This window comes from Pseudomonas brassicacearum (assembly GCF_009601685.2).
Taxonomy (GTDB): Bacteria; Pseudomonadota; Gammaproteobacteria; order Pseudomonadales; family Pseudomonadaceae; genus Aquipseudomonas; species Aquipseudomonas kilonensis_B.
Map to the genome: position 1 here is coordinate 3555774 of NZ_CP045701.2, position 57671 is coordinate 3613444.

The 57671-nt window shown below is 63.7% G+C and carries 15 protein-coding genes (2 of these 15 cut by a window edge); 9 read left to right on the forward strand and 6 right to left on the reverse strand.

The features are described from left to right. Together GFU70_RS15070 and GFU70_RS15075 are read right to left on the reverse strand one after the other, a co-directional pair. Window positions 1–386, reverse strand: partial view of an MFS transporter gene (locus tag GFU70_RS15070; protein ID WP_153388333.1) — the start only. 985 nt of this gene lie to the left of the window's left edge; 386 of the gene's 1371 nt are visible here — the first part of the coding sequence; the start codon lies at window positions 384–386; the stop codon falls past the left edge of the window. Continuing rightward, entirely contained in the window at window positions 383–1339 is a 957-nt protein-coding gene (locus GFU70_RS15075; RefSeq protein WP_226920904.1) for a cupin-like domain-containing protein, read from the reverse strand. Before GFU70_RS15075 ends, GFU70_RS15070 begins: the two co-directional genes overlap by 4 nt. A 408-nt stretch (window positions 1340–1747) precedes the next feature. Between GFU70_RS15075 and GFU70_RS15080 the strand changes: the two genes are divergently transcribed. The 8 genes from GFU70_RS15080 (at window position 1748) to GFU70_RS15115 (ending at window position 44779) form a co-directional block, all read left to right on the forward strand. After that, window positions 1748–17866: a non-ribosomal peptide synthetase gene (locus GFU70_RS15080; protein ID WP_193034245.1), complete on the forward strand. Its 16119-nt coding sequence runs from the start codon at window positions 1748–1750 to the stop codon at window positions 17864–17866. Window positions 17867–17870: 4 nt separating this feature from the next. Next, window positions 17871–31433, forward strand: coding sequence for a non-ribosomal peptide synthetase (locus GFU70_RS15085; protein WP_153388335.1), 13563 nt, complete (start codon window positions 17871–17873; stop codon window positions 31431–31433). Between the two features lie 272 nt (window positions 31434–31705). Next, a complete protein-coding gene (locus GFU70_RS15090) occupies window positions 31706–32971 on the forward strand; it encodes a glycosyltransferase (protein ID WP_193034246.1) in 1266 nt (421 codons plus the stop codon). A 127-nt stretch (window positions 32972–33098) separates the two neighbouring features. Beyond that, window positions 33099–40388 (forward strand): amino acid adenylation domain-containing protein, encoded by a 7290-nt coding sequence (locus GFU70_RS15095; RefSeq protein WP_153388337.1) that lies wholly within the window; start codon window positions 33099–33101, stop codon window positions 40386–40388. Between the two features lie 85 nt (window positions 40389–40473). Beyond that, on the forward strand, window positions 40474–41634 hold the full coding sequence (locus GFU70_RS15100; protein ID WP_116642124.1) for an FAD-dependent monooxygenase: 1161 nt from the start codon (window positions 40474–40476) through the stop codon (window positions 41632–41634). A gap of 600 nt (window positions 41635–42234) precedes the next feature. Beyond that, complete coding sequence (locus GFU70_RS15105; RefSeq protein WP_058542632.1) at window positions 42235–43059, forward strand: helix-turn-helix transcriptional regulator; 825 nt, start codon at window positions 42235–42237, stop codon at window positions 43057–43059. A gap of 82 nt (window positions 43060–43141) precedes the next feature. After that, the gene (gene adeC / locus GFU70_RS15110) at window positions 43142–44566 is read left to right on the forward strand and encodes an AdeC/AdeK/OprM family multidrug efflux complex outer membrane factor (protein WP_058542633.1); all 1425 of its coding nucleotides are present in this window, start codon (window positions 43142–43144) and stop codon (window positions 44564–44566) included. Window positions 44567–44626: 60 nt separating this feature from the next. Continuing rightward, a complete protein-coding gene (locus tag GFU70_RS15115; RefSeq protein WP_413468819.1) occupies window positions 44627–44779 on the forward strand; it encodes a hypothetical protein in 153 nt (50 codons plus the stop codon). A 40-nt stretch (window positions 44780–44819) separates the two neighbouring features. Here GFU70_RS15115 and hemN read toward each other — a convergent pair whose 3' ends face one another. The 3 genes from hemN to GFU70_RS15130 form a co-directional block, all read right to left on the reverse strand. Beyond that, entirely contained in the window at window positions 44820–46208 is a 1389-nt protein-coding gene (hemN, locus tag GFU70_RS15120) for an oxygen-independent coproporphyrinogen III oxidase (RefSeq protein WP_153388338.1), read from the reverse strand. After that, a complete protein-coding gene (locus tag GFU70_RS15125) occupies window positions 46205–47578 on the reverse strand; it encodes a hypothetical protein (protein WP_058542636.1) in 1374 nt (457 codons plus the stop codon). Before GFU70_RS15125 ends, hemN begins: the two co-directional genes overlap by 4 nt. 96 nt (window positions 47579–47674) lie before the next feature. Then, window positions 47675–48118, reverse strand: coding sequence for a CopD family copper resistance protein (locus tag GFU70_RS15130; protein ID WP_058542637.1), 444 nt, complete (start codon window positions 48116–48118; stop codon window positions 47675–47677). Between the two features lie 316 nt (window positions 48119–48434). Between GFU70_RS15130 and GFU70_RS15135 the strand changes: the two genes are divergently transcribed. Beyond that, window positions 48435–54047: a putative Ig domain-containing protein gene (locus tag GFU70_RS15135; RefSeq protein ID WP_153388339.1), complete on the forward strand. Its 5613-nt coding sequence runs from the start codon at window positions 48435–48437 to the stop codon at window positions 54045–54047. Window positions 54048–56946: 2899 nt separating this feature from the next. On the opposite strand, the gene GFU70_RS15140 is transcribed toward GFU70_RS15135, so the two are convergent. Beyond that, window positions 56947–57671 carry the 3' portion of a TolC family outer membrane protein gene (locus GFU70_RS15140; RefSeq protein WP_153388340.1) on the reverse strand. 625 nt of this gene lie beyond the right edge of the window, so 725 of the gene's 1350 nt are visible here — the last part of the coding sequence; its start codon lies off the right edge, out of view; it ends in the stop codon at window positions 56947–56949.

The following is a 57671-nucleotide window of genomic DNA, read 5'->3' on the forward strand; positions in this document are numbered from 1 at the left end:
TGATAGGCCGGCTTGCGAAAGGCGCCGACAATCGACGCCAGGCAATTGAAAATGTACAGGTGCAGCGGTTCCAGGCGTTCGAACCAGAGCAACGCCATGACACCCAGGAGCAACACCGCCAGGGTCACATCGCAACAGACAATGATCACCCGGTGGCTGATCCGGTCGGCCAGGCCACCCGCCAAAGGCAGGAACAGCACCGCCGGCAGTGTCGCCGCCAGCACCACGTTGGCGAAGGCCACCGCCGAACCGGTGTGGTTGTACACCCAGACGCCCAGGGCGAATTCCATCAGCGCCGTGCCCACCAGCGCCAGCGACTCGCCGCACCAGAGAAAATAGAAACCGCGCCCCAGGTCAAAACCCCGGCGGCCGCTCCCCACGCTCATGGGCGCACATCGCGAGGCGTGACGACACCGATCAACTTGTCCAGTAGCCGATAGGCCAGAGAATAGAGCACCGCGCCAAACACCAACGGCGCAAAACGGGAAAACAGATAGGTCCGCAACACCCGCCTGGCGATGGGCGAGCTGATGTTGCCACTGACGTGCAAGGGCGTCGGGAACGTCGCCGCGACGGTGGCGCCAAATTCATCGTCCATCGACTGCACGGCGTGCCACCAGTAGACCGGGATGTACAACGCATCCCCCGGTTCCACCACCGTGCGCAACGCCCGCAACGCGCGAGTGCCCGGGAAGCGCCCGGTGTCGATGTCGTACAGGTAGCCGGCCTCCTCGATCACCGGGCGCAAGGCCCGCCAACTGGCTTCGTCCGGTGGCAACAACAGTACCTCCTTGGCGCCGACGACTTGGGCCATGAAGGTTTCATCGACGACATGGAAATGCCAATCGGTATAAGAGTTGCGGTACAGGAAGCTGCGATGGGGCGGATAGTGCCGGGACTTGCCCAACTGCGGCATGAACGGTAACCCACCGACGTCTTCCTTCATCTGTTCGATGGCCGAGCCTTCGGAGAACCGGCAACTGTCGGCCACCAACGGCGTATCGCCCTCGCTCAGGTCGTCGAGAAACTGGTGGAACGGCACTTCCCGATAGACCGTGTTGGCGTACTCGGTCAGCTCGGCCTTGACGTGTGGATTGGACCAGCCGATGACTTCGGAAACGATCTGCGAGCGCACCACCACCGCACTATTGCGCGAGTGCGCCTTGAGGTAGTCCAGGTGCTGCCATTTGTGAAAAGCCGGCCAATGCCGTACCGCATTCTTAACCAGGCAGGGACGGTTGCGATTGACGTAGCGGCGAGTGAATTCCTCTTTGGAAATCGCCAGCGCATCGATCACATCGACCGCACCTGCCTGCGGGTGATTGGGAAAGCGGGACAAGCTCCAGAACTTCGTCGCTGGGCGGTCTGATTCGGCGGTTAATGGCATTTTCGACCCTCGCAAGCACACTCAGGGCCGTTGGTATAACAGACTCGCGCGACCACGCCCAAGCGCCGCAAAGCCGCGCTCCGCGCTGTTGTCCCTGCTTCCCATGACAGACATCCCAAGGCGGATGCTCTAATTTTTTCTCACTTTGTGAAGGGATGTCAGGCGCAGCCGAACGGCAGATCGGGACCCTCGACGGCTCGCACCGCAGCCTTCGCCACCCCGTCGCCCCAACGCTTAACACCACCCCCGATGTCCTTCTCCACGGCTATTGATTCCGCCGACTGGCAGTCGTCCACGCCTTCACCACTGCCATTCGAACGGAGAAAAACCTCAATTGATTCTGCAAGCAGGTGCTCCGAAATGGATTCGTCGACCGATATGTTGCCTACCCAAGACTCCGCGTCCCACGAACTGGCCTCCGTCCAGCAGGGTATCTGGCTGGATCAGCTCGCACACCCGGACCTGCCCTACTACAACATCGGCATGTCCCTGGAGATCAAGGGCCAGATCAACATTGCATTGTTCGAGAAAGCCATCGAGCTGGTTGCAAATCGTCACGACACCCTGCGCCTGAGCTTCAGCCATGAAGGTGGCACCGGCCGCCAGCGAGTCCTGCCCGAGGTCAAGGTGAACCTGGAGGTGGTGGAGTTCTCCGAGGCTGACGCCGACGCCGGCTTGGCCATGGACTATCTGCGCGACGCCTTTCGCCAACCCTTTGAGTCATTGACGGGCCGGCTCTGGGACGCACGCATGGTCCGTTGCGGCCCGAACCGCCATTATTGGCTCGCCCGCTACCACCACCTGGTCACCGACGGCATTGGCGTGGCCCTGATCGGCCATGCCGTGGGCTCGGCCTACAACGCGTTGCTGGCCGGCAACGATGAAGTTGCCCAGGGGCATTCCTACCTGTCGTTCCTGGAAGATGACCGGGCTTACCTGGCCTCGTCCCGCTATGAGCGCGACCGCCAGTTCTGGCAGGACACCTACGCACAGATGCCGCCGTCGCTGCTGCAGCGCCGGGCCGATTTCAAGACCGGGCAGGCCAATGAACTGGCGCCCAGTGCCCAGGTCCAGGCGATGCTGCCCCGGGCGCTGTACAACGCGTTGACGCAATTTGCCAGCGAACGCAGCCTCTCGGTTGCCCATGTGCTGATCAGCGTGGTCGCCACCTATTTCTGTCGCACCGTGGGTGTCGATGAAATCGTCATCGGCATGCCCGTGCACAACCGCACCACGGCCCGGGCGAAAGAAACCGCCGGCATGTTTTCCTCCGTCAGCCCAATCCGCCTGCCCGTCGATTTCGACGCCTCGCTGTTGGATCTGATGCACGCCGCTGGCGGGCAATTGCGCCGCTGCTACCGTCACCAACGCTTCCCCATCGCCGAACTCAATCGCACCCTGCGCCTGGCCCAGACCGGGCGTCGCCAGTTGTTCGACGTGTCCCTGTCGTTCGAAAGCCTGGACGGCGACGATCAGTTCGGCGGCACCTCGTCCACGGTCATCACCATGGACAACGGTTATGAGCAGACGCCCATGGCAATCTTCGTGCGCGATTACCATCCATTCGAAGACGTCCACCTTGATTTCAACTTCAACACCGCTTACTTCAGCCTGGAAGAAGCCCGACACCTGCAACAACGCATCGTCTCGATGCTCGAGGCGGTGCTGGAGCAGCATGAAACGCCTGTGGGGCATTACCCACTGATGAGCCAGGCCGAGCGCCAACGTGTGCAAGTCGAATTCAACGCCACGGCCCGCGACTATCCGCGGGATGTGTTGATCCACCAGCTGTTCGAACAGCAAGCCGAACAGCGCCCGCTCGCCTGTGCCGTACGCGGCGATACCGGGCCGTTGCTCAGTTATGAGCAGCTCAACCGCCAGGCCAATCGCTTGGCCCATCGCCTGATCGAGCTGGGGGTGGAACCGGATGACCGAGTGGCCGTGAGCCTGAGGCGCGGCCCGGAAATGGTCGTCGCCCTGCTGGGGGTTCTCAAGGCCGGGGGCGCCTACGTGCCCATCGACCCGGACCTGCCAAGCGCACGCCAGGCGTTCATGCTCGACGACAGCAGCCCTCGGGCGGTGCTGACCAGCGAGGCGCTACTGGACCTGCTGCCCGCGTCGAATGCGCCGCTGCTGGCGCTCGACGATCCCGCACAACTGGCCGCTCAACCCGAACACAACCCGGATCCGCTCGCCCTGGGCCTGACACCCGGACACTTGGCCTACGTGCTCTACACCTCCGGCTCTACCGGCACCCCCAAAGGGGTGATGAATGAGCACCTCGGCGTGGTCAACCGCCTGTTATGGGCCCGCGATGAATACCGTGTCGATGCCAACGACCGGGTGCTGCAAAAGACCCCGTTCGGTTTCGACGTCTCGGTCTGGGAGTTTTTCCTGCCGCTGCTGGCCGGGGCCGAGCTGGTCATGGCGCGCCCGGGCGGCCATCAGGAGCCGGACTACCTGGCCTGCTTGATGCGCCAGGCCGGCATCACGATGTTGCACTTCGTGCCGTCGATGCTTGACCTGTTTCTCGAACACGACGATGGACAGGCCTTCCCTGAACTGCGGCGCGTGCTGTGCAGCGGCGAAGCCCTGCCCCGTAGCCTGCAACGGCGATTTGAACAGCAACTGCCAGCGATCGAGTTGCATAACCTTTATGGCCCGACCGAGGCGGCCATCGACGTGACGGCCTGGCAGTGCCGCGCCAGTGACCCTGGCGAAAGCGTGCCCATCGGCCGGCCGATCGCCAACATCCAGATGCACGTGCTCGATGGCCGTGGCGCACCACAACCGCTGGGCATTGCCGGGGAAATCCACATTGGTGGCATCGGCGTGGCCAGGGGTTACCTGAATCAACCGCAATTGAGCGCCGAACGCTTTATCGCCGACCCGTTCAGCACCGAGCCGAACGCGCGCCTGTACAAGACCGGCGACCTCGGCCGCTGGCTCGCCAATGGAGCCCTGGAGTATCTGGGCCGCAATGACTTCCAGGTGAAAATCCGCGGTTTGCGCATCGAGATCGGTGAAGTCGAAGCGGCCCTGGCGTTGTGCCCTGGTGTGCGTGAGGTGGTGGTCATTGCCCGGGAAGACCATCCGGGGCAGCCGGACAGCAAGCGCCTGGTCGCCTATGTCTGCGGCGAACCGATCCCGGCCGAACAACTGCGCAGCGCCTTGCTCAAGCACCTGCCCGAATACATGGTGCCCAGCGCCTTCGTCCACCTCGATGCCTTGCCGCTCACGCCCAACGGCAAGCTCGACCGCCGCGCCCTGCCGGCCCCCGGCCAGGACTCCCTGGCCAGCAAAACCTACGAAGCGCCCCAGAGCGACACCGAAATCGTCCTCGCCGATATCTGGAAAAACCTGCTGCAGCTGGACCAGGTCGGCCGTCACGACGGTTTCCTCGAACTCGGCGGCCACTCCCTGCTGACCGTGCAGTTGCAGGCGCGCTTGCACCAAGACCTTGGCGTCGAGATCGACCTGCGTACCCTCTTCGCCCAGGCCTCGTTGAGCGAGCTGGCCCAACGTGTCGATCAGGCCGGCCAGTCCCGGGTCCAGCTCATCGAAGCGGTGTCCCGCGATCAAGCCTTGCCACTGTCCCTGGCCCAGCAACGCCTGTGGTTCCTCGATCAACTGGACCACGCCGCCAGCGTCGCCTATCACATGCCCGCCGCGCTGCACCTGCGCGGCCGCCTGGATCGCAACGCCCTGCAACGGGCCCTGGACCGCATCGTCGCCCGTCACGAAAGCCTGCGCACCACCTTCGAACGCCGTGACGGCGAGGTCCACCAACGCTTCGCCGCCGCCGACATCGGCTTCGCCTTGCAGGCACACGACCTGCAAACCCTGGACGCCGACGCCCGGCAAGCCGCCGTGACCCAACTGACCCAGGCCGAAGCCCGGGACGCCTTCGACCTCAGCCAGGGCCCGCTGATTCGTGGAAGCCTGCTGTGCCTGGCCGAGGACGAACACATCCTGCTGGTGACCCAGCACCACATCGTCTCCGACGGTTGGTCGGTGGCGGTGTTGATCGGTGAATTCAACGCGCTCTACGCCGCGTTCAGCCAGCAGCTCGACGACCCGCTGCCGCCCCTGACCCTGCAATACGCCGACTACGCCAGCTGGCAACAGCAGCACCTGCAAGGTGAACGCCTGCACACCCAGGTCGGTTTCTGGAAAGCACACCTGGACGGCGCCCCGGCGCTGCTGGAACTGCCCAGCGACCACCCACGGCCGCAAGTGCAAAGCTACCAAGGCGCGGCGCTGGCCCTGCAACTGCCCGCGCCACTCAGTGCCCGCTTGCGCCGCTTCAGCCAGCAACAGGGTCTGACCCCGTTCATGACCTTGCTCGGCGCCTGGTCGATCTTGCTTTCGCGCCTGAGCAACCAGCCGCAGGTGGTGGTCGGCACACCGGTGGCCAACCGTCCTCGGCGGGAAACCGAAGCGCTGATCGGCTTCTTCGTCAACACCCTGGCCCTGCGCATCGACGTCCAGGCTCATAGCCGCGTCGACCAGTTGTTGGAGCACATCAAGGCCTCCACCCTCGACGCCTACAGCCATCAGGACCTGCCGTTCGAGCAAGTCGTCGAAGCCCTGCAACCGGAACGCAGCCTCGGTCACAGCCCGTTGTTCCAGGCGATGCTGGTGCTGGGCAACACCCCCCGCGACCAGGCCCTGGAACTGCCCGGCCTGAGCCTGACACCGCTGCCCCAGCCCACCGGCACCACCCAGTTCGATGTGAGCCTGTCGCTCAACGACGACGGTGACCGTATCAGCGGCCAATTCGAATACGCCACCGACCTGTTCGATGAAAGCACCATCGCCCGTTGGGGCCAACATTTGCTGCACCTGCTCGATGCCATGCTCGACGATGCGGCGCAGCCGCTGGCGACCCTGCCGTTACTGGACAACCTGCAACGTCGGCAGTTGCTCGGCGCTTTCAACCAGACCCACGCCCCCTTCCCCGAAGGCCGGCTGGTGCACGAATGGTTCGAAGAGCATGTGCAGGCCCAGCCACAGGCCATCGCCGTCCAGGCGGAGGGCACCCAGCTCAGCTACGCCGAACTCAATGCCCGGGCCAACCGCATCGCCCACCGCTTGATCGCCGCCGGCCTGCGTCCGGATGAGCGCGTGGCGCTGCTGGTGGAACGCAGCCCCGAGATGATCATTGGCATCCTGGCCATCCTCAAGGCCGGCGGCGCCTATGTGCCGCTGGACCCGAATTATCCGCAGGATCGCTTGCAACAAATGCTCAGCGACAGTTCGCCTCGGGTACTACTGACCCAAGGCCTCTTGGCCGAGCAACTGCCACCGCAGGAGATTGCCCAGCTGTCGCTGGACGACTCGACCGAAGGTGATGACCACAACCCACGGATCGAAGACTTGACCTCCCGGCACCTGGCCTACGTCATGTACACCTCCGGCTCTACGGGCAAACCGAAGGGGGTGATGCTCGAGCATCGTTCGGTGTGCAACCAGATCGGTGCCCTGCAAGAACGCTATGGCCTCAACCCTCGTGATCGCGTCCTGCAATTCGCCACCATGACGTTCGACATGTCGGTGGAGGAGATCTTTGGTGCCTTGCTGTCCGGTGCCACCCTGTTACTGCGCAGCGATGCCTGGATTGCCGGCACCGCGGCCTTCGCCATGCTGTGCGAACAACATGGGATCACCGTCGCGAACCTGCCGACCGTGTTCTGGCAACAGGTTAGCCGCGACCAGCATGTGCCGCTGCCGGCCTCGTTGCGCCAGTTCATGATCGGCGGTGAAGCGGTAGGCAAGCAGGCCGTGAGCCAATGGTTCGCCCGTGCCGGCCATCGCCCGGCGCTGTTCAACGCCTACGGCCCGACCGAGGCCACCGTAAACGCTTCGATCCGCCTGATGGAAAGCGACCACGACGATTTCCGCTCCATCGGCAAACCGGTGCGCAATACCCAGTTGCATGTGCTCGATGCCAGCGGCAACCTCGTCCCGCTCGGGGTTGCCGGCGAGATTCACATTGGTGGCGTCGGTGTCGCTCGCGGTTACCTCAATCGCCAGGCGTTGACGGCCGAGCGCTTCATCGCCGACCCGTTCAGCACCGACCCGGACGCGCGCCTGTACAAGACCGGCGATCTCGGCCGCTGGTTGGCCGATGGCACCCTGCAGTACCTGGGACGCAACGACGACCAGGTGAAGATCCGCGGTTTCCGCGTGGAACTGGGCGAGATCGAAGCCATCCTTGCCGGCTGCGCTGGTGTGCGTGAAGCGGTGGTGGTGGCCCAGGAAAGCAAACCCGGCCAATCGGACAGCAAGCGCTTGATCGCTTACCTGTGTGGAGAACCGGTGCCGGTGGAGCAATTGCGCCGCGCGTTGCTGGCGGCCCTGCCCGACTACATGGTGCCCAGTGCCTTCGTCCAACTCGAGGCCCTGCCATTGACGCCCAACGGTAAGCTCGACCGCCGCGCCTTGCCCGCTCCGGGCCAGGAAGCGTTCGCCAGCCGAGCCTACGAGGCACCTCGGGGTGAGATCGAACAGATCGTCGCGACGGTCTGGCAAGACTTGCTGGGCATCGAGAAGGTCGGCCGACATGACCGGTTCTTCGAACTCGGCGGGCATTCGTTGCTGGCCGTGAGCCTGATCGATCGCCTGCGCCAGCATGGCCTGAGCGCCACGGTGCGCACCGTGTTCACCGCCCCCAGCCTGGGGGAAATGGCCCTGGCCCTGAGTCGCAACGACGAGGCCTTGTTCCTCGCGCCGGCCAACCGCATTCCGGCCGATTGCACCGAGCTGACACCGGACATGTTGCCACTGGTGGAACTGACCCCGGCGCAACTGGAGCGTATCGTCAGCGCCGTGCCTGGTGGCGCCGCCAACGTGCAGGACATCTATCCCCTGGCCCCGTTGCAACAGGGCATCCTGTTCCACCATTTGCTCGGGCATGAAGGCGACGCCTACCTGGTGCGCTCGATGATCGAATTCGACGACCGCCCGCGCCTCGACGCCTTTGTCAGCGCCTTGCAGGCGGTGATTGATCGCCATGACATTCTGCGCAGTGCCGTGCATTGGGTCGGACAGCCGCAGCCGGTGCAGGTGGTGCAGCGCCAGGCCGTGCTGCCGGTCCAAGCCATCACCCTGGCCGCCGATGAGGATCCGCGTACTCAACTGGAGCGCTTGAGCGATCCACGCCACCTGCGCCTGGATCTGCAACTGGCCCCCCTGATGCGCGCCTGCATCGCCCAGGATCCGCACTCCGAACGCTGGTGGCTGGCCCTGCTGGACCACCACATGATCAGCGACCACGTGTCCCTGGGCATCGTTCTCGAAGAAATCCAGCAACTGATGCAGGGCCAGGGCGCCCATTTGCCGACGCCCATGCCTTATCGCGAGTTTGTCGCCCAGGTGCTAGCCACGCCGCCCCAGGCCCATGAAACCTATTTCACTCGCCGCCTGGCCAGTGTCGACGAACCCACCGCACCGTACGGCGTACTGGACGTCCAGGGCGATGGCGCCCAGGTGGTAGAAACCAGCGTGCGTCTGGACCGCGACCTGAACCTGCGGATCCGCACGCAAGCGCGCCTGGCCGGGGTGACACCGGCCGTGCTGTTTCATATTGCCTGGGCCCAAGTGCTCGGGCGCTGCACCGGCCGCGACGACGTGGTGTTCGGCAGCGTGGTCGCCGGGCGCCTGCAAGGTTCACTGGGCGCCGACCGGGCCCTTGGCGTGTTCATCAACACCTTGCCGGTACGGGTGCAACTGGCCGGGTTCGGCGTCCGCGCGCTGGTGGACGAAACCTATCGCGACCTCAGCGAACTGCTCGCCCACGAACAGGCTTCCCTGGCCCTGGCCCAACGTTGCAGCGGTGTCGGCGCGGGCCTGCCGCTGTTCACCACGTTGCTCAATTACCGTCATCAGACCGACGGCGGCTCGCTGGCCAACGACGATCAGGTCTTGACCTGGGACGGCGTGCGCTTCCTGAGCAATGAAGCCCGGACCAACTACCCGATCGAAGTGGCCGTGGCGGATGAAGGCGACGATTTCTCCGTGACCGCCCAATCCATCACCGGCATCGACCCGCAACGCATCGCCGCCTACCTCGCCCAGGCCGTGACCGCCTTGGTCGAAGCCCTTGAACACGCCCCCGAACGCCTCGCCAGCCAGTTGGAGGTGGTGCCCGAAAGCGAGCGGCAATTGCTGCTGACGGATTTCAACCGCACCGCCAGGGATTTCGGCACGGCGCAACCGATCCATCACCTGTTCGAAAGCCAAGTCCAGGCCAACCCCGACGCCGTGGCCCTGGTCTGTGAACAGCAACAACTGACCTATCGCCAGCTCAATCGCCGCGCCAACCACCTGGCCCGGCAGTTGCTCGCCCTCGGCATCGAACCCGATCAGCGCGTGGCCGTCTGTGCCGAGCGCAGCCTGGACATGATCGTCGGCCTGCTCGGCGTGCTCAAGGCCGGCGCCGCCTACGTGCCCATCGACCCGGCTCATCCCGCCGAGCGCATGGCGTTCATGCTCCAGGACAGCCAGCCACGGGCGCTGTTGACCCAGTCGGCCCTGTCCTTGCCATCGGGGGATCTGCCCCTGTTGTTGCTCGATACCCGTGATTCGTTGCAAGCGGCGGATGACGCTGATTGTGATGCGAATCCGCAGGTAGCGGGCCTCACCGCCGAGCACCTGGCCTATGTGATCTACACCTCCGGTTCCACCGGCCAGTCCAAGGGCGTGATGGTCGAGCACCGTTCGGTGTTCAACTTCTGGCACGTGCTGACCCGCACCACCCACCAGCATTGCCCGAGTCCGGCCACCGTGGCGCTGAATGCCGGGTTCTTCTTCGACATGTCGATCAAGGGCATCGCCCAGTTGTTCTCCGGCCATCGGCTGGTGATCATTCCGCAACTGATCCGCGCCAGCGGCCACGAGTTGCTGGACTTCCTCGAACAGCACCAGGTGCACGCCTTCGACTCCACGCCGTCGCAGCTCGACACCCTGCTCGCCGCCGGCCTGCTGGAGCGCAGCCGCTACCAACCGGTGAGCGTGCTGCTCGGCGGCGAGGCGATCAATGCCGCGACCTGGACGAAGCTGCGCAACTGCCCGAGCATCCGTTTCTACAACATGTACGGCCCGACCGAATGCACGGTGGACGCCACCATCGACCTGATCCGCGACCTGGGCGAGCGGCCGAGCATTGGCCGGCCGATTGCCAACGTCCAGGTGCACGTGCTCGATGCCCGCGGCGAACCGACGCCGTTGGGCGTGGCCGGTGAACTGCACATCGGTGGCGCCGGCGTGGCCCGGGGTTACCTGAACCGACCGGAGCTGAGCGCCGAGCGTTTCGTCGTCGATCCGTTCAGCACTGAGCCGAACGCACGCCTGTACAAGACCGGCGACCTCGGCCGCTGGCTGGCCGACGGCACACTGGAATACCTGGGCCGCAATGACTTCCAGGTGAAGATCCGTGGTTTCCGCATCGAGCTGGGGGAAATCGAGAACGTCTTGCTGGGTTGTGCCGGTGTCACCGACGCCGTGGTGATCGCTCGCGAGGACAATCGCCTGGTGGCGTACCTCTGCGGTGAACCGGCCAACGCCGAACACCTGCGCAGCGCCCTGCTCGAGCATCTGCCCGAATACATGGTGCCCAGCGCCTTCGTCCACCTCGATGCCTTGCCGCTCACGCCCAACGGCAAGCTCGACCGCCGCGCCCTGCCGGCTCCCGGCCAGGACTCCCTGGCCAGCAAAACCTACGAAGCGCCCCAGGGCGACACCGAAATCGCCATTGCCGAGATATGGAAAGGTTTACTGCACCTGGACCAGGTCGGCCGTCACGACGGCTTCCTTGAACTCGGCGGCCACTCCCTGCTGACCGTGCAGTTGCAGGCGCGCCTGCACCAAGACCTTGGCGTCGAGATCGACCTGCGTACCCTCTTCGCCCAGGCCTCGTTGAGCGAGCTGGCCCAGCGTGTCGATCAGGCCGGCCAGTCCCGGGTCCAGCTCATCGAAGCGGTGTCCCGCGACCAAGCCTTGCCACTGTCCCTGGCCCAGCAACGCCTGTGGTTCCTCGATCAACTGGACCACGCCGCCAGCGTCGCCTATCACATGCCCGCCGCGCTGCACCTGCGCGGCCGCCTGGATCGCAACGCCCTGCAACGGGCCCTGGACCGCATCGTCGCCCGTCACGAAAGCCTGCGCACCACCTTCGAACGCCGTGACGGCGAGGTCCGCCAACGCTTCGCCGCCGCCGACATCGGCTTCGCCTTGCAGGCACACGACCTGCAAACCCTGGACGCCGACGCCCGGCAAGCCGCCGTGACCCAACTGACCCAGGCCGAAGCCCGGGACGCCTTCGACCTCAGCCAGGGCCCGCTGATTCGTGGAAGCCTGCTGTGCCTGGCCGAGGACGAACACATCCTGCTGGTGACCCAGCACCACATCGTCTCCGACGGTTGGTCGGTGGCGGTGTTGATCGGTGAATTCAACGCGCTCTACGCCGCGTTCAGCCAGCAGCTCGACGACCCGCTGCCGCCCCTGACCCTGCAATACGCCGACTACGCCAGCTGGCAACAGCAGCACCTGCAAGGTGAACGCCTGCACACCCAGGTCGGTTTCTGGAAAGCACACCTGGACGGCGCCCCGGCGCTGCTGGAACTGCCCAGCGACCACCCACGGCCGCAAGTGCAAAGCTACCAAGGCGCGGCGCTGGCCCTGCAACTGCCCGCGCCACTCAGTGCACGCTTGCGCCGCTTCAGCCAGCAACAGGGTCTGACCCCGTTCATGACCTTGCTCGGCGCCTGGTCGATCTTGCTTTCGCGCCTGAGCAACCAGCCGCAGGTGGTGGTCGGCACACCGGTGGCCAACCGTCCTCGGCGGGAAACCGAAGCGCTGATCGGCTTCTTCGTCAACACCCTGGCCCTGCGCATCGACGTCCAGGCTCATAGCCGCGTCGACCAGTTGTTGGAGCACATCAAGGCCTCCACCCTCGACGCCTACAGCCATCAGGACCTGCCGTTCGAGCAAGTGGTCGAAGCCCTGCAACCGGAACGCAGCCTCGGTCACAGCCCGTTGTTCCAGGCGATGCTGGTGCTGGGCAACACCCCCCGCGACCAGGCCCTGGAACTGCCCGGCCTGAGCCTGACACCGCTGCCCCAGCCCACCGGCACCACCCAGTTCGATGTGAGCCTGTCGCTCAACGACGACGGTGACCGTATCAGCGGCCAATTCGAATACGCCACCGACCTGTTCGATGAAAGCACCATCGCCCGTTGGGGCCAGCATTTGCTGCACCTGCTCGAGGCCATGCTCGACGATGCGACACAACCGTTGGCGACATTGTCGTTGCTGGATGACGCGCAGCGCCGGCGACTGCTGGAAACCTTCAACCCGGCCAGTGGCGCGCTGGACGAAAGCCCGAGTCGCTTCCCTCACGTCGTGTTCGAGGCCCAGGCGAGCCTCACCCCGGATGCCGTGGCGCTGGTCTGCGCCGGCAAGACCCTGAGCTACTCCGAACTCAACGCCCAGGCCAACCGCGTCGCCAACAGCTTGATCGCACTGGGCGTGCAGCCCGACGACACCGTCGGCCTGTCCGCTCGCCGCAGCCCGCAAATGCTGATCGGCCTGTTGGGCATCCTCAAAGCTGGCGCGGCCTATGTGCCGCTCGACCCACAGTACCCCGCGCAACGCCTGGCCCACATGCTGACCGACAGCAAGCCGCGGGCCCTGGTCCACCAATCCGGCCTGGACGAATTACCGGTGCCCCAAGGCCTGGCGACACTGGAACTGGGCAGCGCGGCGCTGGCCCAAGCCCCGACCCACAACCCTCAAGTGAAAGCGCTGAATTTCAGTCACCTGGCCTACGTGATCTACACCTCCGGCTCCACCGGCTTGCCCAAAGGCGTGATGGTCGAACATCGCGGCCTGCGCAACCTGCTGGACTGGTACCTCGAAGACCTGGCCTTCGACGCCGGCGACGCGGTGCTGCTGGCGTCCTCCTACAACTTCGACCTGACCCAGAAGAACATCCTCGCGCCGCTGATGGTCGGGGCCACGCTGCACCTGGCCGCCGAACCCTTCAACCCCGACGCCATCGTCGCCCAGGTCGCCGAGGCCGGGATCAGCCACCTCAATATGTCGCCCAGCGCCTTCCACGCGCTGGTGGACGCCGACCACCGACACGGCCTGGCCTGCCTGAAGCGCGTGGTGCTGGGGGGCGAGCCGATCCAGGTCGCCATGCTGGAAAAACTCGCCGAGCCACGGCCAGCGGTGATCAACAGCTACGGGCCGACCGAGTGCAGTGACGTGGTCGCCTGGTACACCGCCGACAGCGACCTTGAGACCTACCGGCACCAGTCGATCCCCATTGGTCGGCCGATTCGCAATATGCAATTGCATGTGCTGGACAGCTACGGGCAACTGTTGCCCGTGGGGGTACCTGGCGAGATCCACATCGGCGGCATCGGTGTGGCCCGCGGTTACCTCAACCTGCCGCAACTCAGCAGCGAGCGCTTCATCGCCGACCCGTTCTACGGCAAGACCGACGCTCGCTTGTACAAGACCGGTGACATCGGTCGCTGGCTGCCGGACGGTACGTTGCAGTACCTGGGGCGCAATGACGATCAGGTGAAGATCCGCGGCCTACGGGTCGAGTTGGGGGAAATCCAAGCCGCCCTCGCCGCACTGGCCGGTGTACGCGAAGCCGCAATCGTCGCCCGCGAGCACGCGTCCGGCCAGCGTCTGGTGGCCTACCTGTGTGGCGAACCGGCCACCGCCGGACACTTGCGCGCCGAACTGCTCAAGCGCCTGCCCGAGCACATGGTGCCCAGCGCCTTCGTCGTGCTGGACGCCTTGCCGCTCACACCCAATGGCAAGCTCGACCGCCGTGCCCTGCCCGAACCGGACCAGGACGCCTACGCCAGCCGCGCCTATGAAGCCCCCGAGAGCCGTGTGGAACGGATCATTGCCGGAATCTGGCAAGCCCTGCTGGGTGTCGAGCGCATCGGTCGTCATGACGGCTTCTTCGCGCTGGGCGGCCATTCACTGATGGCGGTCAGCCTGATCGAACGCCTGCGCGAACACGGCTTGAACGCGGATGTCCGGGCAATCTTCAGCACCGCCTCTCTGGCCGAGTTGGCCCATGCCCTGACGCATGCCCCAAGCCCGGTGTTCCAGGCACCGGCCAACCGCATTCCCCCTCAGTGCACAGCCCTGACCCCGGACATGCTGCCGTTGGTGGCGCTGACCCCCGACCAACTCGAACGTATCGTCGACGCCGTGCCTGGCGGTGCCGCGAACATCCAAGACATCTACCCACTGGCACCGCTGCAACAGGGCATCTTGTTCCATCACTTGCTGGGGCATGAAGGCGACGCCTACCTGGTGCGCTCGCTGCTTGAGTTCGATGATCGCCAGCGCCTCGATGCCTTCACCGCCGCCTTGCAACAGGTGATCGATCGCCACGACATCCTGCGCACCTGCGTGCATTGGGACGGTTTGCCCCAGCCGGTGCAGGTCGTTCAGCGCCAGGCGCAGTTGCCGGTGCACAGCGTTTCCCTCGACAGCCACCTGGACCCGCTCAGCCAGCTCGAAACCCTGAGCGACCCACGGCAACTGCGGCTGGATTTGCGCCAAGCCCCGCTGATGCGGGCCTGCGTCGCCCAGGATCCGCATTCCGAGCGCTGGCTGCTGGCACTGCTCAACCACCACATGGCCAGCGACCACGTGACCTTGGAAATCGTCCTGGAAGAAATCCACGCGATCCTCCATGACCAAGGCGAGCACCTGGCGCCACCACTACCCTATCGTGACTTCATCGCCCAGACCCAAGCCGTCCCCGCCGACGTCCACGAAGCCTACTTCAGCCGCCGCTTGGCGGATGTGGATGCCCCTACCGCGCCCTTCGATCTGCTGGAGGTACAAGGCGACGGTCGCCACATCGAGGAAGCCAGCGTGACCTTGAGCGTCGAGCTCAACCTGCGCCTGCGGGCCCAGGCCCGGGAACGAGGCATCACCCCGGCGACGCTGTTCCATGTCGCCTGGGCACAGGTGCTGGCCCGCTGCACCGGCCGCGATGACGTGGTGTTCGGAACCGTGGTCGCCGGCCGCCTGCAAGGCTCGGCCGGTGCCGAACGGGCCTTGGGCGTGTTCATCAACACCCTGCCGGTGCGGGTGCCAATGACCGCGGGCGCCAACGAACAGGTGCTGGCCACTCACCGCGACCTGGTCGAGCTGCTGGCCCACGAACAGGCCTCCCTGGCCTTGGCGCAACGTTGCAGTGGCGTGCCCAGCGCCTTGCCGCTGTTCACCACCTTGCTCAACTACCGGCACCAGCGCGACGACAGTCAGTTGCAATGGCCGGGCATGCGCATCCTGGACAGTGCCGAGCGAACCAATTACCCGCTGACCCTGTCGGTCAACGACTACGGCGATGCCCTCGGCCTGACCGTGCAAAGCGTCCAAGCGGTGGACCCGCAGCGCATCTGCGCGTTGATGCAACGGGCGCTGGAGCAACTGGCCCAGGCCCTGATGTACACGCCACGGATCCCGCTCACGCAACTGGACGTGCTGCCTGCCCAGGAACGCACGCTGCTGCTGGACACCTTTAACCAGACCGAGGTGGATTACCCCACTGGCCTGTGCATTCAACAGCTGTTCGAAGAACAGGTCCGCCGCACGCCAAACGCTTGTGCCTCGCTCGACGGCCGCCAATCCCTCAGCTATGCCGAGCTCAACGTCCAGGCCAACGGTCTCGCCCAGCAACTGATCGCCGCTGGCGTCCTGCCGGGGGATCTGGTGGCCATCTGCGTCGAGCGCGGCGTGACAATGATCAGTGGCCTGCTGGGGATCCTCAAGGCCGGTGGCGCCTACGTGCCGCTGGACCCGAGCTATCCCGCCGAGCGCCTGGCCTCGATCATCGAAGATGCCAGGCCGCGCCTGTTACTGGCCGATCCGGTCGGTCGTGCGGCCGTGGGCACGCTGCAAGAAGGCACTCGCTTCCTGGCCATCGAACGGGCGTTGGCGACGTCGTCGAACAGCCGCGACCCTCAACCCGATAGCGTCGGCCTGACGCCAGAGCATCTGGCCTATGTGATCTACACCTCCGGCTCCACCGGCAAGCCCAAGGGCGTGATGATCGAACACCGCAACCTGGTGAGCTCGACGCTGGCCCGGGGCACGGTGTATGGACCGGCAACGGGCAAGCGCTTTCTGCTGTTGTCGTCGATTGCCTTCGACAGTTCCGTGGCCGGGGTCTTCGGTACGCTGGTCAGCGGCGGTACCCTATGCATCGCCGATGCCGAGACCGCCCGCGACCCCGACGCCATCGCCCGGTTCATTGGCGAACAGGCCGTCACCTCGCTGCTGTGCGTGCCATCCCTGGGCCGCCTGGTGCTGGCAAGCCTTGGCAACGGCAACGGCAACGGCCATGACAGCCTGCAAGAAATGATCGTCGCTGGCGAAGCCTGTCCCGCGCAGTTGGTGCAGGCATGTGCCGCGCTGGAACCGGCGATCGCCTTGTACAACGAATACGGCCCCACCGAAGCCACCGTCTGGACCACGGTGCATCGCTGCAGCGCCGAGGACCTGGGCACGGTGCCGATCGGGCGAGCGATTCCCAACAGTCGCTTGTATGTGCTCGACGAACAGCGCCAGCCGGTGCCGCTCGGCGTGCCGGGCGAACTTTACGTGGGCGGCGCGGGAGTTGCCCGTGGCTACCTGGACCGGGCGGAACTGAACGCCGAACACTTCCTCAGCGACCCCTTCGCCCCGGGCGACGAGCCACGGATGTACCGCACCGGCGACCTGGTGCGCCAGCGCGCCGATGGGGTGGTCGAGTTCCTCGGACGCAACGACCAGCAAGTCAAGATCCGTGGTTTCCGCATCGAACCCGGCGAGATCGAGGCCTTGATGTTGACCCTGCCGGGCGTGCGCGAGGCGGCAGTCATCGCTCGCGAAGACACGCCGGGCGCCACGCGTCTGGTGGCTTACCTGAGCGTCGAGCCGCACCTGGCCGGCCGTAATGCCAGCAGCACGCTACGGCCATACCTGACGTCGCAGTTGCCGGACTACATGGTCCCGGCGGCGTTCGTGGTGGTCGAGCGGCTGCCGTTGAGCCCCAACGGCAAGCTGGACCGCCGTGCCCTGCCGGCGCCCGGCAACGACGACTTCGCTCGCCGCCAGTACGAAGCGCCCAACGGCGAAACCGAGACGCTGCTGGCACAGATCTGGACCGACTTGCTGGGCCTGGAACGGATCGGCCGGCACGACGACTTCTTCGAACTCGGCGGTCACTCGCTGCTGGCGGTGCAAGTCACGCTCCGGGCGCGGCAAACCTTCGGCGTCGAAATGCCGCTCCGGGGGCTGTTCGAACACCCGTCGCTGTTGGCCCTGGCCGATCTGATCAACACCTTGCAACTGGCGCAGTACGAGTCGGATGAACTGCTCGACCTGCAACAAGAAATGGCTTCGCTGTCTGAAAGCGAACTGCTCGCTATCGTCTCCAAGGATGCTTAATAAATTGAACGAACATAACGATAGTCTCGACCAGTTGAAACGTGCCGCACTGCTGCGACTGCTCAAGCAACGCGGTGCCACGCGGGTCATCGAAACCGTTGCCGACGACATGCCCGGCGTCGACCGCGACGCCCCGCTGGCGCTGTCGTTCGCCCAGCAGCGGCTGTGGTTTCTCGACCAGTTGGACCCGACCGCCAGCGCCGCCTATCACATGCCCGCCTCGCTGTTGCTACAGGGCGCACTCGACCAGGCTGCCCTCAAGGCCGCCCTCGATCGCCTGGTGGCGCGGCATGAAAGCCTGCGCACCACCTTCCGCCGCGAGGGCGAGCAGCCGGTGCAAGTCATCGCCCCGGCCGATTGCGGCTTCAGCCTCGAGACCCATGACCTGCGCCATCTGCCCCGGGAGCAGGCCGACACGCAGGCCTCGCACCTGAGCGAAAACGCCGCCGCGGCGCCGTTCGACCTGCTGCGCGGACCGCTGATCCGCGGCACCCTGCTGCGCCTGGCCGACGACGAACACACGTTGCTGATCACCCAGCATCACATCATCTCGGACGGCTGGTCCATCGGCATCTTGGTCAAGGAATTCGCAAGCTTGTACCAGGCGTTCAGCGCCGGGCAGCCTGATCCGCTGCCACCGCTGACCCGGCAATACGCCGACTATGCGGCCTGGCAACGCCAACACCTAGAAGGCGAGCGCCTGGTGCGACAAGTGGAATTCTGGCGCGCCCACCTGGCCGGCGCCCCGGCCCTGCTTTCGTTGCCAACCGACCGGGCCCGCCCGGCGGTGCAGAGCTACCGCGGCGAAACCCTGGGCTTCGACCTGCCGGCATCACTGTCTACCGCCATCGTCCAGTTCGCCCAATCCCGCGCGGCGACCCCCTTCATGACCTTGATGGCCGCCTGGGCGGTCTTGCTGGCGCGCATCAGTGGCCAACAGGACCTGGTGATCGGCACCGTCGCCGCCAACCGTGACCGCCACGACGTACAGTCGCTGATCGGTTTCTTCGTCAACACCCTGGCCCTGCGCGTGCGCCTGGACGCCAACCCGACCCTCGACCAGGTACTGCAGCAAGTCAAGGGACTGATGCTGGAATCCTCCACCCAGCAGGACACCCCGTTCGAACTGGTGGTCGAGGCCCTCAAACCGCCGCGCAGCGCCAGCTACAGCCCCGTGTTCCAGACCATGCTCTACACCAACGCTGGAGGCACCGGGGGACAGTTGCAATTGCCGGGGCTGAACCTGGAGTTCCTGCCCTCGCGCAAGGACAACACCCAGCACGACCTGTCCCTGCACATCGACGAAGGCGGCCCGAGCCTGTCCTGCAGCCTGTCGTATTCCACCGCACTGTTCGACGCCGCCACCATCGAGCGCCTCGCCGCGCGTTTCGAGCGCCTGTTGCGCTGCTTCACCGAAGCCCCGGACACCCGTATCGGCGCCCTGGAACTGGACGCGACACTGATCTTGCCCGAGGTAAAGGCCCTTGTGCCCGTGCCGGAACGGCTGCCGCTGTCCTTTCACCAGGAGCGGATGTGGTTCGTCGACACGTTTGAAACCGGCTACCTGTACGACGCCAACCCGGTCTACCACAACATTGCGTTGCTGCTGGAGCTGACCGGCGAAATCAATCAACCGGCCCTGCAAACCGCCCTCGACGGCTTGCTGGCCCGCCACGACATCCTGCGCTGCAGGGTGTTGAGCGACGGTAGCAGTGCCTGGCAACAATTCGACGGCCCGGCCACCCTGGCCCTCGAACGGATCCAGGCCGGCCCCCACGACCTGTCGGACCAGGCCCTGGCGGCCACCCGTCGCCCGTTGAACATGAATGGCGGCAGCCTGGTGCGTGCCAGCCTGGTACAAGCCAGCGATCAGCACGCGATCCTGGCCATCGCCGTGCACCATCTGCTGGCCGACCGCAGCGCCATGCAACTACTCAAGCGCGACCTGCTGGCCCTCTATGAAGCCGCCTGCGCCGAACGCAGCGCCGAGCTGCCAACCTTGCCGTTGAGCTATGGCGACTTTGCCGCCTGGCAACGCCACCTGCCGGCCACCGTGCTGGAAAACCTGCGCGCCTACTGGGCCTATCAACTGCGTGGCAAGCTGCAAGCCCTGGAACTGCCGCTGAATCGACCCCGGGCGGCGGTGCATGTATTTGCCGAAGCCACCCACGGCTTCACCCTCGAACCGGCGCTGGCACGGCGCCTTGAAGCCCTGGCCCGTGAAGTCGGCGTGAGCAGTGACAGCCTGGCCCTGAGCGCATTCACCGCCCTGTTGCGCCGCTACGCCGGCCACGATGAAGTGGTGATCGGCACTACGGCCGCTTGCCGTGAACCGGCCCTGCGGGATGTCGTCGGGCCGCTGGACAACCTGCTGGTCATGCGCGGCCAGTGCGACAGCAACACAACCTTGCAACAGCTCTGGGAGCAGACCGCCAACAACCTGACCCAGGGCCTGCGCCACCGGCACATGCAGTTCGACCAATTGGTCCTGGCCCTCAACCCGGCCAAGGACATGAGCCGCACCGCGCTGTTCGATGTGCTCTTCAATTTCCAGCGCACCACCGAGCACAACGCACCGGTGGCGGGTCTGGCGGTCACTACCCTGGAAACCAACCTGGGTTACGGCAAGAACGACCTGCACCTGCTGATCACGGCCGATGAGTCACATTGGGCCGGGCACCTGGTGTACAACGCGCAATTCTTCGACGCGGCGTTCATCCAGCAGCTGATGCGCCATTACGTGCGCCTGCTGGAAGCGTACGTGGCGGATTCGCAGCTGCGTGTCGACGACGTCCCGCTACTGGATGCCGCCGAACGCCAGCGGCAGATCCTCGACTTCAACGACAGCGAAGCGGCCTGGCCCGATACCCTGACCCTGCATCAGATTTTCGAGGAACAGGCACGCCAATACCCGGAACGCATCGCTGTCAATCTGGGTGAGGAGCGGCTGACCTATCGACAGCTCAACGAACAGGCCAACCGCCTCGCCCACCGCCTGCGTGCGGCCGGCGTGCAACCCCAGGCGCTGGTGGCCATCGTCCTGGAGCGCTCGGTGCAGATGATTGTCGCCACCATGGCGGTGCTCAAGGCCGGTGCCGCCTACGTGCCCATCGACCCGAGTTCGCCCCAGGAACGCCTCGCCTATGTGCTACGCGACAGCGGCGCCCGCCAGGCCATCGCCAGCCAGGGCGTGAGCCCGGCGCTACAGGCCCTGGGCATTGAAGTGTTCGAGGCCGCCACGGACAGCACCTTCAGCGCTGCCAACCTGCCCAACGTCAGCGCGGCGGACCATCTCTGCTATGTGATCTATACCTCGGGCTCCACCGGAGAACCGAAGGGCGCATTGCTCGAACACCGCAACGTCGTGCGCCTGCTGCACAACAATCGCCTGGACTTCCAATTCAGCGCCGACGACGTCTGGTCGTTGTTCCACTCCAACGCCTTCGATTTCTCGGTCTGGGAAATTTTCGGTGCCCTGCTCTACGGTGCGCGCCTGAGCCTGGTGCCCGAGGCCCTTCGCCGCGATCCAGTACAATTGCTGGGTTTCCTTGAAAGCGAGCAGGTGACGGTGCTAAACCAGACGCCGTCGGCGTTCCTGCAACTGAGCGCCGCAGCCCTGGCAACGCCGGATGTGCGCCTGGAACGCTTGCGCTACGTGATTTTCGGCGGGGAAAGCCTGGAACTGGGTAAGCTCGACGCCTTCCACCGTGCCTTCTCCCACGTGGCGCTGGTGAACATGTACGGCATCACCGAAACCTGCGTACACGTGACCTACAAGGCCATTAGCGCCGCAGATATCGCCGCCGGAATATCCAATGTCGGACGGCCGATTCCGACCACCGTGGCCTACGTGCTCGATGCCCATCAACGCCTGCTGCCGGTGGGTGTGGCCGGTGAAATCTGCGTCGGTGGGCTGGGGGTGGGTCGTGGCTACCTGAACCGCCCGGCCTTGAGCGCCGAACGTTTCATTGCCGACCCGTTCCGGCCCGGCGAGCGGCTGTATCGTTCCGGGGACCTGGGCAAGTTGCTCGACAATGGTGAAATCGTTCACCTCGGCCGGATCGACGCCCAAGTGAAGATTCGCGGTTTCCGCATCGAGCTGGGCGAGATCGAAGCCAAGCTGCTGGCCTGTGACGGTGTGCGGGAAGCGCGGGTATTGGCCCGCGAAGACGCGAACCAGGGCAAGCGCCTGGTCGCCTACCTGATCCCCAAGGCGGGTGCCGTGCTGCAAGTGGCAGCATTACGCAAGCAGTTGGGGGCGACCCTGCCCGACTACATGATCCCCAGCGCCTTTGTCAGCTTGCACGCCTACCCACTGACCGCCAACGGCAAGCTCGACCAGGACGCGCTGCCGGCACCGGACCTGGACGCCATGTCCGAACGCGGTTATGCCGTGCCCGAAGGCGCCACCGAAATGGCCCTGGCGCAGATCTTCCAGGAGCTGCTGGGTCTCGAACGGGTGGGACGCAGTGACAGTTTCTTTGAATTGGGCGGGCATTCGCTGCTGGCCGCGCAACTGGTTTCCCGGGTCCGGCAGCAGTTGGGCGGCGACCTGATGCTGCGCGAACTGTTCAGCCATCCCACCGTGGAGGAACTGGCACGGGTGGTCGGCGGGCTGCCAAACCCCAGCACCGAGACCATCGGCCTGGCAGACCGCAGCGCGCCCCTGGCACTGTCCTTTGCCCAGCAACGCCTGTGGTTCCTCGACCAGCTCGATGCCGGCGCGGGCAGCGCGTATCACATGCCCGCCGCGCTGTTGATGCGCGGCGTTCTCGATCAGGTCGCGCTGAAGGCGGCCCTGGATCGCCTGGTGGCGCGTCACGAAAGCCTGCGCACCACCTTCGAACGCCGAGGTGAGCAGCCGGTGCAGATCATTGCCGCGCCAAACTGCGGCTTTGCCCTCAGCGAACAAGACCTGCGCGCGCTGCCTTATGAGCAGGCCAGCCTCAGCGCGGCGCGGATCGGCAACAGCGAAGCCCTGGCGCCGTTCGACCTGGCCCGAGGGCCGCTGATTCGCGGCCGCCTGCTGCGCTTGGCCGACGATGAGCACATCCTGTTGATCACCCAGCACCACATCATCTCCGACGGCTGGTCGGTGGGTATCCTGGTCAAGGAGCTGGCCGCCCTTTACCAGGCCTTCAGCCAACACCAGGCCGACCCGCTGCCCGTCCTGCCGATCCAGTACGCCGACTACGCGGCCTGGCAACACCAGGCCCTGGACGGCGAACACCTCAACCGCCAGGCGGACTTCTGGCGCGAGCACCTCGGCGGCGCCCCGGCCCTGCTGTCCTTGCCCACCGACCGTCCGCGCCCGGCCATGCAAAGCTACCGCGGCGGCGACGTCCCGGTGCAGATCACCCCGGCGTTGCGCGAGCGCCTGGAACGCTTCTGCCAACAGCACAACGTCACCTTGTTCATGGCGTTGCTCAGCGCCTGGTCGGTGCTCATGGCGCGCCTGGGCAATGAGCGCGACGTGGTCATCGGTGTGCCGACGGCCAACCGCGGGCGTACCGAAACCGAAAACCTGATCGGCTTCTTCGTCAACACCCTGGCCCTGCGGGTGAACCTGACGGAGAACCCAAGCGTGCTTGAGTTGCTGGAGCAGATCAAACAGACGACGCTGGCCGCCCACGAAAACCAGGACATTCCGTTCGAACAAGTCATCGAAGCCCTGCAACCGCCGCGCTCGCTGAGCCACAACCCGCTGTGCCAGGTCGCCCTGTCACTGGACAATACCCCGGACGGCGGCGAACTGAGCCTGCCCGGGCTGACCCTGGCGCCCGTGGCCCAGGCCCATGAAACCGCGCAGTTCGACCTGATGCTGACCCTGGGCAACGACGGCGGCGACCTGGCCGGGGTGATCGAATACGCCAGCGACCTGTTCGACCGTGCCACCGTGGAACGCTTTGCCCAACATTTCCAAATACTGCTGGAAGCAATGGTCGAGGCGGTCGAGCAACCGGTGCTGAGCCTGCCGTTGCTCAGCCCGGCACAGCGCCAGGCCTCGCCGGCAACGCTGCCGCCCAAGGCGGCATGCGCCCCCGGGTTGCTGATCCACCAGCGCTTCGAACAATTCGCCGCCGCTCACCCCCAGGCCATCGCCCTGGTATTTGGCGAACTTCAACTGAGTTATCAAGACCTCAACCGCCGGGCCAACCGCATCGCCCAGGCGTTGCTCGCCCAGGGTGTACGTCCTGATGACCGGGTGGCGATCCTGGCCCGGCGCGGGGTGGAAATGGTCTGTGGGGTACTGGGTGTGCTCAAGGCTGGCGGCGCCTATGTACCGCTGGACCCGGCCTACCCCAGCGAACGCCTCGGTTATCTGCTGACGGATAGCGCCCCGGTGGCCCTGTTGGCGCAACCGGCCTGCCTCGACGTCTTGCCTGAACATCAGGTGCCGGTGGTGGACCTGACCGATGACATGGCGGCGCCGGATCAGGCGGATGGCGCCCTTGACCGCAACCCCGACGCCGATACCCTCGGTCTGGCGTCGCGGCACCTGGCCTATGTCATCTACACCTCGGGTTCCACCGGGCTGCCAAAGGGCGTACTGGTGGAACACGGCAATGTCGCACGGCTGTTCGACACCACCGCCGGGCTGTTCGATTTCGGCCGCGACGATGTCTGGACGCTATTCCACTCCTTTGCCTTCGATTTCTCGGTCTGGGAGATCTGGGGCGCGCTGAGCTACGGCGGCAAGCTGGTGATCGTCCCCAGCGAGGTGGCGCGTTCGCCCGATGACTTCTACGGGCTGGTCTGCCAGCAGCGGGTCACGGTCCTGAACCAGACGCCGAGCGCCTTCCGCCAGTTCATCGAAGCCCGCGGGCGCAGCGACCAGGAACATGCCCTGCGTGAAGTGATCTTCGGCGGCGAGGCTCTGGACTTCCGCAGCCTGCGGCCCTGGACCGCGCGCACCGCCCTGTCGCGCACCCGCCTGGTGAATATGTACGGGATCACCGAAATCACCGTGCACGCTACGTATTACCCGATCAGCCAAGTGGAAATCGACAGCGGCGCGCCCAGCCTGATCGGCCCGCCCCTGCCCGACCTGTGCCTGCGCATCCTCGACGAGTACCAGCAACCGGTGCCGGTGGGGGTCGATGGCGAGATCTACATCGGCGGCGCGGGAGTGGCCCGGCATTACCTGAACCGCGACGCCCTCAATGCTGAACGGTTCATCAGCGATCCCTATGCCGCGGCGACCGGCGCACGCTTGTACCGCACCGGCGACATCGCCCGCTACCGCGCCGACGGCGGCGTGGTCTACGTGGGCCGCAACGATTCGCAGATCAAGATCCGCGGTTTCCGCATCGAGCTGGGGGAAATCGAAGCCCAACTGCTGGCCCTGCCGCAGGTGCGCGAAGCCCTGGTGATCGTGCGTGAGGACTCGCCCGGCGACAAACGCCTGGTGGCGTACCTGATCGCCCATGACGACGTCGTGCTCGAGTCTTCGACACTGCGTAGCCAACTGGCCGATGTGCTGGCCGAACACATGCTGCCCAGCGCCTTCGTAACCCTGCAAGCGTGGCCGTTGACCACCAACGGCAAGCTGGACCGCAATGCCTTGCCGGCGCCGGATTTGTCTGCCGCCGCGAGCCAGCACTACGAAGCCCCCCTGGGCGACATCGAACGCACCCTGGCCAGCGCCTGGCAGGAACTGCTCGGGGTTGAACGAGTGGGTCGCCAGGATCACTTCTTCGAGCTGGGGGGCCACTCGTTCCTGGTCATCAGCCTGATCGAGCGCCTGCGCCAGGCCGACCTGCAATTGGATGTGCGCACGGTGTTTGCCGCGCCGACCCTCAAGGCCATGGCGACTGTCCTGGCCGGTGGCAACAACGCCCAACGGGTCGTCCCGGCCAACCTGATCCCGGCCGACTGCACGGCCATCGAACCGCACATGCTGCCGCTGGTAACCCTCAGCCAGGGGGAAATCGAGCAGATCGTCGACGACGTGCCAGGCGGGGCCGCCAACGTGCAGGACATCTATCCGCTGTCGTCGCTGCAGGAAGGCATCCTGTTCCACCACTTGTTGCAGTCCGAAGGCGACGCCTACCTGATGCGCACGGTGGTGACGTTCAGCCGTCGCCAGGTGCTCGACGACTTCCTTGCCGCCGTGCAAGTGGTCATCGACCGGCATGACATCCTGCGCACCGCCCTGCGCTGGCACGGCTTGCCGCAACCGGTGCAAGTGGTGCATCGCCAGGCGCAACTGCCCGTGGTTACCCTGGACTGCTTCCCCGGCGAAGACGCCCTGCAGATCCTGCGCGAGCATACCGATACTCATCACCTGCGACTCGATTTGCAGCGCGCGCCACTGATCGCCGCGTACATCATCTACGACGAATCCCACGCCCAATGGTTGCTGGCGTTGCTCGACCATCACCTGGTCAGCGATAACGTCACCTTGCGCCTGATCATGCTGGAAATTCAGGCGATCCTGGCCGGCCAGGCCGACAGCCTGCCGCCCTCCCAGCCTTATCGTAATTTCATCGCCCAGGCCGCCAGCGTGTCCCAGGCCGATCACGAAGCCTATTTCCGTCGCTTGCTGGCCGATGTCGACGCCACCACCGCGCCTTACGGCGTGCTGGATGTCCGGGGCAACGGTGCGGGAATCAAGCGCGCCGTGAAATACCTGGGCGACGAGCTCAGTGCCCAGGTGCATCGCCTGGCACGCCAGCAAGGCGTACCCACTTCCGTGTTGTTCCATGCGGCCTGGGGCTTGGTGGTGGCGGCGACCAGCGGCCGCGACGACGGGATTTTCGGCACGGTGCTGTCGGGCCGCTCCCAAGGCACCGCCGGTGCCGACCACGCCTTGGGGATGTTCATCAACACCCTGCCGATGCGCATTCGCTTGCAGCAGAACACCGTCAGCGACATTGTCCGCGACGCCTACCAGCAACTCAGTGAACTGCTGACCCACGAACAGGCGTCCCTGGCCCTGGCCCAGCGTTGCAGCGCGGTGGATGCCTCGCTGCCCTTGTTCACGGTGATCCTCAACTGCCGCCATGGCGACCTGGTGAACGCCTCCGGGGAAAACGTCGAAGACATGGGCGACCACGAAGGCATGCAGTTCATTGCCTCCGAAACCCGCACCAACTACCCCATCGAGATTGCCGTGGCGAATGTGGACAGCGGGTTCTCCCTGACCGCCCAATCCATCACCGGCATCGACCCGCAACGCATCGCCTCCTACCTCGCCCAGGCCGTGACCGCCTTGGTCGAAGCCCTTGAACACGCCCCCGAACGCCTCGCCAGCCAGTTGGAGGTGGTGCCCGAAAGCGAGCGGCAATTGCTGCTGACGGATTTCAACCGCACCACCAGCGATTTCGGCACCGCGCAACCGATCCATCACCTGTTCGAAAGCCAAGTCCAGGCCAACCCCGACGCCGTGGCCCTGGTCTGTGAACAGCAACAACTGACCTATCGCCAGCTCAATCGCCGCGCCAACCACCTGGCCCGGCAGTTGCTCGCCCTCGGCATCGAACCCGATCAGCGCGTGGCCGTCTGTGCCGAGCGCAGCCTGGACATGATCGTCGGCCTGCTCGGCGTGCTCAAGGCCGGCGCCGCCTACGTGCCCATCGACCCGGCCCATCCCGCCGAACGCATGGCCTTCATGCTCCAGGACAGCCAGCCACGGGCGCTGTTGACCCAGTCGGCCCTGTCCTTGCCGGCAGGCACGCTGCCCCTGGTGTTGCTCGATACCCGCGATTCGTTGCTGGCCGTCGATGATCCAGACTTCGATACCAACCCGCAGATACCGGGCCTGACGCCCGAGAACCTGGCCTATGTGATCTACACCTCCGGTTCCACCGGCCAGTCCAAGGGCGTGATGGTCGAGCACCGTTCGGTGTTCAACTTCTGGCAGGTGCTGCGCCGCACCACCCACCAGCATTGCCCGTCCCCGGCCACCGTGGCGCTGAATGCCGGGTTCTTCTTCGACATGTCGATCAAGGGCATCGCCCAGTTGTTCTCCGGCCATCGGCTGGTGATCATTCCGCAACTGATCCGCGCCAGCGGCCACGAGTTGCTGGACTTCCTCGAACAGCACCAAGTGCACGCCTTCGACTCCACGCCGTCGCAGCTCGACACCCTGCTCGCCGCCGGCCTGCTGGAGCGCAGCCGCTACCAACCGGTGAGCGTGCTGCTCGGCGGCGAGGCGATCAATGCCGCGACCTGGACGAAGCTACGCAACTGCCCGAGCATCCGTTTCTACAACATGTACGGCCCGACCGAATGCACGGTGGACGCCACCATCGACCTGATCCGCGACCTGGGCGAGCGGCCGAGCATTGGCCGGCCGATTGCCAACGTCCAGGTGCACGTGCTCGATGCCCGCGGCGAACCGACGCCGTTGGGCGTGGCCGGTGAACTGCACATCGGTGGCGCCGGCGTGGCCCGGGGTTACCTGAACCGACCGGAGCTGAGCGCCGAGCGTTTCGTCGTCGATCCGTTCAGCACTGAGCCGAACGCACGCCTGTACAAGACCGGCGACCTCGGCCGCTGGCTGGCCGACGGCACACTGGAATACCTGGGCCGCAATGACTTCCAGGTGAAGATCCGTGGTTTCCGCATCGAGCTGGGGGAAATCGAGAACGTCTTGCTGGGTTGTGCCGGTGTCACCGACGCCGTGGTGATCGCTCGCGAGGACAATCGCCTGGTGGCGTACCTCTGCGGTGAACCGGCCAACGCCGAACACCTGCGCAGCGCCCTGCTCGAGCATCTGCCCGAATACATGGTGCCCAGCGCCTTCGTCCACCTCGATGCCCTGCCCCTGACCGCCAACGGCAAGCTCGACCGCCGCGCCCTGCCGGCTCCCGGCCAAGACTCCCTGGCCAGCAAAACCTACGAAGCGCCCCAGGGCGACACCGAAATCGCCATTGCCGAGATATGGAAAGGTTTACTGCACCTGGACCAGGTCGGCCGTCATGACGGCTTCCTTGAACTCGGCGGGCATTCGCTGCTCGCCGTGCAACTGCTGTCACGGCTGCGGCGCAAGCTGGGCGCACGGCTGACGCTACGCGAACTGTTCGACGCGCCGACCGTGCGTGGCCTCGCCGCCCTGGTACACGCGGCCTCGCCCACCGAGGCCGTGTCGATTCCCTTGGCCAATCGCGCCGCACGCCTGCCGCTGTCCTTCTCGCAACAGCGGTTGTGGTTCCTCGATCACCTGGACCACGCGGCGGGCGCGGCCTATCACCTGCCGCTGGCCTTGAGCCTGAAGGGAACGCTGGACAAAACGGCGTTGCAAGCGACCCTCGACCGCCTGGTGGCGCGTCACGAAACCTTGCGCACGCGGTTCGAGCTGGTGGACGACGAACCCTTGCAAAAAATCGCGCCGGCCGACTACGGCTTCCGGCTGGAGCAACAGGACCTGCGCGCCGTCGCCCCCACTGAACGCCAGGCCACGCTCGAACACCTCGGCCAGATCAACGCCACCCAGCTGTTCGACTTGCACAACGGACCACTGCTGCGCGGCCACCTGGTGCAATTGGCCGATGATGAACATGTACTGTTCATCACCTTGCATCACATCGTTTCCGACGGTTGGTCCAACAGCGTGCTGGCCCGTGAGGTCAGCGTGCTCTACAACGCCTTCACCCAAGGCCAGAAAGACCCGTTACCGCCCCTGGCGTTGCAATACGTGGACTATGCCGCCTGGCAACGACAATCCCTTGAAGGCCCGACGCTGCAAGCGCAGATCGACTTCTGGCGGCAGCACCTGGAAGGTGCGCCCGTGCTGCTGAACCTGCCGCTGGATCGTCCGCGCCCGGCAATCCAGCGTTATACAGGCGGCATCATCGAGTGCAGCTTTTCGCCAGCCCTCAGCGCCGACCTGCGCGCGTTCAGCCAAGCCCAGGGCACCACGCTGTTCATGGTATTGCTGGCCGGCTGGTCGGTGTTGATGAGCCATCTGAGCGGCCAACGCGACGTGGTGGTCGGCACACCGGTGGCCAACCGTCAGCGGCCGGAGCTGGAAGCGTTGATCGGTTTCTTCGCCAACACCCTGGCGCTGCGAGTCACCACTGAGCAAGACACTCGCGTCGACGAACTGCTGGGACGAATCAAGGACCTGACCCTGGCCGCCTACAATCACCAGGACCTGCCTTTCGAACAGGTGGTGAGCGCCCTGCAACCGACGCGCAGCATGAGCCACAGCCCGTTGTTCCAGGTGATGTTGAGCCTGGACAACACGCCACCGGCACCGTTGCAATTGCCTGGGCTTGAGGTGCAAACCCTGGCGAGCCCCCACAACACCACGCAGTTCGACCTGTCACTGTCCCTGATCGACAATGGCGAGCGCATCGGTGGCAGCCTGCAATACGCCAACGACCTGTTCGACATTGCCACCGTGCAGAATATCGCCGGATTGTTTGCCAAGGTCCTGGAAAACCTGGTGAGCGATCCACAGCAGTCCATCGGCCAGTTGTTGCAGAACACCCCGCCGCTGGTGCGCTCGGCCAATGCCATCGTCCAACCCGTCATCGCTGAGGACGGTCCTGCCCCGCTGCCTTACGAAGCGCCCCAGGGTGACACCGAGATCGCCATCGCGGCCCTCTGGCGGGACCTGTTCAAACAGGAGCGGATCAGTCGCCATGACGACTTCTTCAGCCTCGGCGGCATTTCGCTGATGGCGGTGCAAATGGCCTCTCGCCTGCGCAAAGTCCTGGGTAAACCGATCGCCGTGCGCGACCTGTTCGTCGAGCCGACCATCGCCGGTTTCGCCCGAACCCTCGATGGCCAGTCACGGCCGGGCGCCCAGCGCAATCTGGTGCCGATCCGCCGTACCGGTTCCCAGCGGCCGTTGTATCTGGTCCATCCTCTGGGCGGTGAGGTGCAATATGCGCGGGATCTGGCACCGGTGCTCGATCCCCAGGTACCGGTTTATGGCTTGGCCGCCAGTGGCTTGGTGGCAGGCGAGGCACCGCTGTCCGATGTACCGGCCATTGCGACGCGTTACCTGACGGCCATCCGCCAGATCCAGCCGCAAGGTCCGTACCGAATCGCCGGTTGGTCGGCCGGTGGCCTGATCGCCTATGAAATGGCGCGGCAACTACAGGCCGGTGGTGAAGTTGTAGAGTTCCTTGGCATCATCGATGCCTCGGCCCGCCCGGATCCGATGCCTGAACAATCGATCAGTGAAGCGCAGTTCCTGATGGCCTGGCTGCCCGAGGGGATCGATCCTGATCTGCTTCGGCAACTGACGGCGCTGGCGGAACACGCCGCCATCGAGGCGATGCTGGCGCTGTGCATGACCCATCGCCTGCTACCGGAGGAGTTGCCCCACGACATCGACGCCGCCCTGCTGCGCATTCATCTGGAAGTGGCTTATCGGATGCGACTGGCCATCGGCGCCTACGTCAGCCCACCCAGCCCGCTCAAGGTGTCGCTGTTCACCGCGAGCGAACAGCAACGCAGCGACCCGACCCTGGGCTGGCGTGGGTTGCTGGCCGATCAGGTGAGCGTGACGGCACTGCCCGGCACCCACAACACGTTGGTCAAGGCGCCCTATGTGGCCAAGCTGGGCGAAGCGATTTCCCTGGCCTTGAAAACCGCTACGGTGTCATAACAGCCTTGGGCTGCCCCGCGAGCAATTCGCTGGGCAGCCGATGATGTGCAAGCTGACCCATCGTCATCGCGAGCAGGCTCGCTCCCACAGGTTTCACCCCTGATCCGCGGGCCAAAATGTCCCCGTTTTCCGCTACAGACGTTTCCTACCTGCAACCGCTTAAATAACCCCTCAAGCTGAATCGTTTCTGTGGACGGAGTCCACAGGCGATGTCCGGTCGCCCGCCCATCAGGATTTTCACCCACCGCACGATCACTCTAAAAGGGAGCCTTATGCATGTGATCATTACGGCCATCGGCTCAGCCGGTGACGTTCACCCATTTATCGGGATCGGCCGCACCCTCGCCGCACGTGGGCATCGGATAACCTTTTGCGCCAGCGCGGCGTTCGCGCCGGTAATCGAGCGCTGTGGCTTCAAGTTCCTGCCCTTGGGTACCCGCGAGGAATATCAAGCGGTCATGGCTGACCCGGCGTTGTGGCATCCGCGCACGTCACTGCCCACCCTATGGAAAACCGTCGGCGGTACATTGCACGAGCAGTATCGGCTACTGGAGCAAGCGTGTGACGACGACACCGTCCTGTTGGGCTCGTTGTGGGCGTTTTCCGCGCGCCTGCTGCAGGAAAGACACGGCGTCCCCCTGGTCACCGGCCAGGTCACACCGTTCGCCATCTGGTCGCCCCTCGCGCAACCCGTCCAACCACCTGGAACGAACCTGCCGGCCTTCGTACCGTATCCCTTGAGGCGCCTGCTGCTGGGGGTCATCGAGCACACGTTCCTCGATCGGCTCATGAAGCCTGAGCTCAACGGCTTTCGCCGCGAATTGGGCTTGCCCCCGGTCAAACGCATCATCAGTCAGTGGATCTCCTCGCCAGACCGGGTATTGGGGTTGTTTGCCGACTGGTTCGCCCCAATCCAACAGGACTGGCCAGCCCAAACGGTATTGACCGGGTTCCCGTTATTCGATGAGTCCGGCTTCGAGGCGCCAGACACTGAACTGGAGGATTTCTTGAGCGTGGCCCCGCCGGTGGTGTTTACCCCGGGTTCAACGACGGTCAATGCCGAACAGTATTTCGCCGCGGCGGCGAAAGCGCTGAAGTTGATCGACCGCCGCGGCGTATTCCTCACCCGCCAGCCGGTCGACCCGTCGTTGTCCAGCGACGGCAGGATCCTGGTCAGGCCTTACGTCCCCATGAGCCGCATCCTGCCCCACACCTCGACCCTGGTGCATCACGGCGGCGTCGGCACCACGGCCCTGGCAATCGCCGCCGGGGTGCCACAGATCACCACGCCCTTTGCGCACGACCATTTCGACAACGCCGCGCGAATACAACGCCTGGGGTGCGGCTTGCAGGTGTCCACGCCGGCCTCTGCCGAGTCACTGGCCACGGCCCTGGACACGGTGCTGAACAGTCCTGACGTGCGCGCCAGTTGTGACCGCTACAGCAAGTTGATGGCCAGTGGTGACAGCGCCCGCGAAGCGGCAGCGCTGCAAGTCGAGGCCATCGCCCGCAGAGCCGCCATCTATCACGTCGCGTAATCACGATTCGATGAGTGACCTGTGGCGAGGGGATTGTCACTTTTCTCAAGTGAACGGCATCACGGCCTGACGGCATCTTTTTTTCATTCGCTTCATCGGGCCAGCGGATCGGCCCACGGAGAACACCATGACCCAGACCCTGCCCGCATCGAGCGCAGAGCACGTACTTTACCCCCTCACCATCCCGCAACTGGATATCTGGCTGGACCAGGTGCTGCATGCCGACAGTCCGCTGTACAACATCGGCGGCTATGCGCGCATCAACGGCGCGATCGACGCCACGTTATTACAGGTGTCCTTCAATCAGGTCGTCAACGGCCACGATGCCCTGCGGATCCAGCTGGTGCCCGGCTCCAGCGAGCACCCGCTGCCGCGCCAACGCTTCCTGGGGCCGGTCGACGTCCCGCTGGCGGTACACGACGTGTCGGGGCATGCCGACCCGGAGGCCAGCGCATTGGCCTTGCTGCAGGCCAAGCTGCAAACCCCGTTTTCCTTTGACGATGGGCTGCTGATGCGCGCGGACCTGGTCAAGCTCCGGGAAAACCTCCACTACTGCTTCGTCAATTGCCATCACCTGATCATCGATGGTTGGTCCTTCGCCATGATCGGCCGAGCAGTCAGTCAGGCCTATACCGCACTGCACGACCAGGCGCAAAACGTGGCAACGGCACCGACCTACCAAGCCTATGTCGAGCAGCAAGCCGCCAACAAAGACTCGGCTTCGTTCCAGCGCCAACGCCAATACTGGCTGGAGAAATACCGCACGCTGCCCGAGCCCCTGCTCGCGCCACGTCACCCGGGTCGATTCGACCAGCGCCTGGCGCCCAGCCAGAACCATGCCTGGCGCTTGCCCCGGGCGCTTTACAACCGTCTTGGCGATAACGCGAAGGCCGCGGGCCAGGCGACGGTCTTCCACGTCATGCTCGGCGCGCTGTACAGCTACTTTGCGCGCACCGAGCAACGGGATGAAATCGTCATCGGCCTGCCCATCCTCAACCGCGCCAATGCCGCACACAAGGCCACGATGGGCTTGTTCGTCGGCATGAGTCCGGTACGCCTGAGCCTGGGCACCGACCTGAGCTTCAGCGAGCTGGTCGGCAAGATTGCCTTGACGCTCAAGCAGGATTATCGCTACCAGCGCTTTGCGCTGAGCGAACTGAACCGCGAACTCGGCTTGCAGAACCTGGGCCGGCGACAGCTGTTCGATGTGGTGGTGTCCTACGAACAGGACCAGGACACCTGGTACGGGACAGCGCCGGCACAGCCGGTCAAGCTCAGCAATGGCTACGAACAGATGCCATTGGCGATGCACGTGCGTGAGTCCGCGCCGCAAGACGATGTGTGGATGCACTTCATCTACAACGAGGCCTATTTCGACGCGCCGCAGATCGAGGCTTTGCAACAACGCTTCATGAACATCCTGGCGTGCGTGGCCGCTGATTTCGAGGTGTCTGTCGCCGCCCTCGACCCGCTGCCGTCCACCGAGCATCAGATGCTGCAGGAATGGAATCGCACTGACGTCGACTACCCCAAGGATGTGCTGCTCCATCAATTGATCGAAGCCCAGGTCGTCGCGCGCCCCGAAGCGATCGCGGTGCGCTTCGCGGACCAGGCGCTGACTTACGACGCACTGAACCGCCGGGCCAATCGTCTAGCCCACGCCCTGCTGGAAAGCGGGCTGGGTCGGGACGACCGCGTGGCCATCTGCATGGACCGCAGCCTGGAAATGGTGGTCGGCTTGCTGGGCATTCTCAAGGCGGGGGCCGCCTACGTGCCGCTGGACCCAGGCTATCCGGCCGATCGCTTGCGCCACATGCTCAGCGACAGCGCGCCCAGTGCCCTGGTCACAAGCCAGGAATTATTGGCGAGCCTGCCCGCAGTGACGATACCCGTACTGTGCCTGGATGCCGAACCTGAAGCGCTGTCCCGACAACCGGAACACAACCCGGACGCCGCTGCGCTCGGCCTGACGCCTCGGCACTTGGCCTACGTGATCTACACCTCGGGCTCCACCGGTTTGCCCAAGGGCGTGATGAACCAGCACGACGGGGTCGTCAATCGCTTGCTCTGGGCCCGCGATGCCTATGGGATCGATGAACACAGTCGGATCCTGCAAAAGACCCCGTTCAGTTTCGATGTATCGGTCTGGGAGTTTTTCCTGCCGTTGCTCAGCGGCGCACAGTTGATCGTCGCCGCCCCCGACGGGCACAAGGACCCGCGCTACTTGATGGACATCATGGCAAGCGCCGGCATCACACTGTTGCATTTTGTCCCGTCGATGTTGCAGGTCTTCCTTGACCAGGTTGAACCGCAGCGCCTGACGACACTCAAGCAGGTGCTGTGCAGCGGCGAGGCCTTGCCCCATACCTTGCAGAAGCGCTTTTTCGAATGTTTGCCGACGGTGCAGTTGCACAACCTTTATGGCCCCACCGAAGCGGCCATTGACGTGACGGCATGGCATTGCCGGCCCGATGCGCACGACGGCATCGTACCGATCGGCCGGCCAATCGCGAACATCCAGATGCACGTCCTCGATGCAAACCTGCAATTGCTGCCGCCGGGTGTGGCCGGCGAGCTGCACATCGGCGGCATCGGCGTCGCGCGGGGTTACCTGAACCGTCCCGAACTGACCGCTGAACGGTTTATCCAAGACCCCTTCCACAGCGATTCCCGAGCCCGGCTGTACAAGACCGGCGATCTCGGACGCTGGCTGCCCGATGGCAGCCTCGAATACCTCGGACGCAACGATTTCCAGGTGAAGATTCGCGGCCTGCGCATCGAATTGGGCGAGATCGAAGCCCACCTGCTCGCCTGTGAAGGTGTCAAGGACGTGGTCGTGATCGCCCGCCAGGAAGCCGGTGATGCCTACCTCAACGCCTATTGGGTGAGCGAGCCCGGAAGCTCGCCATCCCCGCAAGCGCTGCAGCAAACCTTGCGCCAGCAAGTGCCCGACTACATGGTGCCCAGGCACCTGGTCGAGCTTGGGCAGTTCCCGCTGAGTGTCAACGGCAAGCTCGACCGCAAAGCCCTGCCCGAGCCAACAGCCATCCAGGGCAGCGATACGACAGCGCCACGCACGACGCTGGAGCAGACGCTCGCCGAGCTTTGGCGGGAAAACCTCAAGCGCCCGACGCTGGGTGTGCACGACAACTACTTCATGTTGGGTGGCGACTCCCTGAAAGTCATCCATTTGCAGATCCATGCTCGTGAACAAGGCATTGCGCTGACATTGGCACAGGTCTACCAGTACCCGACCATCGCCCAGTTGGCCGAGGTTCTGCAAGCCGGGAAAATGCCGGCAATCGAGTGCACCCCCCTGACCCATGTGAAAGCTTTCGCCCAGGTTCCGCCGGCGATCCGCCTGTCCAGCGAAGGCGTGTTCGATGACGTGTTTGCCGCTTCGCAGTTGCAAGTCGGGATGATTTATCACTCGATGATGCACCCGGACTCGGCGATCTATCACGACATCTTCCGCTACCGCTTGCGCCTGCGTTGGGATGCGCCGGCCTGGAAGCGGGCCTGTGACGCCTTGATCCGGCGTCATCCGGCCTTGCGCATGTCGTTCGATATCGGTCACGCCGAAGTGCCTATGGCCCGGGTGCACTCGACAGTCGAGCCTGCCGTGCACGTCATCGATGTGCGCCCGCTGAGTCCCGAGGCCCGGGCCCAGGCCATTGCCGCCTACGTGGAGGAACGCAAGCGCTACCGCGAAGATTGGCAACGGGCACCGCTGTACCAGTTCAGCGTGTTCGTCGCGCAGGACGAAATCGACCTGGTCTTCAGCTTCCACCATGCGATTCTCGACGGCTGGAGCGTCGCCACCTTGATGCGCGACCTGATCACGCTCTACACCTCGGCGCCTGGCACCGACGCACTGCCTGCCCTGAGCACCACGCCGGCTGACTTCGTGGTCCTGGAGCAAGAGGCCACGGCAACGGAAACCCACCGCCAGTTCTGGCGCGACTACTTGCACGAGGCCCCCGCCGCCGCCATGACCAGCTGGATTCACGCCGTGGCGCCAGACCCGACGCCGTACCGCTCGGCCTACCGGGAACTACCCGCCGCGGACCTGGCCCGCCTCGAAGCGTTCTGCCAGGCCCATGACCTGCCATTGCGCGCGGTCCTGCTGGCGGCCCACGGTTTCGCACAAGCGATCATGTCCAACCAAAAGGAAGTGCTGTGTGGCGTGATCAGCCATGGCCGACCGGCCTTCGAAGATGCCGCCTCGGTCCTGGGCCTGTTTCTCAACACCCTGCCGGTACGTTTCAGCAACCAGGGTCAAAGCTGGCTGGAGATGATCCGGGCAGCAATGGCCCAGGAACAACAGGTGTTTGCCCATCGGCGTTATCCATTCGCGTTGATTCATCGCGAGACCGACGTCGCCTTGAACGTGGTGTTCAATTACGTCGACTTTTACGTGCTCAAGGACCTGCTGACCCAAGGCGAAGAGATCCTTATTGATTGGGAAACGACAGAAGCGAGCAACTACGATTTGCTGACTACCTTGGGCCGCCACCCGGCCAACGGCTTGCTAATGCTGAAGATGGACTACCGCACCGCGCGAGTCGCTACGAGCCAGGTCGAGGCCTATGCCGATTACCTGCTGCGCACGCTGGAACTGATGATCGCCGCGCCTGAGGCTAAACCGGCCATACCGGCCTGGCTGCCGTCCGTGGAGCAAACCACACCAGAAGCCGCTACGATCTTGCCACACGACAACCTGTCAACCCTGTTGCTGAACAGTTTCGCGCGCCATGGCGAGCAGACCGCCGTGAGTCTTGGCCAGGCTCGTCTTTCCTATCGCCAATTGCAGGACGCTTGCGCCCAACTGGTGAGCTGGTTGCACCGGCAGGGTATCGGACCGGGGGATCGGGTCGCGATCATGATGCCCCGCTCGCCCGACCTGATCGTCGCCTTGATCGGTGTCGTACAGGCCGGTGCCGCTTACGTTCCGATCGACCTGAGCTATCCGAACGAGCGCATCGAGCTGATTCTTGAAGACTCGCAGCCGCGCCTGGTGCTATTCGCCGATGCGTCGGCGAGCCTGGCGATGACCCTGGCAGGCCAGGTCGATACGCGCCATTGGGACAGCGTAGTGGCCGGTTTCGACGACAACCTGGCCCGCGATCACCAACGGGTAGCGACCATTGCCGCAGGTGTTAGAGGGGAAGACAACGCCTACGTGCTCTATACCTCGGGCTCGACCGGCCGTCCCAAGGGCGTGGCCATGCCGCACCAAGCCCTGACCAATATGATCCTCTGGCAGAACCGCCAGCAGGCACAGGACGTCAGTGGGCTGAAGACGCTGCAATACGCGCCCATCTCGTTCGACGTTTCGTTCCAGGAAATTTTCTCGACCCTGTCCAGCGGGCATGAGCTGGTGATGATTGACGAAGGGCTGCGCTATGACTTCATCCGCTTGCTGAGGTTTATTGACGCGCATGCGGTGAATCGCCTGTTCCTGCCCTACGTTGCCTTCCAGGGTTTGGCCGAAATCGCCACACAGCTGGGTATCCACCCCGCCTCGCTGCGCCAGATCAACGTCGCCGGCGAGCAACTGAAAATCACCGCCGAAATCCGTGACCTGATCGATCGCCTCGGCGATTGCCGGGTCGAGAACCACTATGGCCCGACCGAGGCCCATGTGGTCACGAGCCTACGACTTGAAGGTCCCTCGGCAAGCTGGCCGAGCATGCCGCCGATCGGCACGCCCATCGACGGAGTACGCATGCATATCCTCGACGCGACGGGCAATCCTTGCCCGGTCGGCGTGATGGGCGACCTGTTCATCGAAGGCGCCTGCCTTGCCAATGGCTACTGGAATCGCCCCGACTTGACCGACGAACGCTTTATCTATCGCCAGCTCGAAGGCCAGACCCGTCGCTTGTATGAAACCGGCGACATCGGTTTCTACCTGCCTGGGGGCGACTTGGTATACCAGGGCCGTAGCGACGCCCAAGTCAAGATCCGGGGCTACCGCGTCGAGCTCGGCGAGATCGAAGTGGCCATGCTCGGCGCCGTCCGGTCCAGAGCCGACATCCAGCAGGTGGCGGTCATCGACAAGACGGCAACCGATGGCAGCCGTTACTTGGTGGGATTCGTCCAGGCCATGCCGGGCCGCGAGCCGGACCTGAATCAACTCAAGGCGCAAATGCGCCTGGCACTGCCCGACTACATGGTGCCGACCACATTGGTCAGGATCGCGAAGCTACCGCTTGGCCCCACGGGCAAGATCGACCGTCAGCGCCTGCAGAAGATCGAAGTCCAGACCACCTTGCAGCGCCCCTTCATTGGCCCCCGCAATGCCATGGAGGATCTGCTGCAAGCCTACTGGCAAGAAACATTGGACCTGGACAGCATCAGCATCCACGACAATTTCTTCGAGCTGGGAGGCAATTCGCTCAAGGCGGTACAACTGGTGGCCATGCTCGCCAAACATCAAGGCCTGAAACCTTCGCTGTCGGACTTTATCCAGGCGCCGACCATCGCCGAATTCGCCCAAGTGCTGCAACAGACCGAAACCGGACACCCCGACGCCGGCGCGCTGGTGGACTTCAAGAATGCCACGCGCGGGCCGACGTTGTTCTTGGTCCACCCCATCGGCGGGCATGTGCTTTGCTACGCGGCATTGGCGCGGGTACTCAAGGACCAGGTCCACCTGTATGCCCTGCAAGCGCCGGGTACCTGGGATGCCCGTGAACCGTTGCAATCGGTGCAGGCCCAGGCTGTGTACTACGCGGACGCCATCGAGCAGGTCGCCCCTGAAGGCCCCCTGAATATCGGCGGCTGGTCCTATGGCGGCGTCGTGGCGTATGAACTGGCGAGCGAGTTGCAGAGGCGCGGACGGCGCCTGCATAACGTGTTCCTGCTGGATACCATCGTGCGCGTCAGGCAGGGCGAGGTGCAGATAGAACGCAGCGAGTTCATGAACTGGTTCATGTGGGAACTGCTCAGCGGCGACGGGCAGAAGGAATACGCCTACCACGCCCTGGATTTCTCCTCCCAGGACGACCCGCAGGCATTCGCGGCGATACGGCAGCACGGCATCGACCAGGGCATTTTCGACGAAACCATCACCCTGTCGACACTCGATCAGCTGTTCCGCGTGTTCCATGCCAACTGGCAAGGGCTGCTGGACTATCGCTTCCCGCCCTTGGATCTCCCCATCACCCTGTTCGCGGCGGACGTCGAGTTGCCCGATGTGCTGCAAGCTCCCCATGAATTAGTGGGCACCGCCTTCCGCGACCCGTACCGCGGCTGGCGCTCGATTGCGCCGCACGTGCAGCGAGTCGCCGTGGAGGGTGACCACCTGACCATGATGCGCGAGCCGCACATTGAGCGAGTGGGCCAGTGCATCCTGTCGCGGATGGACCTGGCCCGGGCCAGGAACGCCGAATCCATGAGCGCACTGGCTTAACCAAGACCGACGATCACGGGGCGGATTGACGGTCCCGCTTGACTCCCATCGCCCGGTCGTTCCGGGCCGATACAGGTGAAACAACATGACAGCACTCAGAAAAGCCATTGTCGCCGGCGCCGGGATCGGCGGGCTGACCGCCGCCATCGCGCTGCAGCGCGCGGGCTGGCAGGTCAAGGTCTTCGAAGCGGCGCAGACACTGCGCACCGGTGGCACCGGCCTGTCCGTCATGGCCAATGCCATGGCGGCGTTGCACTCGATTGATGCCCATGTCCCGGTGGAACAGGCCGGCCAGGTGATCCGCGACTTCTTCTTCAAGAAACACCAGGGCGATGCCATTACCCGCATGCCGATCCATGAGATCGGCGAACAGTTGGGCCATCCCAGTGTGAATATCCAGCGCCCGCTACTGCTACGTGCACTGGCGCAGCAGCTCGCACCCGATACCCTCACGACAGGGTTGCGCTGCACGGGGTATGACCACCGCCCCGATGGCGTCGTGGTGCGGTTCGAAGACGGCAGCCTTCAGGAAGCGGATCTGTTGATTGGCGCCGATGGCCTGAACTCGGTGATTCGCCAGCAGATGCTCGGCCAAACCCCAACCCGCCCATCGGGTTATGTCGCCTGGCTGGCGGTGGCGCCCTTCAGCCACCCGGTCATGACCGAAGGCTACGTGGCGCATTACTGGGGACGCGGCAAGCGCTTCGGGCTCTGCGATGTCGGCGACGGCCAGGCGTATTGGTGGGGCACCTGCAATCACGAAAACGCGGCGGATGCCGCCTTGAACATCAGCAAGCAAGAAGTGCTCGCGGCCTATGCCGGCTGGGCACCGGAAGTCGTGGCGGCCATCGAGGCCACCCCCGAGAGTGCCCTACTGAAAATGCATGCCCGGGATCGCCATCCCGTCGAGCAATTCTGCGAGGGACACGTGGTGCTCTTGGGCGATGCGGCTCACCCCATGCTACCCAGCCTGGGCCAAGGTGCCGCACAGGCGATCGAGGATGCCGTGGTATTGGCCGATCGATTGGCGCAAACGCCGGACCTGCGCACCGCACTGCTGCATTACCAGGCCCATCGGCACCCCCGGGCCAACGGGATCGTCAACGCCGCGCGCTTCATGAGCGGCATCGAGCAAGCCGAGTCGGCCCTCGCCTGCTGGCTTCGAGAATGGTATATGCGCCTGACACCGCAGAGCAGCTTGCGCAAAAAAAACATCGACATCCTCTCGTTTAAGCCCTGCGCATGAACCGCGCGAACGGCCACTGAGCGACATGGGCTGGACGGCGTGGGACCCCCTCCCGTTAGTCGCCCCCCTAAAGCGCCAATGACAAAAAGCGACTCCTAGATAGACAAAAAGCGACACATACCGACAGAAAAATCGAGAAATGAGAAGTTTTCACCATACTGGGAATCCAGGTTCCGGACATGTCTGCCAGATGCTTCCTACATTGATGATTCTAAAAAAACAGGCATCCCGAAACCAAACCCAGAACACAACCTTTTAATTTAACTGGATATTTTTTCTGGAATCGCGCCAAAGCCTGGCCGCGCAGCAATCGTTGCCAGGGGAAAAACCTTTGGTCCAACGTGTTTTTTTGCTCGGAGGTATCACAAACCAACACTCACTGGCCGGCCCGGAATGTCCCTGTTTTCCCTTACAGACTTTTCCTACATGGAAACGCCTAATAGCCCTACCGGCTAAACCGTTTAAGTCAATAGGTTCACAAGACCGGCATTGACTCCGAGTATCAAATCCAGAAGAGGCTTCAACTTTCTCGAAACCGTCGGATTTTTTCCGTCAACATCAGCGATGCGGAGCCTTTTCGAGTAAGCAGGAATAAGGACTATGAATCGACATGCGCGTATTGGGGGTGCAGAAAAGTCGCACCTCTACGTAGAGCTAGGAAAGCTGATTTCAAGTGTCGGACACGAAAGTTTCTTGACCAACATGCACCAGATGATCGAGACATCAGTGCCTGTCAGTCGCCTCGAATTGAGTGAATGGACAGCCGACGACACCCAGTCGAACGTCCTCGATGTACAGCTGTTGGGGTATGCGGGTTCGGAAAAAAGCGCGCACATGCAATCCCCCTGCCCCACCACGGCGATACGGCGCAACGATCACCCCTTGGTGAAAAGAGTGCTGGAGGTGGATGACGCCCTGCTGATCCATCTGAACGCACGGATGAAGGACGAAAGAGGCAACGACTGCCTCGGTACGTCCCACCAGTGCATTCTGATTTCGCGCAAGGCCAATCGCCGCTGTGTGATTTCGTTGCAACGCCCCCAGGTACAGCGCGACTTTTCCCTCCAGGAACTGTCCTTTCTGAAATACCTTTCCGAAACGCTGCTGCCCTTGGCCGAGCGTCATGCGCACCTCAATCGCCAATGTTTCAAAGCTTCTGGCAGCGCTACGGGCCATCCGCTCGATGCCGCTGAACAGACCCAATTGCAGCGCGATTTCAATGATCGGTTGAGCCCCTGCGACGTGACCCTTTCGGTGCGGGAAAAAGAAGTCTGCCTGGGCCTGCTGGCCGGGGGCACCGTGCCGGAGATCGCGGAAAAACTACAGGTCAAGAACAGTTCCATCGAAACCTACCTCAAGCGTGCCGCCGCCAAGCTGGGCGTGAGCGGGCGACATGGGCTGGCGAAATGGATGATCGGATCATGACGGCTCGCCGCGCACGGCCCGCCAGAACCCGCCTGCCTGCGCCAGTGGGGTCCGGGCAGGCACCACAATGAGATAACGGTCGATGCATAAACTCTTGAGCCCCCTGGCGGTCGCGGCATTCATGTTGGGCGGTTGCTCGCTGATCCCGGACTACCAACGCCCCGACTCACCGGTCGCCGGGCAGTATCCGCAAACCTCGGCCTATGCCCCGGCCTTGTCGGGGCCCCTGGCGGCCGAACAGGGTTGGCGTGACCTGTTCCAGGATCCGGTGTTGGCGCAACTGATCGAAAGTGCGCTGGCCAACAACCGCGACTTGCGCGTAGCGACCCTGAACGTCGAGGCTTACCAGGCGCAGTATCGGATCCAGCGGGCGGACCTCTTCCCGGCGATCAGTGCCAACGGCACCGGTTCGCGCCAGCGCCTGCCGGCCAGCCTCACCGGAACCGGCGACGCGGCCATCAGCCGTTCGTATTCGGCAACCCTGGGGATCAGTGCTTATGAGCTGGATCTGTTCGGGCGCATACGCAGCCTCAGCGACCAGGCATCGCTGATCTATCTGTCCAGCGAAGAAGCCCGCCGCAGTAGCCAATTGAGCCTGGTGGCCAGTGTGGCCAGTGCCTACCTGACCTGGCGTGCCGATCAGGAGTTGCTGGCGTTGACCCAAGACACGCTGCAGTCCTATGAGCAGAGCCTGCGCCTGACCGAACGCAGTAACCAGGTCGGCACCGCCTCGGCATTGAACCTGAGCCAATCGCGAACCTCGGTGGAAAGCGCCAGGGCCAGCCTGGCCAAGTTCCAGCGCCAGGTCGCCCAGGACCTCAACAACCTCACGTTACTGGTCGGCACGTCGGTCGCCGATGACCTGCCCGGCCGCCCATTGTCATCGGACCTGCTCAGCGAAGTACCGGCGGGCCTGCCTTCAGACTTGCTGCAACGCCGGCCGGACATCCTAGAGGCCGAGTACCTGCTGCAATCGGCTAACGCCAACATCGGCGCGGCCCGTGCCGCGTTTTTCCCGAGCATCAGCCTGACCGCCAACGCGGGCAGTTCCAGCAACGAGCTGTCCGGGCTGTTCAAGGGCGGGTCGGGCAGTTGGACGTTTCAACCGCAGATCAATTTGCCGATTTTCAACGCCGGCAGCCTTCGGGCGAGCCTGAACTACTCGAAAATCCAGAAAGACATCCGTGTGTCGCAATACGAGAAAGCCATCCAGACCGCCTTCCAGGAAGTCTCCGATGGCCTGGCGGCACGCAAGACTTATAAAGACCAGTTGATCGCCCAGCGCGACCTGGTGCAAGCCAACCAGGATTACTACCGCCTGGCGGAGAGGCGCTATCGCATCGGCGTGGACAGCAGCCTGACGTACCTCGATGCCCAACGCTCGCTGTTCAGCGCCCAGCAAACCCTGATCGTCGACCGGTTGTCGCAGCTGCTCGCCGAAGTCAACCTGTACAAGGCTCTGGGCGGGGGTTGGGTAGAACGCACAAGCAACGTGACTGTGAGGTGATTGCAGATGGGGACATTCGAACCCGGAACACTGGTGCGCTTACGCTCGGGAGGTAAGACGATGGTGGTCAAACATTCGTCGTCCATTTCCCAGATGCCGGATACATTGCTGCTCCTGTGCGAGTACCGGGCCAAGAATCGCCTGGTGCAGGGCTTCTATGCGACACGCGACCTCATCCCGGCTGTCGGCAACTCGGACACCGAACGGTCCTAGACCCGCAGCGAGGCTACTTTTGTGGCGAGGGGTTCGGGCTTCAGACCGTACGCGAATACTGAACCGCCTGGTCCGCCCCCAGGTACGCGTCGAAGGCCATGGCCACGTTGCGCATCATCAATTGCCCCTGGGGCAACAACACCAGCGCGTCGTCACGAAGGTCCAGCAACCCATCGCGCACCAGCTCCTGAAGCCGGTCCAGGGCATCGGCGAAGTACTCGCTAAACCGAATGCCATGGGCGCTCTCGATCCGGCCGAAATCGATGCAGCCATGACACATCAATTCGCTGATGACCTCGCGCCGCAGGCGATCGTCATCGCTTAACCGATAGCCACGTTGCACCGCCAGCAGGCCTTGATCCAGCCGGGCGTAATACTGGGAAAGCTCCTTGACGTTCTGGTTGTAGCTGTCGCCCACCTTGCCGATCGAAGACACCCCCAGGCCAATCAGGTCGCAGTCGGCATGGGTGGAATACCCCTGGAAATTGCGCTGCAGGCTGCCCTGGGCCCGGGCGCGTACCAGTTCGTCATCCGGCAAGGCAAAGTGGTCCATGCCGATATAGACGTAGCCAGCTTCAGTCAGGCGATTGATGGTCAACTCCAGCAACTCCAGCTTGCGCTCTGGCGGCGGCATGTCTTCTGGCCGGATCATCCGTTGCGCCCGCACCCGTTGCGGCAGGTGGGCGTAGCTGTAGGCCGCGATCCGATCCGGACGCAGGGCGATGATCTTGCTCAAGGTGACATCGAAGCTGGCGATGGTCTGCAACGGCAGGCCGTAGATCAGATCGACGCTGACCGACTTGAAGCGCGCCAGGCGCGCAGCTTCCACCAGCTCGACGACCTGGGCTTCGCTTTGCACCCGATTGACGGCGATCTGCACCTGGGCATCGAAATCCTGGACGCCAAAGCTCAGGCGGTTGAACCCCAGCTGGCGCAGGCCTTGGATCTGTTGCGCATCGATGGTCCGCGGATCGACCTCGATGGAAAACTCATGGGCGTCGCTGTCGTCCATGTCGAACGATTGGTGCAGGCAGTCCATCAGGTCGGCCAGTTGCTCATGGGTCAAGTACGTCGGCGTGCCCCCGCCCAGGTGCAGTTGAGTCAGTTTGCGCGAGCGGTCGAACAAGGCCGCCTGCAGGGCAATTTCGCGCTTGAGGTAGGTCAGGTATTCGACGGCGCGATGGGTCTTGCGCGTGATGATCTTGTTGCACGCGCAGTAATAGCAGAGGCTCTGGCAGAACGGGATATGGATGTACACCGATAACGACTTGGGCAGCGGCGCCTGGTTACTGCGCTGGGCAGCCTGCTGGTATTCGTCCATGGCAAAGGCCTGGTGGAACTGCGGCGCGGTCGGATAGGAGGTGTAGCGCGGCCCCGGGCGGTCGTATTTTTCCACCAGGGCACGATTGAAACCGGATGCAGCATTCATGATGGGTTCAACTTTTCAAAAGGGTGTGGGCCTGTGTCATCCAGTCCTGGGTCGAACAGATTGCAGATCGCATCGACGCTCAAGCGCCCGGCGGGCAGGATGCCGATAAACCGGCTCGACAGTTCGATCAATCCTTGGTCATGCAACGCTTCCAGCGACGGCCAGACGAATGCGAAATACTCGCGAAACACCAGGCCGAAGCGTGCCTCGATGGCCGGGATATCCAGCTCCAGGTCACAGGAAAGCTGCTCGGTCACGCAGGCCTTGACCTGATCCTGCGCTTCACAGCGCCAGCCGCGACAGACCGGCAACTGCCCGGCGTCCAGCTGTTGGCAATATTGATGCAGGTCGTCGGTGTTCTGCACGTACAGGTGCTCGATCTGAGTGATGGCCGACAAACCGAAGCCCACATGATCACAGCAACCGTGACGGGTAAAACCCTGGCAATTGCGATGCAGGCGTCCGTGCTCCTGGGCCACCGCCAGGTCATCGTCGGCCCTGACAAACTGGCCCAGGCCGATGTAGTGATAACCGGCACCAATCAGTTGCTCGCAACAGATCCGCCACATGGCATCCTTGTCGACCGGGCTGCAAAAATCACCGGCCACCCCGGCGTTCTTCGAGCGATAACGATAAGGCGCGCGGGCATAGTCGAAAACGTGCAACCGGTCCGGTTCCAGTTCGATCAGCGTCGCCAGTTTCAGGGCGAAGCTGTCGGGTGTCTGCCAGGCGTGGCCGTAGCCCAGGTCAATGTTGATGGAGCGAAAACCAAACGTGCGCGCCGCATCGATCAGCGAATGGATCGGTGCCGGGTTCTGGTAGCAATCGACCGACAGGTCGCTGTCCACGCCAATGTCGGGGACGCCGATGCTGACATGGGTGAACCCCTGGTCACGGATCAGGCCCATGGTCGACCAGTCCGTGTGGTGCAGGTCCACCTCGATGCTGTGGTCGCCGCCGTCGTATTCATTGAAGTCAAAGCGCTTGCGCAGGCCACTCATCAGCTTCTGCAGGTGTGCGATCACCGGTGTACCACCGGTCAGGCAAAACTGCTCGACGCGCCGCCCTGCGCCCAGGTGGCAACCAACCAAGCCCATCTCATACGTCAGGCGTTGCAGGTAGCCCTCGATCTCACCGCACCGGCAGTCGCTGGCCAGGGGCGAACACGACGCCAGCCGCAAGCGCGAAGGCAGGTGCACCGCCAGGGACAAGGGCCGTCGTTTCTGGCGGCTGCTGCGCAACCCTCGAAGCAGGTCGAGCGAACCGATGCCTGTGTGGAATCTACGTGTACCGACCGGACAATCGAAATCAGCCACCACAGGGGCACGTCCCGAGGGTCGCTCACCGAGGGTATGGAACGGGTCGAACATGACAATCTCCCAGTGGCTGTGCGCGAGCAGTTTGCGGGGTAACCCGCGGGGCCACCTTGACCTGTATCAAGCGCTTTGGAAGCACGCTGCCAGCGCTTACCAGGTGACGTAGAACATAGCCTTGGCCAGCAGCACGATCGCGACCATATGCAGGAACACACTGGTATGGATGATGCGCACGTAGCGGGCATTCATGCGCCCGCTCCTGAACAGCCACATGGCCCAGAGGAAATGCCCCAGCACACTGCCCGCCAACAGGATCTTGAGCCCCAGCAGCAAACCGAAGGATGACTGCAACGGTGACGAGAGCACCGGCCAATAGCGCAGCCAGACCATGCCAATGCCCGCGCCGAACAGCACCAGTAGCACCCACGGCATCAACTGCCGGGCGCGTTGGCTGATGCCTTGTTCCAGCAGCACCATGACCTTGACAGGCAGTTGCTTGCGAATGCTCTCCAGGAACAGGACTTCGAAGAAAACCGTGCCGATGAATATCAGCGCGGCAAACAAGTGCAAGGTCAGAAACAGCGGATAACTCATGAGCTTCCTCGGTCGCCCTCTTCAGCGGGGCGATGGTTTATTGGAGGTTATCGCGCCGTCCCCGAAGTGAGGTTGATGCCAATCAAGGAAACCCCCTGTCTGCCCCCCGCAAAGGGGACATCGTTCGGCCTTGAAAGCGTCAACAAAACGTTTCCCATGCGCAATCCCTACAGAACCGCTGATCAGTTAGTCCGGCTTTTTGACACTTTCCCCGATATGCGGTCACAACTTTTGCGCCTCCCTGGGTCATAACACCGAGGTCGTCGATGGAATGTTGGCGTCTACCTAGGTTCAAGCCTGATACGGAGATAAGCTCATGATTTTCAACGTACAAAATTTTGGCGCCAAAGGAGATGGCATCACGGACGACACGGCAGCCATCCAGAGTGCGATTGATGCGGCGGCCGCGGCCGGCGGTGGGCAGGTGTACATGCCGACCGGCACCTACATCGTGTCGGGGGGAGAGGAACCTTCCGATGGCTGCCTGATGCTCAAGAGCAATGTCTACCTGTACGGCGACGGCATGGGCCAGACGACGGTCAAGTTGGTCGATGGCTCCGACACCAAGATCACCGGGATCATCCGTTCTGCCTACGGCGAGGAAACCCACGACTTCGGCGTCAGCAACCTCACCATCGACGGCAACCGCGACAGCACCACCGGCAAGGTCGACGGCTGGTTCAACGGCTACATTCCCGGCGAAGAAGGCTACGACTCCAACGTCACCCTCGACAGCGTCGAGATCAAGGATTGCTCCGGGTACGGTTTCGACCCCCACGAGCAAACCGTCAACATGGTCATCAAGAACAGCGTGTCCCACGGCAACGGCCTGGACGGTTTCGTCGCCGACTTCCTCAGCGACAGCACCTTCGAAAACAACGTCGCCTACGACAACGACCGCCACGGTTTCAACGTCGTCACCAGCACCCACGATTTCACCATGACCAATAACGTCGCCTACGACAACGGCGGCAATGGCATCGTGGTCCAGCGCGGCAGCGAGGACATCCCCTCGCCCAGCAACATCACCATCACCGGCGGCGAGGTGTATGGCAACGGCGCCGAGGGGGTGCTGATCAAGCTCTCCAGCGAGGTGACCGTCAGCGGCATCGACATTCATGACAACAGCAGCGCCGGGATTCGTATCTACGGCAGCAACCACGTCGAGATCATCGACAACACCCTCAACAACAATGCCCTGGGCAGTGCCGTACCGGAGATCATCATCCAGTCCTACGACGACACCCAGGGCGTGTCCGGCAAGTACTTCAACGGCAGCGACAACCTCATCCAGGGCAACATCATCAGCGGCAGCGACCTGTCGACCTATGGCGTGGCAGAGCGCAACGAAGACGGCACCGACCGCAACGCCATCATCGCCAACACCATCAGCCACACCAGCAAGGGCGCCACGCTGGTCTATGGCGACGGCAGCTACGTCAGCGCCACGGTGCCCATGACCACCGTACAAGGTACCGCGGGCAACGACACCCTGCTCGGCAGCGCCGCCAACGAGATTTTCTACGGCGGCGCAGGCAACGACACCATCAATGGCGCGGCCGGTAGCGACATCCTCGTCGGTGGCGCCGGCATTGACAAACTCACCGCAGGCACCGGTGCCGATACGTTCCGTTTCGTCGCGCAGTCGGACAGTTACCGCAACGCGACCACCAGTTTCGATGACACCATCACCGACTTCGACGTCACCCAGGACAAGATCGATCTCGCCGGCCTGGGTTTCACCGGACTGGGCAATGGCCGTGGCGGCACCCTGCAGGTCAGCTACAGCGCCAGCAGCGACCGCACCTACATCAAGGACTACGACGCCGACGCCAATGGCAATCGCTTCGAGCTGATCCTCTCGGGCAACCTGACCAGCACCTTGACCTCCAGCAACTTCATCTTCAATCGGGTGGTCACCGGCACCAGTGGCAGCGATTCGCTGCTGGGTAGCGATGCGGCCGATACCCTGCTCGGCCTGGCGGGCAACGACAGCCTCAGTGGCGGCGCCGGCGATGACAAGCTCGACGGCGGTGCCGGCAAGGACACCCTCACCGGTGGTGCCGGGGCGGACACCTTCGTGTTCGCCAGCCGCCAGGACAGCTACCGCAACTACAACACCGGCGGCGTCAACCTGGGCGACCTGATCACCGACTTCGACATCAACGCCGACAAGATCGACCTCTCCGCCATGGACTTCACCGGCCTGGGGGACGGCAAGAACAACACCGTGTACCTGGTGCTCAACAGTGCCGGCACCAAGACCTACATCAAGTCCCTGGAGGCCGACGCCAATGGCAACCGCTTCGAAGTGGCGCTGGACGGCAATTACCTCAACACCCTGACCAGCGCCAACTTCGTCTTCGCCACCTCCTCGCCGACCAACCAGACACCCGTGGTGGCGACGCCGCTGCTGGACCAGAATGCCACCGAAAACACCCCGTTCAGCTACGTGGTGCCGGCCACCAGTTTCACCGATCCGGATAACGACAGCCTGAGCTACACCGCCAAGCTCGCCGATGGCAGCGCCCTGCCCAACTGGCTGACCTTCGATGCCGCCACCCGTACCTTCAGCGGCACACCACCCGACACCGCGTCGGGCACCTACGCCATCCAGGTCACCGCAACAGACGGCAGCAACGCCATCGTCAGCGACAGCTTTACCCTCGCGGTGCAGGACGTCCCCACGGCCATTGTGATCAATGGCACGCCGAACAACGACACGCTGACCGGCACCACAGCCAACGAGCAACTGTTCGGTGGCGCGGGCAACGACACCCTCGATGGCGGCGCCGGCAACGACATCCTGGTCGGCGGCACCGGGGTGGACAAGCTCACCGGCGGCGCCGGGGCCGATGTGTTCCGCTACACCTCCAAGCTCGACAGCTACCGCACCAGTTCCACCAGCGCCAGCGACCAGATCCTCGACTTCGACGTGGCCGCGGACAAGATCGACGTGTCGGCGCTTGGCTATACCGGCCTGGGCAATGGCAGTGGCGGCACGCTGCAGGTGACCTACAGCGCCTCGACCAACCGCACCTACCTCAAGGACTTCACGGTCGACGCCAACGGCAATCGCTTTGAAATTTCGCTGGCCGGCAACCTGGCCGGCAGCCTGACGGCCAGCCACTTTGTCTTCGCCGACCAGAACACCCCCACCAACGTAGCGCCGGTCGTGGCCATTGCGCTGTTGGACCAGAATGCCAGTGAAAGCACACCCTTCAGCTACACCCTGGCCAGCAACAGCTTCACTGACGCCAACCAGGATGTACTGACCTACACCGCCACCCTCGCCAACGGCAACGCTCTGCCCGCGTGGCTGAGTTTCAATGCCACCAATCTGACCTTCAGCGGCACCCCGACCAGCACCGCGGCAGGCAACTACGACGTATTGGTCAAGGCCACCGATCCCTCGGGCGCCTCGGTCAGTGACAGCTTTGCCCTGGCGGTGGCCGATGCGCCCGCCAACACCATCACCGGCACCAACAACGCCGAAACCCTCAACGGCACGACCGGTGCGGACCTGATCCTTGGCCTGGGCGGCAACGACACGATCAAGGCCGGCACCGGCGCGGACATCATCGACGGCGGTGTGGGACGCGACTCGCTGTACGGCGGCGACGGTGCCGATACGTTCCGCTACACCAACGGGCTCGACAGCTACCGCGACTACGACGCGGGAGGCGTCACGGCCACCGACACGATTTATGACTTCACCATCGGCGTCGACAAAATCGATGTCTCGGAGCTGGGTTTTCTCGGCCTCGGCGATGGCAGCAACGGCACGCTGTACATGACCTTGAACGCCGCCGGCGACAAGACCTACATCAAGTCCGCCGAAGCCGATGCCGACGGCAATCGCTTCGAGATCGCCCTCAGTGGCAACTACCTCAACACCCTCACCGCCAGCGACTTCGTCTTCGGCGAGCGTGCCCAGCAGGACATCCTCTACCTGCCGACCCTCGGCCAATCCAATGCACGCCTGCTGCGCATGACCGAGGACGACGACCAGTCCGGCACGTCGATGCTGGTCAATGACCTGGACCGTTACACCACCTACGACGTGCGCAGCCAGTTCACCGATGCCGATGGCAACGGCATCGACATCGCGGTGGGCGGCAGCACGGTCAACGGCCTGTCCACACTCAGCGCCGAGGAGCTCCAGCTGTGCTGGTGGTTGACCGACACCAACCAGCCCGGGCCGGCACTGTTGCGGGCGGTGACGTTGCTGCGCGACCAGCTCACCGAACTGCAGTCGATCGATAACGTCACCATGGGCATCATCTGGGGCCAGGGCGAGGAAGCCGCCCAGGAAATCGCTCGCGCCACCGACAAGGCGGCGGCAGCTGCGGCCTATAAGGCCGCGACCTTGAAGGTGTTCGACTACTTGCACGCCCAGTTCGGCAATTTCAGTGTGTACATGATGGAAACCGGTCACTACTCAGAGGACGCGGCCCGGGCGCGGGGTTATTCGGAAGAGAAAATCGCCTCCATCGTCGAGGGCGTCGGTTATGTCCGCGCCGCCCAGGAAGCCATCGCCGCCGAGCGCGCCGACGTCAAGCTGGCGGTGGACTACACCGACCTGCCCTTGCGCTACGAAGTCGACCCGCTGGTATACCCCGATGACGTCTGGCACCTGCACGAGGAATCGGCGGAAATCGTCGGCCAGCGCCTGGCGGACTACATTGCCGATGACCTGGGCTTGCAGGGCAATCCCGACGACAACAACAGCGTGCAGGACATCTTCGACAACGCCCAGAACCAGGGCGGGATGATCTCCGGTACCGACCAGGACGACACCCTGGTGGGCAGCTCGGGCAACGACACGCTGGATGGTGACCTGGGCGCTGACACCCTCACCGGTGGCGACGGCAACGACATCTACGTGGTCGACAATGCCTTCGACAGCGTGGTGGAAACCAACACCTCGGCATCGCAGATCGATACGGTGCAAGCCTCGGTCAGTTGGACCCTGGGCGCCAATCTGGAGAACCTGTTGCTCACCGGTGTGTCGGACATCGACGGCACCGGCAATGAACGGCGCAACTTCATCACCGGCAACGCCGCCAATAACGTGCTCAACGGCGCCGCAGGGGCCGACAGCCTGAGCGGTGGCGATGGCAACGACACCTACTTTGTCGACAATGCCGACGACAGCGTGATCGAGACCAACAGCAATACGGTGACCGGCGGGATCGACAGTGTGCACAGCAGCCTGGCGGCCTATACCTTGGGCAACAACGTCGAGAACCTGTATGTCGATAGCACCGGCGCCGCCAATGGCACCGGCAACGCGCTGGACAATACGCTGTTCGCCGGCGCCGGCAACAATGTGCTGGATGGACGCGATGGCATTGACACGGCCAGCTTTGAGCGCGCCCTGTCCGGCGTGACCGTCAACCTCTCGACGTCGGCGCAACAGAACACCGTGGGGTCTGGGCTCGACACCTTGAAGTTCATCGAGAACCTGAAGGGAAGCGCCTACGCCGACACGCTGTCGGGGAACAGTGCGGCGAACGTCCTGGACGGAGGGGCCGGCAACGATACGCTGGTGGGTGGTTCGGGCGACGATCGGTTGATCGGCGGCGCTGGCACCGACAATCTTACCGGTGGCACTGGTGCGGACACCTACGTGTTTGGTGCGCTGTCGGACATGGGCGTCGGGGCCTTGCGCGATGTGGTCAGCGGTTTCAAGAGCGCGGAGTTCGACAAGTTGGACCTCACCGGCCTGGACGCCAACCCGCTGACCGCCGAAGTCGACGCCTTCACCTTCATCGGCAGCAACGCCTTCGACCCCACCAACGCCACCGGTCAACTGCGCTTCGCCGATGGCATCCTCTCCGGCAGCACAAACGCCGACGCCACCCCCGAGTTCGAATTCGAACTGGTCGGCGTCAAGGAGCTGCACGCCAGCGACTTCACCGCCTGAATGCCCCCCTGAGCAGGCTTGCCCGCAATAGCGGCGGCACATTCAGCAAGGATGCTGACTGACCCACCGCCTTCGCGAGCAAGCTTTGCTCCCACAGGGGATTGTTGTTGGCCGGAAAATCCCAGGCGGGCACCGATCCAAACGGTGGGAGCAAAGCTTGCTCGCGATGACGGCGGCACATCCAACATCAAGACAGACTGACCCACCGCCTGCGCGAGCAAGCTCTGCTCCCACAGGGGATTGTTGTTGGCCGGAAAATCCCAGGCGGGCACCGATCCAAACGGTGGGAGCAAAGCTTGCTCGCGATGACGGCGGCACATCCAACATCAAGGCAGACTGACCCACCGCCTTCGCCAGCAAGCTTTGCTCCCACAAGGGATTTTTGTTGGCCGGGAGATCCCAGGCTGGCACCGATCCAAACGGTGGGAGCAAAGCTTGCTCGCGATGACCGCGGCACATCCAACATCAAGGCAGACGGACACACCGCCTTCGCCAGCAAGCTCTGCTCCCACAGGGGATTTTTGTTGGCCGGGAAATCCCAGGCTGGCACCGACCCAAATGGTGGGAGCAAAGCTTGCTCGCGATAACGGCGGCACATCCAACATCAAGGCAGACTGACCCACCGCCTTCGCGAGCAAGCGCTGCTCCCACAGGGGATTTTTGTTGGCCGGGAAATCCCAGGCGGGCACCGATCCAGACGGTGGGAGCAAAGCTTGCTCGCGATGACCGCGGCACATCCAACATCAAGACAGACTGACCCACCGCCTTCGCCAGCAAGCTTTGCTCCCACAGGGGATTTTTGTTGGCCGGGAAATCCCAGGCGGGCACCGGTCCAAACGGTGGGAGCAAAGCTTGCTCGCGATGACCGCGGCACATCCAACATCAAGACAGACTGACCCACCGCCTTCGCGAGCAAGCTTTGCTCCCACAGGGGATTTTTGTTGGCCGGGAAATCCCAGGCGGGCACCGATCCAAACGGTGGGAGCAAAGCTTGCTCGCGATGACCGCGGCACATCCAACATCAGGGCAGACTGACCCACCGCCTTCGCGAGCAAGCTTTGCTCCCACAGGGGATTTTTGTTGGCCGGGAAATCCCAGGCGGGCACCGATCCAAACGGTGGGAGCAAAGCTTGATCGCGATGACGGCGGCACATCCAACATCAAGACAGACTGACCCACCGCCTTCGCGAGCAAGCCCTCACACATGGGATTTTTGTTGGCCGGGAAATCCCAGGCGGGCACCGACCCAAACGGTGGGAGCAAAGCTTGCTCGCGATAACGGCGGCACATCCAACATCAAGGCAGACTGACCCACCGCCTTCGCCAGCAAGCTTTGCTCCCACAAGGGATTTTTTTTGGCCGGGAAATCCCAGGCGGGCACCGATCCAAACGGTGGGAGCAAAGCTTGCTCGCGATGACGGCGGCACATCCAACGTCAAGGCAGACTGACCCACCGCCTTCGCGAGCAAGCTTTGCTCCCACAGGGGATTCTTGTTGGCCGGGAAATCGCAGGCTGGCACCGACCCAAACGTTGGGAGCAAAGCTTGCTCGCGATGACCGCGGCACATCCAACATCAAGACAGACTGACACACCGCCTGCGCGAGCAAGCTTTGCTCCCACAGGGGATTTTTGTTGGCCGGGAAATCCCAGGCTGGCACCGATCCAGACGGTGGGAGCAAAACTTGCTCGCGATGACCGCGGCACATCCAACATCAAGGCAGACGGACACACCGCCTTTGCGAGCAAGCTTTGCTCCCACAGGGGATTTTTGTTGGCCGGGAAATCCCAGGCTGGCACCGATCCAAACGGTGGGAGCAAAGCTTGCTCGCGATGACCGCGGCACATCCAACATCAAGGCAGACTGACACACCGCCTTCGCGAGCAAGCTTTGCTCCCACAGGGGATTTTTGTTGGCCGGGAAATCCCAGGCGGGCACCGATCCAAACGGTGGGAGCAAAGCTTGATCGCGATGACGGCGGCACATCCAACATCAAGACAGACTGACCCACCGCCTTCGCGAGCAAGCCCTCACACATGGGATTTTTGTTGGCCGGGAAATCCCAGGCGGGCACCGACCCAAACGGTGGGAGCAAAGCTTGCTCGCGATAACGGCGGCACATCCAACATCAAGGCAGACTGACCCACCGCCTTCGCCAGCAAGCTTTGCTCCCACAAGGGATTTTTTTTGGCCGGGAAATCCCAGGCGGGCACCGATCCAAACGGTGGGAGCAAAGCTTGCTCGCGATGACGGCGGCACATCCAACGTCAAGGCAGACTGACCCACCGCCTTCGCGAGCAAGCTTTGCTCCCACAGGGGATTCTTGTTGGCCGGGAAATCGCAGGCTGGCACCGACCCAAACGTTGGGAGCAAAGCTTGCTCGCGATGACCGCGGCACATCCAACATCAAGACAGACTGACACACCGCCTGCGCGAGCAAGCTTTGCTCCCACAGGGGATTTTTGTTGGCCGGGAAATCCCAGGCTGGCACCGATCCAGACGGTGGGAGCAAAACTTGCTCGCGATGACCGCGGCACATCCAACATCAAGGCAGACGGACACACCGCCTTTGCGAGCAAGCTTTGCTCCCACAGGGGATTTTTGTTGGCCGGGAAATCCCAGGCTGGCACCGATCCAAACGGTGGGAGCAAAGCTTGCTCGCGATGACCGCGGCACATCCAACATCAAGGCAGACTGACACACCGCCTTCGCGAGCAAGCTTTGCTCCCACAGGTTTTTTTTGTTGGCCGGGAAATCCCAGGCGGGCACCGATCCTAACGGTGGGAGCAAAGCTTGCTCGCGATGACCGCGGCACATCCAACATCAAGGCAGACTGACCCACCGCCTTCGCGAGCAAGCCCTCACACAGGGATAAGTTGCAAACTTGAGCCCTGGATTGTCTAGAACAAGCTTTGCACCTGCTCCAGCACCGCGCGGTTCATCTGCCCGGTGTGGGTGTGCAGGCTCACATAGCTTTGCAGCATGTCGAGCTTGGTATCGAGCAGATCTCGACGGGCCTGGAACACCCGCTGTTGTGCATCAAGAATATCCACCGTGGAACGCACGCCACCCTGGAAGCCTTTTTCCGTCGAGGTCAGCGCTCGCTGGTTGGACTCCACCGCCCGTTGCATCGCCTTGCTCTTGGCAAACCCGGCCACGACGCCCAGGTAATCGGCCTCGATATCCTCGGCCAGTTGCTGGCGTTGCACGTCGTAGTCGGACTGGGCGCCGGCCAGTTGCGCTTCGGCCTTGGCCACCGAGGCCCGTACCGCCCCGCCGCGATACAACGGAATGTCCAACTGCACCCCCACGTAGTAGGTGTCCTGGCGCGGGTCGAGTTCCTGGTATTGACGGGTTTCCCGGCGGGTCAACTGGGTGGTCAGCGACAAGGTGGGATAATGCCCGGCGCGCTGGCTGTCAGCCTGGGCTTCGGCCACTTTCACCGCCGCCAGCCGGGCGGCCAGCTCGGGGCTGGCTTGGCGGGCAATCGCCGTCCAGTACGATAAGTCCTGTTCCGGCGGAATCGGGCTACCGGCGGCAAGCTCTTCGCGCATCGGCAAGATGTCATCGATGGGCACGCTGGCACGCCCGGACAAGGCCCGCAAAGCCGCCACCCGGCGCGCCT

Excerpts from the sequence above, each read along its gene's own strand:
- GFU70_RS15080 (WP_193034245.1), top strand. The coding sequence starts at position 1,748 with ATGGATTCGTCGACCGATATGTTGCCTACCCAAGACTCCGCGTCCCAC.
- GFU70_RS15090 (WP_193034246.1), top strand. The coding sequence starts at position 31,706 with ATGCATGTGATCATTACGGCCATCGGCTCAGCCGGTGACGTTCACCCA.
- GFU70_RS15095 (WP_153388337.1), top strand. The coding sequence starts at position 33,099 with ATGACCCAGACCCTGCCCGCATCGAGCGCAGAGCACGTACTTTACCCC.
- GFU70_RS15100 (WP_116642124.1), top strand. The coding sequence starts at position 40,474 with ATGACAGCACTCAGAAAAGCCATTGTCGCCGGCGCCGGGATCGGCGGG.
- GFU70_RS15105 (WP_058542632.1), top strand. The coding sequence starts at position 42,235 with ATGAATCGACATGCGCGTATTGGGGGTGCAGAAAAGTCGCACCTCTAC.
- adeC (WP_058542633.1), top strand. The coding sequence starts at position 43,142 with ATGCATAAACTCTTGAGCCCCCTGGCGGTCGCGGCATTCATGTTGGGC.
- GFU70_RS15115 (WP_413468819.1), top strand. The coding sequence starts at position 44,627 with ATGGTGGTCAAACATTCGTCGTCCATTTCCCAGATGCCGGATACATTG.
- hemN (WP_153388338.1), bottom strand. The coding sequence starts at position 46,208 with ATGAATGCTGCATCCGGTTTCAATCGTGCCCTGGTGGAAAAATACGAC.
- GFU70_RS15125 (WP_058542636.1), bottom strand. The coding sequence starts at position 47,578 with ATGTTCGACCCGTTCCATACCCTCGGTGAGCGACCCTCGGGACGTGCC.
- GFU70_RS15130 (WP_058542637.1), bottom strand. The coding sequence starts at position 48,118 with ATGAGTTATCCGCTGTTTCTGACCTTGCACTTGTTTGCCGCGCTGATA.
- GFU70_RS15135 (WP_153388339.1), top strand. The coding sequence starts at position 48,435 with ATGATTTTCAACGTACAAAATTTTGGCGCCAAAGGAGATGGCATCACG.